Below are 57671 nucleotides of genomic sequence, written 5' to 3'. Positions count from 1 at the left end.
CGAGGAAGAAGGCCAGGGTGGCAGCGCCGATCTTGCCGGCAGCCGGGCTAGCACCCAGATTGGCTGCGCCAGAGAGGATGGCAACCGCCACCAGCGGGATCACCAGCATCTTGATCAGCTGGATAAACAGGGTACCGAGCGGTGCAAACACAGTGGCTTGTTCACCCATGAAGGCGCCGACTACTGCGCCCAAGACCATGGCCACCACAACCTGGAAGCCGATGTTTTTAATGAGTCCTTTAGTTAACACAATATGTTCCTTTATGTAGCAAAATTCACACTTTCCCAGTGCAATAAACCAAATAGGGGAATGAGCATCGGCTCATTCCCCTATTTGCACGTGTTATCTCACATTTAATAGCTGTTTTAAATCAGCAAGTCGTTAACCTTAACTATTAATAAGTTTGCTAAAAAGTAAAGATTCAACGCGGCCACGGTGATTTTTAGCCCATCCCCCCATGACAACTGGCAAAAGATTGTGCTAGCTTGGCTGCACAAACGTACACACAGGGATGTAAAGATGCTGAAAGTTAACGAATATTTTGACGGAAATGTAAAATCCATCGGTTTCGAACAAAAAGGCGAAAAATCTACCGTTGGGGTGATGAACGCCGGTGACTACCTGTTCAACACCGCCGCCCCCGAGCGGATGACGGTGATCAAGGGCGCACTCACCATTCAGCTGGCTGATGAAGATAAGTGGCACACCTATCACCAGGGTGAATCCTTCCTGGTCGCGGGCCACTCCTCCTTCAAACTGGAAGTGAAAACCCCCACCGCCTATCTGTGCGAATTTCTCGACTGATCCCGCTGGTTGAGGGGGCAAGTCCCCTTCAACCTGGATGAACACGCCGTCACCACTTTATCTGTGCCCATGTCACAGCACTGCATCTCCCCTCTTTCTATCTACGGCAAAAATCCTAGAATAAACAGACATAAACCATCACCGGATTGATGTCATGATCAGCGTATTTGACCTGTTTTCCATTGGCATTGGCCCCTCCTCTTCCCATACCGTCGGTCCTATGCGGGCCTCTTATGCCTTCATCCAACTGCTCCGCCAGCAAGGCCATCTGCCACACACTGCGCGGGTCGAAGTGGAGTGCTACGGCTCGTTGGGCCAGACCGGAAAAGGACATGCGACCGGCAAGGCGATCATTCTGGGACTGGCCGGTTTTGAACCGGAATCGGTCGATATCGATGCTATTCCGGATCTGCTGGCCAAGGTGGATAAAGAACAAAGCCTGCTACTGGCCGGTGAACAGCCGAGCCACTTCCCCCGCAGCGGGGCCATCATCTTCAACCGCCGCAAGACGCTGGCGGCGCACACCAACGGCATGACCCTGCGCGCCTTTGCCGCCGACAACGTCCTGCTGTTTAGCCAGACCTACTACTCCATCGGGGGCGGCTTCATCATTGAAGAGAGCCACTTCGCCACCGCCAAGGAAGAAGCCATCAAAACAGATGCAGAGCACCCGGTCCCCTACCCGTTTGACAGCGGGGCCCAACTGCTCGCCCACTGCCAGGAGAGCGGCCTCTCTATCTCTGGCCTGATCCTGGCTAACGAACGGGTATTTCGCAGTGATGAACAGATAAAAACAGGGCTGCGCAAGATCTGGCAAGCGATGCAAGGCTGCGTCGAGCGGGGCTGCAAGAGCGAAGGGGTGCTGCCGGGCGGCCTCAAAGTGCTACGCCGCGCGCCGGGGTTGTTCCGCCAGCTCAGCTGCGAGACCAACTTCAACAAGGATCCGCTGATGGTGATGGAGTGGGTCGATCTGTTTGCCCTCGCGGTCAATGAAGAGAACGCAGCCGGTGGCCGGGTGGTTACCGCCCCTACCAATGGGGCTGCCGGGATCATTCCTGCGGTACTGCACTACTACGATCGTTTCGTCCACAAGGTGGATGACGAGATGCTGGTACGCTACTTCCTCACCGCAGCCGCCATCGGCATCTTATATAAGAAGAACGCCTCGCTATCGGGGGCGGAAGTGGGCTGTCAGGGTGAGGTCGGGGTCGCCTGCTCCATGGCCGCAGGGGCACTCACTGAGCTGTTTGGCGGCAGTCCGGCCATGGTCGAGAACGCCGCCGAGATCGGCATGGAGCACAATCTTGGCCTCACCTGCGATCCCATCGGCGGGCTGGTACAGGTGCCCTGCATCGAGCGTAACGCCATGGGGGCAGTCAAGGCGATCAATGCCGCCCGCCTCGCCCTGCGCGGCACTGGCGAGCACAAGGTATCGCTGGATAAGGTGATCAAAACCATGTGGGAGACCGGCAACGACATGAAGACCAAATACAAGGAGACCGCCCGCGGTGGCCTGGCAGTTAACATTACTGAATGTTAAAAAACAGAAACTGACTCCATTTGGTTCCTAAATGCCCGGCATCGCCGGGTATTTTTATGGGTAAACGCTTAACAAAATGGATAAGCAACAAAATTAATTTTATAATCCCGCCTCAGATTCAACAAAAATAGATCTATTTCAACTTTTTTTAGGTCTTGAGCCGTTACACTACGGTTATCTGGTTCTGTGACCTGCGCTGACAAGCGCGTCCCATGGATCTTCCAAATTTCTGTGAGTGGGCATGCCGCCCCCTTCTACCCTGAGGTAATTGTGACATGATCAGCGTTTTTGATATCTTCAAAATCGGTGTAGGCCCCTCTTCTTCCCACACAGTTGGCCCGATGAAAGCGGCCAAGCAGTTTGTTGACGAGCTGCGCGCAGGCGGCAAAATCCGCGAGATCACCCGCATCAAAGTGGATGTTTACGGCTCCCTCTCCTGGACCGGTAAAGGCCACCACACCGACACCGCTATCATCATGGGTCTGGCAGGCAACTTGCCGGAAAACGTCGATATCGATGCGATCCCCGAGTTTATCTCTCGCGTCGAGCAGACCGAACGTCTGCCGATCGGTCTGCACTGCCACACCGTCAGCTTTCCGCGCAATGCCATGGTGTTCCATGACGAAGCCCTGCCGCTGCACGAAAATGGCATGAAGCTGACTGCTTTCATTGAAGATGAAGCGGTTTACAGCAAGACCTATTACTCCATCGGCGGTGGTTTCATCGTTGACGAAGAGAACTTTGGCAAAGCAGACAGCGGCGACATGTCGGTCCGCTATCCGTTCAAGAGCGCAGCCGAACTGATTGCCCACAGCAGCCAGACTGGTCTCTCCATCTCCGCCCTGATGCTGGAGAACGAGAAGTGCTTCAATACCCCGGAAGAGATCTACAAGAAGTTCGGCAAGATCTGGAACACCATGCGTGAAGGGATCGAGCGCGGCTGCCGCACCGAAGGTGTACTGGCCGGCCCGCTGCGGGTTCCCCGCCGTGCTGCCCCGCTGTTCCGCCAGCTCAGCACCAACGAGAATCTCTCCAACGATCCGATGAACATCATTGACTGGGTCAACATGTTCGCGCTGGCCGTGAGTGAAGAGAACGCGGCCGGTGGCCGTGTGGTGACTGCACCGACCAACGGTGCTGCCGGCATCATCCCGGCCGTGCTGGCCTACTACGACAAATTTATCCAGCCGGTTGGCCGTGATGAGTACACCCGTTTCTATCTGGCTGCCGGTGCCGTCGGTATTCTCTACAAGATGAATGCCTCCATCTCCGGTGCCGAAGTGGGTTGCCAGGGTGAAGTGGGCGTATCCTGCTCCATGGCCGCCGCGGGTCTGACCGAGCTGATGGGCGGTAGCCCTGAGCACGTCTGTGAAGCCGCCGAGATCGGCATGGAGCATAACTTGGGTCTGACGTGTGATCCGGTTGCCGGTCAGGTACAGGTGCCTTGCATCGAGCGTAACGCCATTGCTGCCATGAAGGCGGTCAACGCCTCCCGCATGGCCCTGCGTCGTACCTCCAAGCCACGTGTATCACTGGACAAGGTGATCGAGACCATGTACATCACCGGCAAGGACATGGACTCCAAGTACCGTGAAACATCCCGTGGTGGTCTGGCCATCAAGGTGATGCAGGTCTCTTGCGAATAAGGGTTCACCCTCTTGTTCAAAGCGGGATCGTCGATGATGGCGGCCAGTTAAGGCGCCATTGACCGATCCCCAACAATGAAAAATCCGAAACCTGTTGCAGGGTTTCGGATTTTTTTATGCCTGTCGAACAGGGTCAGGAAGCTAGCCACAGGCGGCCAGCAGTAGGCAAGCGGGCCGGCGATCACTACAATGGCGCTCTTTTGGATGTAACGAGTAATAGACATGGCGGAACTGACTTATCTGGGTGGCTATCCAGATCCCCTCAAAGCCCAGGTACAACAACTGATCAGTGCAGGCAAGCTGGGAGATATGCTGGCCAAACGCTATCCCGATAGCCATCAGGTCCAGAGTGACAAGGCGCTGCTGGCCTACACCATGGAGCTGAAGAACCGCTACCTCAAGAGTTCGGCGCCGTTATCCAAGGTGGTCTTCGATGGCAAGATCAATGTCATCAAGGATGCCCTCGGCCTGCACACCTATATCAGCCGGATCCAGGGCAACAAGCTCAAGGCCAAGAACGAGATCCGCATTGCCGCCCTGTTCAAAGAGGCACCGCCGCCTTTTCTGAAGATGATCGTGGTACACGAGCTGGCCCACATCAAAGAGAAGGATCACAACAAGAGCTTCTATCAGCTCTGCCAGCACATGGAGCCGGACTATCATCAACTGGAGTTTGATCTCAGACTCTGGCTCACCTGGCGCGATATCGACAAGGCCAGCCGCTAGGCTGACAACCGTTTCAAGGAGGAAACATGTCATTTGCCGCCATCCCCTTTAGCACCACGCTACTTACCCCCAGGCTATTTATTGCCCATATGGGGCGCGCGTCACGCGGGTTACTAGCCCTGCTGCTTCTGCTCGCGGGCCACAGCGCCCGGGCCGATGAGCGCTGGCAGAGCGACAGCTATCTGGTCGAGAGCTTTATGGCCATCGCCATGGAGCGGGAGTATGGCGAAGCCAGGCAGACCCGTTTTGCCCGCTGGCAGCAACCGATCCGGTTGCAGCTCATCAACGAGTCGGGGGACAAGCCGCTGCAAGCGGACGTGGTGAAGGTGCAGGCGGCCCATCTGGCCCGCATCACCGGCCACCCCATCAGCATGGTAACCGCAAAGCCCAATCTGACCCTGATCATGACCGACTACAGCAAGATGAAGAGCTTGGCCAACCGCACCATGGGGAACGACCCGTCGGTCAACATTGCCCTCAAGGAGGGACTCTGCCTTGCCAACTTCGCCACCAATCCGCAGCACGAGATCAGCCGTGCGACCATCATCATTCCGGTGGACTACAGCCGGGCCAAGGGGCGCTTTCTAGACTGCGTGGTAGAGGAGTTCACCCAGGTGATGGGGCTGCCCAACGACTCGGACAAGGTGTTCCCCTCCATCTTCAATGACAACAGCATCGACAGTTTTCTGACCGGCCTCGACTATGTGCTGCTCAAGATGGCCTATCACCCGGCCCTCAAGGCAGGGATGAGCAGTGACGAGATCCGCGCGGTACTGCCCATTGCGCTGGCGGATCTGCGCGCCAAGGGAGAGATCCGCGAAGCCAATCGCCGGGTGCAGCAGCAGAGTTTGAAAAGCTGGGCGGGGCAGTGAATACCTCGCCTGCCGGTGCTATCAGGCAGCAGTGGCTGCCATCTCCCCAGCCACTGGTTCGCAATGAGGTTCGAAGCGCAGCACCCGATGGCAGACCTGGCGCAGCAGCGCCTGTTGGTGGCTAAAAATCAGGATGCCTAGCCCGCGCTGCTCGCACTCGCGCATCAACTCCAGCCAAATATGGCGCTGGATTTGCGGATCCAGCTGGGCGGTCACCTCATCTGCAATAAGCAGACGAGTGCGGGGATCGAGGGCTCGCAGCAGCGCGATACGTGCCAACTCGCCGCCAGATAGCTGACCCGGCTTGCGACCAAGCCACTCGGGCTTGACCATAAAACGGGCCAGCATGGCGTCATCGGGGTGCCACACATCCCACAGCGCCTGCCCTGTGGTGCGATAGGGATTGAAGGTCAGTTCCGGATGCTGGGGCACCAGCTGGATGGGGTTATAACCTTTTACCTGTTCAGGCACCGGCTGCCCATCCAGCCGCATTTCCCCGCTTCCCCGAACCGGTTGCCAACCCGCCAATACTCGCCCCAGCGTGGTTTTGCCATAACCGCTCGGGGCGGAGATGCCGAGCCGTTCGCCCGCTTTCACCGTCAGCGATAGCTCCTGCCAGAGGGGGCGTTCCCCCTGAGCGATAGTGAGATCCCGTACTTCAAACATCAGGAAACCTCCGGCACAGAGAAGAGCGAGTTGAACTCCGGCAGCGCCTGCCAGTGGGCACGCAGCATCTCGCTCCCCTGCCCCTGGCGCAGATGGTGGCAGCTCAAGGTATCGCTCACCTGCCCCTGATGAAGGGCAACAATGCGATCGGCAAAGCGGGCCGCCAGCGCCAGATCATGGGTCACCCAGAGGATGCCGCTGCCCTGATTGGCCAATTCACGCAACTGACTGAGCAGCAGACAGGCCAGCCCCTCATCGAGCCAGGCGGTGATCTCGTCCGCCAGAATGTAGCGGGCGCCGCCAAGTGCCGCGGTACATGCCAGAATACGCTTGGCCATGCCGCCGGAGAGCTGACGCGGGTATCTGTCCAGCGTGGTGGCGGGCAACTGGTATCGCAGCAGTTGCTCGCCAAGCCGCTCGCGGGAACCGTTCTGACCACATAGCTTGGCCGCGCGGCCAAGCTGGCGCTCCACTGTCAGCAATGGATTGAGGGCGCTCACCCCCTGCGGCACATAGCAGAGGGTATGGCCACGCAGACGGGCCCGGCTGGCGTCGCACAGGGGCGTGCCATCGAGGGAGATGGCGCCGCGCATCCGCAGGTTGTCCGGCAGCAGGGTCAGGGCACTTTGCAGCAGCAGGCTCTTGCCCTCACCGCTCCCTCCCACCAGTGCCACTATCTCCCCCGGCGCCAGTTGCAGGCTGATATCGGTCAGTAAAGGCTGCCAGCTGCGTCGCCCCAGCCAGGAGTAGTGGGCCGCCTCTATGGTCACATGGTCAAAACTCAGCATGGTTCACTCCTGTGCCACAGCAGCTGTTGCAGAGCGCGGGTAGCCTGATCAAACAGCAGTACCAGCAGCAGCAACATCAGTCCCGGGAAGAGGGCCAGCCACCAGCCGCCACCGGCCAGATAACGCAGGGCATCGGCCAGCAGCAGGCCAAGAGAGGCCTCGTGGGCCGCCAGCCCAAAGCCGAGAAAGCTCAAGGCCGCGCTGTGCAGCACCGCATGGGGAAACATCAACAAGGTGCCGATAAACCACTGGGGCAACAGCCCCGGCAGCAGGTGGGTACGCCAGCGACGCAGCGCCCCCATCCCCTGACAGCGGGCCAGCACCACATAGTCGCTACAGGCGATCCGCCGCGCTTCTGCGCAGAGAATGAGCGCCAGCTTGGGCCAGTGGGTCAGCGCCACCGCCAGGATCACCCCGCGCATGCCGCCCCCCACGGTAAAGCAGATCAGGATCAGCAGCAGCATATGGGGCAGCGCTAGCATGGCGTCGATCACCATTCGCACCGCTGCATCACATCTAGGGTGAATGAGCGACACACTTGCCGCCACCATGGCCAGCAGGCCACTACAGAGGGCCGTGCTGATGCCGAGCTCCAGACTGGTGAGGGTGCCCTGAAAAGCCCGCAGCCAGAGATCCCGCCCCATCTGATCGGTGCCGAACCAGTGGGCCAGCGAGGGGGGTTGCTGGCGCGCCAGCAGATCCATAGGTACATCCTGATGAGAGAGGGTCCAGCCGTAAGCAGCCAGCAGCGCCAATCCGATCAGGGCAAAACCCAGCCGCAGCATGGAGGGGAACGGATTAAACAGCATGCTCACCCTCCCAGCCCCGGTTGATGCGAGCCAGCAGCAAACTGGCCACCGTATTGCCAATAAAGACCAGCAGGGTGCAGAACAGCACTATGCCCATCAGCAAGGGGATATCTCCCCGCAGCCCCGCATCCACGGTGGCCTGTCCAAGCCCCGGATAGGAGAAGACCTTCTCCGCCAACAGGGATCCGCCAATCAACTCACCGAGGGAGGCAAACTGCAGGCAGAGCGCCGGAGTCAAGGCGTGGCGCAGCACATGAAAGCGCAGCATGGGCCAGCCACCATCCCCCTGGGCGCGGGCGTAGCGGATAAAGTCGCTCTCCAGCACCTCGGCCACCCGCCCTCGGGTATGCAGGGCAATGTTGCCCACCCCGAGCAGCGCCAAGGTGGTCACCGGCAGCAACAGATGGCGCAATCGCATCAACCAGTCCGCCTCATCGGCAGCGAGGCCCGGCGTCCAGGCGCAGCAGACCGGCAGTAGCGGCCAGTGCACCGCAAACAGCGCGAGCAACAGCAGGCCAACCCAGAAGGTAGGGAGGGAGGCGAGCAAGTAAGCAAAGCGGCAAATAAAACGATCGGGCCAGCGGTTGAGATAGCGACCGGCGCATAGTCCCAGCAAAATGCCGAAAAAGCCGGAGAGCAGCCAGGCCCCCGCCAGCAGCAGGAAGGAGGCAGCAAAGCGCTGGCCTATCACCTCACCCACCGGCGCGTTGTAGAGCATGGAGTAACCGAGATCCCCCTGCAGCACCTGGGTAAACCAGTGCCAGTAGCGCAGCCAGAGCGGCTGATCCAGCCCCCAGCGAGCGGCAATGCGGGCGTACTGTTCCGGAGGCACATGGAGCAGATCGTTGCCGATATAGGCCTTAATGGGATCAATGGGGGAGTAACTCAGCAGCACAAAGGTGGCGACCGAGACCAGACACAACAGCCCTGCCAGACGCAGCAGGGCTTTTACCAGAATGTAACCGGAAGAGCTAAAGGGCGAACTTAACGGCACGTCCACCGCCAATCCTGCAGGTTGTTGAGCAAAGACCAGCTACCGTGGATCTCTGGCGCACCCTTGCCAAGGTCGATGCAACTGTTGGCAAGATAAGTGTGCTGCACATTGAGCAGCCAGGCCCAGGCCGCATCCCCCTGCACCCCGGCGCCGCTCTTGCCATCCCACTCCACCTGCTGCCAGAACGGCACTGCCGCCTGCCAGTTCGGGGCATCCAGCGCCTGCTTGAGGTGGCCATCCACCACAGGATTGCTGTAGTAGCCCGGGTTGTAGAACTCAACGCCGCCCGAACCACTCTGGTAGTGGTGATAGAGCTCCATGGGATCCAGACTCCCCCACCCCATCAGCACCGGATTGGCGTGCATCTCCCGCTCTACCTGCTCCCAGCTGCCGGACTTGAGGCTCACCTCAAGACCGATGGGTTTGAGCATGGCGCGCACCGCTTCCGCCAGATCCCGGCGGGTGCTGTCGCCACTGGTGTACCAGAGGGTAAAGGCGGCGCGCAGATCCCCCTTGTGGCGAATGCCGTCACTATCCCTCTTCCAGCCCGCCTCGTCGAGCAGGGAGTTGGCATGGGCGGTATCCCCATCCTTGAAGGCGGTGGCCTTGTTCAGCCAGGGCAACCCTTCCACCGCGCTATAGGCGGGGATGGCGTGCCCTTCCAGCAACTGATCCGCCAGCAGCTTGCGATCGATGGCATAGTTGATGGCGCGGCGCACCGCCACATCCGAGGTCACGTCGTTGCCGATGGGATAACCCTTGGCATCCTTGCCGCCCGCAGGCGGGATCGGGAAGACAATGCCGCGGTTCTCCACGCTCGGCCGCACCCACAGCTTGAGGGAGGCAGGTACGGTGGGCGCCAGCGACGGGGGGATGCGCACCAGATCGAGCTGGCTGCTCTGGGCGGCGGCATAGGCGCTCTCTTCATCGATAAAGACAAACACCAGCCGTTTGAAATCATTGTTGCCGCCGGCGTAATAGGGGTTCGCTTCCACCACCAGTTGCTGACCGGGCAGGAAGCTCACCAGCCGGTAAGGGCCGGCACCGACCGGCTTTTGGGCGTACGCTTTTGCGTCGTAATCCCTCTTCGACACTATCCCCAAGGAGCCCAGCACGTTGACGAAGGTGCTCTGGGGGGCACTTAAGACAATGGCAACCTCGGTAGGCGACACCACCTCGGCCTTCACGAAGTTGCCCATATCGATCTTGCCGCCGCCCTTGGCCGCGCTGTTGTAGGTAAAGGCGACGTCTTCGGCGGTGAGCGGTGCGCCGTTGGAGAATTTCAGATCAGGCTTGAGGGTAATCAGCCACCCCTTGCCGTCCTTGTTCGGGGTCACCGATTGGGTGAGCAGATCCTGCCAGCCGAGATCGGCGTTTTGTTTAAGCAGCGGGCTGTGCAGCAGCAGATAGCTGCCGTGGCTCCAGCCGAGCAGGGGGTCAAACCCTTCGGTGGGTTCAGCGCCGATGGCAAGCTTGAGTTCGGCAGGCACAGGTTGGGCGGCGGCCAGCGCAGTATGAGAGGCGGTGCCCAGCAGCAGAGTCAACAGGGCGGCAGCACTGGGGCCGACGTAATGGCGAAGGCAATTGCGTGGAATCGTCATGGGGATCCTTTTTATGGTTCCACTCACTCTTTATCTCTGAAAGAAGAGGTTGAATGCGTGCAGGTAAATGCGAGTGAGGGGCCAAAGTGGCCCCCTATTCTAAACTTGATTTCGCGTGAAACCTAGCGACTATGCCGGTTAGCCACGCCGTGCACCGAATAGCCGCCTGCGCCCCAGATCCACACCGCCAGCCCCTTGCTGCACCGGCAAGGAGTGCAACATCTTGAGGGTGCTGCTCACCAGTGAGCGCCCCTGCTCGGCCCCGAGATGGGGTTCGAGCGGCGACATCAGGGAGCAGGCCAGCAGCTGACCACTTTCGGGCAGTTCACCCACCATAAAGGTCATATTGCCGCAGGGGAGCTGCAGGGCGAGGCGATCGCTGCTGCTGCGCACCGGCCACAGTTGATCCGGCCCCGGCAACACCACCACGCTCAGCATCCAGGGGGTGAGCACGCAGCCGAGCCACTGCTCTTCAAACAGCACGCACTCGGCCACGATGGGCATGGTGGCGTGATAGAAGGGCAGCCCTTGCATCTCCTCTCGGGCGATCCGCTCATACTGGGCTACCAGTAACGGCGCGGGATTGCTGGCAAAACCGGTGAACTTCTGCACGCGTTCCTGCATGGCATCTGCCTCGCTTAAATGGGACTGCGCCATAAGCCCTCCCGAGCTTGTTCAGCTTTCTCCTGCTCAGAGAGCGGGATGGCGGGGGCGCCAACACTGGCCAACAGGGTCAAAATCCGATCCGTCGCCTCCCCCATGGCGGCTGCCACCACTGGGGTGAGCCCGATGCGCGGTTCGAGGGATTCGGGTTCTATGCCGATCAGGGTGAGCCGCGTTGGCGACTCATCCGTCATGTACAGCGCCGAGAGCACATCCGCCAGCCCAAGCTGGTGCGGGGAGATCTTGCGGCCAAACAGGGTCGGGACCTCCTCATCTTTCAGGGTCACCACGGTGCCCGGTGGATTACCGCTGCGCACTGCATCCGCCAGAATGATGTGGTCGCGACTGGCCATGGCTTCGAGCAGCTCCATACCGGCGGTGCCGCCATCGAGCAGCTCGATACCGGGGGCGAAACGGTATTCGCGCCCCAGCGCCTCGACGATACGCACGCCGACGGCTTCATCGCTCAACAGCAGATTGCCTACGCCCAGGATCAGGGTGTTCATCACAGCACCTTCACCTGAGTCGTTTCGCCATTTTGGGTATCCACCACGTGAACCGCACAGGACATGCAGGGGTCGAACGAGTGGATGGTACGCACCACCTCCAGCGGTTTGGCCGGATCCGCCACCGGGGTGCCCACCAGCGCCTGCTCATAAGGGCCAGGCTCATCATTGAAGTTTCTCGGGCCCGAGTTCCAGGTCGATGGCACCACCGCCTGATAGTTCTCGATCTTGCCACCCTTGATCACGATCCAGTGGGAGAGCATGCCGCGCGGCGCCTCTTCAAAGCCCACCCCGCGAAACTCTTTGTCTGCCGGGATCTCGGCCTTGATGTAGGCGGTGGTATCCCCCTTGCCAATGTTGTCGACAAGCGCCTTCCACTGGTGCGCCAGGGTATCTTTGAGCACACAGCAGCGCACCGCGCGGCCGATGATGCGGCCCATGGTGGAGTGCAGCTGTTCGGTCTTGATAGCCGAGCCGGTGAGCGCCTTATAGATGCCGTTCAGCTGGTCGAAGTGCGCCACCGTTTCCGGGTGTTTGGCAGCCAGTTTCACCAGCAAGTCTGCGAGCGGCCCCACCTCCACCACCTTGCCGTAGAAGGTGGGGGATTTGACCCAGGAGTATTTGCCATCATCCTGCCAGCCGGTGTAGTTGGGCTCAGTTTTGCCCTCCCACGGCTTGAGGGGCTCGTCATCCTTGTACCAGGCGTGCTTGTTGCTCTCCGCAATACCGTCCATCAACCAGCCATCCTGATGGCTCTCGATGGGGCGATAACCCGCCAGATTGCCGTTCTCAATGTAGCCACCCGGCATCAGGAAGCTGCCGCCGTTGGCGTCGGTGGGGAGCTCCGGCACGCTCAGGTAGTGCTTGGCCCCCTGCCCCAGACTCAGCCACTCGGGGTAGTGAGCGGCGATGATGGCGGCATCCACCTTGTAGACCTGCTCGATAAACTCGCCGAGCCGGTCGATAAAGCTCTTCACATAGAGCAGCCGCTCAAGGTTGAGCACGCTCGGTGCATCCAGATTGATGGGGTTGGCAACCCCGCCCACCGCCAGGTTTTGAATGTGCGGGGTCTTGCCACCCAGAATGGCGACGATGCGGTTGGCATCGCGCTGGCATTCCAGTGCCTGCAGGTAGTGGGCCACGGCGATGAGGTTCACCTCCGGGCTCAGCTTCATCTCCTTGTGACCCCAGTAGCCGTTGGCAAAGATGCCGAGCTGGCCACTGGCCACCAGGGCGCGGATCTTGTCTTGCACCTTGGTCAACTCTTCGGCGCTGTTGAGGGACCAGGTAGAGACCCCCTTGAGGATATCCGCCGCTTTTTGCGGATTGGCCTGCAGCGCGGCCGTGATGTCCACCCAGTCCAGCGCCGAGAGCTGGTAGAAGTGGACGATGTGATCGTGGATGTTGTGGGCCGCGATGATGAGGTTGCGGATAAACTGGGCATTGACCGGCACCTTGGCGCCGATCGCATTCTCCACCGCCCGCACCGAGGCGATGGCGTGAATGGAGGTACATACCCCGCAGATCCGCTGCACTATCATCCAGGCATCCCGTGGGTCTTGCCCTTTGACAATCTCCTCCATCCCGCGCCACATGGTGCCGGACGACCAGGCTTTGGTGACTTTGCCGCCTTCGATTTCGCAGTCGATACGCAGGTGCCCCTCAATACGGGTGATGGGGTCTATGGTGATTCGTTGGCTCATACGTTGACTTTCCCTCGGGCCTGATAATCTTGGTGAACACGTTCAAGTGATGGCAGTACCGGCAACAGCCGGATCAGCAGTAAATAGGCACACACCTCGATGGCCACGAAGCCAACGGAGATCAGCACCTCCTCCGCGGAGGGGAAGTAGTGGTAGCCATTGCCGGGGTTGAAGGCGAGCAGGGAGTAATCCAGTCGCCAGAGGGCTGCGCCCAGCAGCATGCTGAGGGCCCCCAGGAACAACATGCGCGAATCGCGGCGGCTCTTGTCCCAGTGGAACACCAGCAGCGGGAAGATCATCAGCGCAATCTCGCTCCAGAACATGATGGAGAAGCGGTTGAACTCGGAGAGATAGGCCGACTTGTCATTGATGACGATCTCGGCAAAGCGCAGCGCCACAAACAGGATCAGGAAGATATCGATCACCTGGGTCAACTTGTAGAACAGCGACTTCTCGTTGGGGCCACGTCCCGCCAGTCCCGCCTGTACCAAAGAGCCCTCAAACACCACGATGGAAAAGCCCATGATAAAGGCGGTCAACAGCGAGAAGACCGGCAACAGCTCGTAGCTTTGCCAGAGCGGATGGATCTTCTCCCCCGCCACTATCATCAGGGAGCCCATGGAGGATTGGTGCATGGTGGGCAGCAGTGCCCCCAGCGCCAGTACGAAGAACATGATCTTGTTGAGGCGAATGAGTGACGCCTTCCAGCCAAACTTCTCCAGCAATACCGGCGCGAACTCCAGCGCCATCACCCCGATATAGATGGTCATGCAGACCGCCGTCTCGAACAGAACCGAGGAGGTATTGAAGTGGCCGGGCAGGTAGAAGTACGGCAGGTTCCAGTAACGCCCCACATCGATGGTGATGGAGAGGCCACCCAGCGAGTAGCCAAACAGGCTCGCCAGCAGAGCCGGTCGCACCAGCGGGTGATACTCGCCGCGGTTGAACACATAGACCGCCCAGGCCAGTGCCCAGCCGCCACAGGCGAAACCGGTCCCGATCAAGAGGTCAAAGGAGATCCACAGCCCCCAGGGATAGCCACCGTTGAGATCGGTGACCGAGCCCAGACCGAAGACGAGACGTTTGAGGATCAGCATGCCGCACAGCACGGCAAAAGGTGCCAGCACCAGCACCGGCCAGCTGACCAGCTTGCCGCCGAGGGGATGAGCCTTATGGTTACTCATGATCCTTGCCTCCCTTTGTTGCGTCCTGATCCTTGATCTGCGCACTCCCCTGATCATGATCATCGTCATGATGGTGATCGTGACCGTTCTTCTTGGTATTGCGGCGGATCAGCACCGAGAGGCCGGTCAGCACCACCATGGGTAGCACCATCCCCTTGTAGAGGGTGTGCTGGATATGCTCGGAGCGGGCACCGGAGGAGAGCTCCGGCAGGTCGGGCATATCGAGCTTGATATAGGGCACCCCGGCCAGCACCAGCACCTGAGTGCCGCCCCCTTCCTTCTCGCCATAGACGTAAGGCTGGTAGTTGGGCACTTCGTGCAGGTAGGGGTCGTTGGCGGAGAGGGTCTGGCGCGGATAGGCATATTCGCTGCCCGGGCTCGCCAGCAGGCGGCGCTTGGCCTCGGCCATCAGCTCCTCGCGGGTGCCGAAAATCACGGCGCCGGTGGGGCACACCTCGACACAGCCAGGCAGTTTGCCCTGATCAATCCGTTCAAGCCCTTTCTGGTTGCAGAGCTCGCACTTGTGGATCGCCCCCAGCGGGTTGTCGTAATCATATTTGGGCACATCGAACGGGCAGCCCACCATGCAGTAGCGGCAGCCGGTGCAGACGCTTGGGTCGTAGTGAACGATGCCGGTCTTGGGATCTTTTTTAAGGGCCTGCACCGGACAGACCGAGACGCAGTTGGGATCGACGCAGTGCATGCACTGCTTTTTAATGTAGGCGTAGCCATCCACCAGCTGATCCTTATGCTCACCCGTGCCGCTCTTCCACACCTGAATGATGTTGTTGGTGTAGGGGGTCAGCTTGTCGTTGGTGGACCAGGTCTGTGCTCCCTCCGGATTGGACGGGTTGCCATTCAAACGCTGACACTCCGCCACACAGGCCTGACAGCCGACGCAGAGGGTGGAGTCATACAACATGCCAAGCGACCCGGGAATGGGCGGCTTGTTCTTTGCCGCCGCCAGTGCAGTGCCGGGCACGGCAGCCCCTGCCGCCAGCGCGCTGGCAGAGGCGAATTTGAGGAAATTGCGTCTGTTCACGGTTACTCCTCCCGTGATGGGTGCTGCCCGGCTTCGTGGCGCTTCTGCTGGCGACCGAGTTCACGCACCGTCATCAGACTCACCCCCACCAGCACCCCGAGGGCACCACCGATAAGGCCGGTCGCGGTGGGCGAGGTATAGCCCCCCTCCTGGATCTTCACATCGGGTTTATCCACCCGCGGGGTCGGGTTCTCGACCTTGGCGAGCTGGAAGATCCCCTTGCTAAAACCGACCCCCTGCTCGTTGCAGCCATAGCAGGGGTGGCCAATGCCGACCGGCCAGATGCCGCCGCCCACATCGCAGAACTCCAGGGTCGAGCAGTTGCCATAGGTCTCCGGTCCTTTACAGCCCAGATGGTAGAGACACCAGCCCTGACGGTGACCCTCATCACCAAACTCCTTGGCAAAACGCCCTGCGTCGAAGTGCGGACGACGCTCGCAGTTCTCATGGATCAGGCGCTCGTAGGCAAACAACGGGCGCTTCTTGCTATCCAGCGCTGGCAGCTTGCCGTAAGTGATGTAGTAGGCAACCGTGGTGAGGAAGTTGTGGGGATTGGGCGGGCAACCCGGGATATTGATGATCGGGGTGCCGATATTACCGAGGGCCTCTTCCAGGCTGACGGCGCCGGTCGGGTTGCTACCGCTGGCGGGCACACCGCCCCAGGCGGAGCAGGAGCCGATTGCAATGACGGCAGCCGCATCGACGGCGGCACGGCGAATATGGTCGACGATGGGCTCACCGGCCACCATGCAGTAGACGCCACCATCTTTCAGCGGAATGGAACCATCCACCACCAGCAGATACTTGCCTTTATAGCGCTTGATGGCGTTGTGCTTGTTCTCTTCCGCCTGATGACCAAACGCAGCCGAGAGTACCTCGTGGTACTCCAGCGAAATGGTATTGAGGATCAGGTTCTCGATGGTGGGGTGAGTTGCCCGCAGCAGTGACTCGGTACAACCGGTACACTCCTGCGCCCCAATCCAGATCACCGGCGGCCGCTCGGGGCTGGTGAGCGCGGTGGCCATCTTGGCGACGGCATTCTGACTTAATCCCAGGGTTGCGGCCATCCCGGCACACAATTTCATAAAATCACGGCGATTAATCCCATGAGCCGATAAAAAATTATCCTCGACCATTCTTCTTATTCCCGTAGTGAGCACTTGTTTGGTAAATGCTTAATAGCGGAAATGCTAAGGACTCACCCACCCTGCAGTATTGATCTCTATCAATTTCGACAGGCTTACCCCTATTTTCGAGGCGAGCTACATCACAAATAAAATTATTTACCCCTAAAGAGATACCAGCTACCGCGTAAATTTAATGAATTTAATTGGATGCCAAATAATTAATCGCACAACAGACCAATCTTTACCAAATGGTTAAATTAATATGGGCGGCGACTTGGGCACATTCTTAATTTCACAAACCGGATACGTCGCCATAAATGCTCCGCTGGATATATCTTCATGCACCATGTCGCATATTTCTGTCGCCCCCTTTGCTGCCCCCTATCGGACTGGATGCCTGGCTCCCTTGCCTGATGCGCCTGCACCGGCAGCACTGGCGGGTAGCGGGTCAGGCTTGCGTCAGGCCCATTGCGTTCCCCTTGCTGGCACCCACCACGCTATCAATGGAAAAACAGCCCCTACAACCGCCCTGCTTATCCGATAGGAAAAATTTTCTCAAATGGCGAAATTTACGCACAAAAATGAATGGTGATTCACATTTCGTGGTGCTCCAAAAAACGCCAGTACCGCGCCATTAACATATTGGTAATGTCGTTATTGTTGATGAGTTGTTCGTTAATATACAAGTTACATTGTTAAACAGCACAATATTTACCTTAACGTCACCTCACGTAATTAACCAACACGTAAATGGACATGAACACACCACGATAATGATAAAAGCTCTTATTCAATGGCCATACTGGAATATTTATACCTCCCTCATCATGGCAAGATGATAATAGTTGCCACCCGAAGATTCACTCTGACATCACGATAGCATCACCACTATTCTGCAGATGAGTGATGCCCTGATGAGTTCAACTCGACCTTGCCAATGGCCAGCACCGCCAAGCTGACGCGGTAATCAATACCTCCTGCTCGAGCCACTGGGCCTGACTCTTCAGCACATCCAGCCAGGGGAGCACTTCCGTTCCCCCTTCATCCTCAGTCAACGGCAGCGCACGCCAGGGGATCTTGCCACAGCCAGCGGTGAAGGAGCCCACAGGCCGGGCGTAATGACCCAGATAGGTCCGCAGATCGCAAGGTAGCCAGAGCAGCGCAGGACGATCAAGGTCGCGCGCCAGCTCGATGGCGATATCAATACCCCGTTGATCGAGATCGCCAAAGTGAGCCCACTGCACCCCCTGCGGCAATAGCGGGATAAGCCGTTTAGCAAGGGTGGTATTACGCCCGGGGGCAAACAGCAGCAGTTGCCCGGGCTGGAGCGGGTAGTCAACAAAGGCGCCCTTGTTCTCCACCGTGATGACCTGATGCCCTTGCCACCAGATAGCCGCCAGGGTGACCAGCGCCCGCTCAGGCAAGACCAGCTCACCCAGTAGCGTTATCACCGCCGTCATATCCTGCGGCTGGCCATGCTTATCGACCAATGAGAGCGGATCCAGCGTGCGCAGGCGGATCACCTCATCCTGCGTCAAGGTCATGTTCACACACTGTGGGTTGGCGTTGCCCCCGACGCGCGGATGTTTGCTATCCCCGTGCCAGAGCGCATGAAAGCTGGCCTGATTGAGCCGTGACGGCAACGCTATCCCCAGGCTTTGCAACCGCTCTCCCTTGTCCGGTTCGGGGGGCTGCACCTGCGCTAACTGTCCGATCAGATAAGCGCGTCCCGCCTCCGTCAATACATGACGGGCACTGCGACCGACAGGTCTTAAGCCACAATGCGTCTGCAACAACTCCTTCAACTCCCGACCATGCCGGCTCTCAAGGGAGTAGCCCTTCTCGTTCTGGCTATCGAGCAACCGTGCACACAACTCCTGTACCCGGACTTCATCAAACAGCGACATCCTCACCTCCCCACATGGCTTCATATGACGAAGTAGAGGTGATTTTCCCTGTCATTACTGTGACCAGCTTCGCAAGCGGTTCTCATCAGAGCCTCCATGCCCGGCTCGTTACTGGTAAACCCGCCACAAACGGCGCAAGCTGGTTTGATAGAGAGATACGCCGCCAATGTACGGCACGGGCCGACAACGCGATACCCGCTTTCACAAGGGCTTCCCATGACCCAGTCGACAGACAAACCACAACCCTCCTCATGGCATGTTTCGGATCTCCGCGAGCTGGCGCAGTTGCTTACCCTGGCCCTGCCCGCCGCAGTACAGATGACCGAAGCTGTGCATCAAGCGATATTGGGCGGCATGGGGTTTAAGGGGCGGGACAAAGGGAAGACTGGGGGGATCACCGGGCTGGTTTACAAAGGTGTGCATGGGGCGGCCAACACCTTGAGCCATGGCATTAATGGGCTGCTGACGCACCTGCCGCCGACCCCGCCGTTGCACCACATTCCCGAGACCCCCAAACGCGCCGCCCTGATCGCCACCCTCAACGGGATAATGGGGGACAAGCTGGTCGAGAGCGACAATGCCCTCGCCACCCCCATGACCCTGCGCTATCAAGGCAAGCCTCTTGATTGGCAGGCGATGCCCGCAGATCTTCCCCCCGAAGGACGGATACTGTTGATGGTCCATGGCCTGTGCATGAATGATCTGCAGTGGCAAACCCGCTATCAGGACCAGCCAGTCAATCATGGGGAGCAGCTGGCTAATACCCTTGGTTATGTGCCCCTCTATCTGCGCTACAACTCGGGGCTGCCCATTGCCCAAAATGGCCAACAGCTGGCCCTGTTGCTGGAACAGTTGACCAACCACTGGCCGGGGCAACTCAAGGAGATCAACGTGCTGGGCTACAGCATGGGAGGGCTGGTTGCCCGCAGCGCTTGTCATTATGCCAGCCACGACGATCTCACCTGGCCCGCACACCTAGGTAACCTACTCTTTATCGGCACCCCCCACCATGGTGCGCCGCTGGAACATGCCGGCCATTGGCTAGAGCAACTGTTGCCCGCTACCACTTACACAGAGCCCTTTGTCAGGCTGGCAAGGGTGCGCAGCATCGGGATCAAGGATCTGCGCCACGGCAAGGTGATCGAGCCGCTCGCAGCGCCCGACCATTCCACGCCCTTGCGGGATCCGCGCACGCCACTGCCCCTGCCTGCCGGGGTGAACTGCTTTGCCATCGCGGCCACCACCGCCGCCAAACGCAGTCTGCTGGCAGACAGATTGATTGGCGATGGGCTGGTCCCCTTGCGTAGCGCCCTCGGCCAACACAACGAGGCGCGCCACCAGCTGGCCTTCCCCCCTTCTCATACCATGATTGCCTATCGCACCAGCCATATGGCGCTGCTCGCCAGCCCGCAAGTTGGCCAACAACTGCTGCAGTGGCTTGCCCCGCATAAGGCATAAGGGTCGGCCTACCAACAAGGGGTCGGCGACACCTCTTATTCGTCCGCCAGGGGGCGATGCTAATGGCATCGTGAATGTGGCAACCGGTGGACACAACGCCGAAAAGTACTATGCCTGCCTGCAGATCTGCCTACCGCTGTGTCACTGATCTGTCTGAATTCTCGACGGCCTGGTATATGGTCACCCCAGCGAAAACTGTCTATTAATACAACAGAGTGCTGGCCCAGAGCGGGCGCCTGTGGCAGGCTGGGTTGTCGAAGGACAGACCACCATGACACCTTGTGTGTCCCCATAGCAAAGGAGCGCCACCTATGGCCAAAGTGAACAAAAAAGAGATCAAGAAGAAGATCGCCGCACGTCTTGAGAAAATTGCCAAACATGAAGGCAAGATCAAGAAACTGAAAAAAGCCCTGAAATAGCGGCTGAACATACCTCAATAACAAAAACCGCCTGCGTGAAGTGAGCCCGATATGTTGGCCACCTTAAGCTGGCGGTTTTGCACATCAGTGGCCTGGGTTAACCAGGTTGCGGCTCCCCCCCAAAACCCGGTTCAACCCGATTATCCTGCTTTTTGCTCTAACGGCGCCATTCGGGCGCCGCGTATGGCCTTGCCAGCAGCTACCTTCAACAGAGTGTTTGATATGAGCCAGCAGTGGAGCGCCATATGTACTCTTACACCCTCACCTTCAAAGAAGATGTCGATCGCCTGACCACCCCGGAGCAGGAGATCACCCTGCAGAGCCCCGCCATGACGGGCGACTTTATTATCCTCTCCGACGGTAGCCGTCATCAGGTGATGTTCGTCACCCATCGCTCTCACTACAGCAGCCTCTATCTTGATAAAGGGGTCAGAATACCGCAGGGGTAACTACATCGATCCGGTCGATCTCGTCAATAATGGCCACTCACCCCGGCGCCACAGGTGCTGGCTGCCTTCGCAAAGGGCTCTTATAAATCCCGCCACGTCACCCACAACAGATGCTTTGTGATATGGCGCTGATCTTGCGGGAATAATCGTGAATGATCTCGGGATCCGTGCTTAATTTAAAGCAGTTGATACCCATTGCATCGGTATACAACGCTCGCATTGTAATGACCAAGGATGGCCAACCCCATGAAGGATGCCCCCTTATCCACCCGATTAGAATATGAGCTGGATCACCTCAAATCGATCTTCAACGAGATCGGTGCCTATCTCTTTACCAAAGATCTGGATGGCCGCTACGTCTATGCCAATCAGGCCGTGCTGGATCTCTTTGGTTGCACCCTGGCCGAGTTGCAGGGCCAGGATGACAGTGCTTTTTTTGACCTCGACCACTCGGATACCCTGCAACGTCATGATCGTCAGGTACTGACACAGCAGATCGAGATTTGTCAGGAGGAGATCAACTACCTCAAAGAGACCGGTGAGAAACGCATCTACTGGAGCGTAAAAAAGCCCATGTATGGCAGGGATGGCGCACTGATTGGCCTGTGCGGCATCTCTACCGATATCACCGAGAAGAAGCAGATCGAGGCCCATCTGGCAGAGCAGCATCAATTGCTGGAAATTATCCTCGCCAACGTGGATGCCCATATCTATATGAAAGACAGCCAGCACCGCTTTCTGTATGTCAATCAGAAGGTCGCCGAACTGCTTGGCTTGCCTGCCGAACAGATCATCAACCGGCGCGATGACGAGGTGATCCCTGCGGCCAGCGCCTGCCAGCTGTGGCGGCTGGACAACCGGGTATTCGAAACGGGCGAGCTGCAAGCCGGGGAAGAGTCATTGACCGATATTGAGGGCAATCAGCAATACTACTGGTCCGTCAAGGTGCCCTTTTTACTGGCCGATGGCACCCCGACCCTGATCGGCATCTCCTCCGATATCACCGAGCTGCATCAACTCAAGGAACAACTGCATAAGCAGTCGGTGCAAGATGGCCTCACCGGCCTCTATAATCGCCGTTTCTTCTTTGAGGTATGCGAAAAGAACCTGAGTTTGAATGCCCGCCACCACGTCAAATCGGTACTGATGGTACTGGACGTGGATCAGTTCAAGTGCATCAACGATCGCTATGGTCACCCCTTGGGGGACAGGGCGCTGATTCATCTGGGCAGGGTGATGCAATCGGTGCTGCGCAGCGAAGATGTGCTAGCCCGCATCGGCGGCGACGAATTTGCCATTTTACTGCCCAACACCAGGGTGTCGGCGGCTTCGTCGCTGGCCGAAAGGCTGTGCCAACAGGTGATGCAAAGTCCGTTAGGCCTGCACGATGGCGATGAACTCATCATCACCATCAGCGCAGGGTTGGTGGAAAATAGTGAGGGCGAATTGATGGAAAGCCTCTACGCCCGCGCCGACCAGATGCTCTATCAAGCCAAACAGGCTGGCCGCAATTGCGTGGTGTGCAAAGCAGACTAGCTAAACAACGGGGGCCTGCGACCCTCCACTCTCCTTCTGTTGTCCCTCAGATTGATGGCCCACGCTGGCGCAGTCACGGAGCTTGTTGATCGCTATCCCAGCTGTTTGCGCAGCACAAATTTCTGCACCTTACCGGTTGAAGTCTTGGGCAACGGGGTGAAGATGATGCGCTTGGGGGCCTTGAAGTGGGCCATCTGCTCGCGGCAAAAGGCGATAAGCTCCGCCTGGGTGGTCTCTCGCCCCTCTTTCAGTTTCACGAAGGCGCAGGGCACCTCCCCCCACGTCTCATCGGGCATGGCGATCACCGCCGCTTCGTCCACATCGGGATGACGATAGAGCACATCTTCCACCTCCAGACTGGAGATATTCTCGCCACCAGAGATGATGATGTCCTTGGATCTGTCCTTGATCTCCACATAGCCATCCGGGTGCCACACCGCCAGATCGCCGCTCCGAAACCACCCCTCCGCCATCGCCTCGGCGCTGGCCGCAGGATTTTTCAGATAGCCCTTCATCACCACATTGCCCCGCAGCACTATCTCCCCCATGGTTTTGCCATCTTTGGCCACCGGCTCGCCGCTGACCGGATGGACCACCCGCATCTCCCCCTGCAGCGGTGACGCAACCCCCTGCCGCGCCTTGAGGCGGGAGAGCGCCGTGGCGTCCTGCCCTTGCCAGCTTCTTTGTGGTTCGCACAACACGCAGGGGCCATAGGTTTCAGTGAGGCCATAGACGTGGGTCACAGCGATCCCCATCGCCTCCATCCCGGCGATCACGGTGGCGGGGGGCGCAGCGCCGGCGGTCATCACCTTGATGGGGTGATCCAGCCCCTGCTTGAGCGCCTGATCGGCATTGTTGAGCATATTGAGCACGATAGGCGCCGCGCAAAAGTGGCTCACCTTGTGCTCGTGCAGCGCGTCATAAATGGCGGTGGCCTGCACATGGCGCAGACAGACGCTCACTCCGGCGGTAGCCGCCAGCGTCCAGGGGAAGCACCAGCCGTTGCAGTGAAACATCGGCAGGGTCCAGAGATAGACCGGGTGTTTGGGCAGCTCCCAGGAGAGCACATTGTTGATGGCGTTGAGGTGAGCACCGCGATGGTGATAGACCACCCCTTTGGGATTGCCGGTGGTGCCCGAGGTATAGTTGAGCGAAATAGCCTGCCACTCATCTTCTGGCAACCAGCCGGGCTCATCGCCACTCCCTTGCGCAAGGAACTGTTCATAGTCGAGGTCACTGATAAGCGCCCCTTCCCGGTAGAGGGGATCGTCGATGGCGATGACCAGCGGTTGGCTCTCCAGCAGCTCCAGCGCCTTGCGCACCACGGCGCCGAACTCCCTGTCCACCAGCACCACCTTGCTCTGGGCATGCTGGAAGATAAAGGCCATCGACTCTGCGTCAAGCCGGGTATTGATGGTGTTGAGCACAGCGCCGCTCATGGGCACCCCGAAGTGCGCTTCAAACATCGCCGGGATATTGGGCGCGACGATGGAGACGGTATCCCCCTCCCCGATGCCGCCAAGCCGCAGGGCCGAGGCAAGCTGGCGGCAACGGCGGGCAGTCTCGCCCCAGCTCTGGCGCAGCGGGCCGTGGATCAGCGCCGGATAGTCGGGATAGACCCGATCCGCCCGCCCCAAAAAGCTAATGGGGGTCAGGGGCTCGAAATTGGCGGCAGTTTTGGCAAGGTCGCGCTCATAGATGTTCTGCTCTGTCATCGGATTCCTTCCTCACAGGTGGCACAAAACGGGCAGTTCCGGGATCAACGAGCGATATGGGCATCCTGCCCATCGCTGGTCTCTTATGGGGATGACAGCCTAACAGTGAGCCTACGGCGGCAGGTATTAGCAAAACGTCTTAGAGGAGCTGCCTCCTGCCAACGAGGCGATCTATTTTAATTGCGGAAATCTATTTTCGTTACGAGAAATAGTGCCGATTTTTTCACGCTCTATTTTTTGGGGCATAACTAAAGTTGACGATGGCTGAATATTGTTTAGTCAAAATCGCTTTATCTGATATTCCATTCATCTCAGCGCCCACTATTTTCATGATTTTTATTTAAGGCAAGTCACGTTGCACTAAGACTGAAATAGTTATTGCATAATGCTGTTTATTTCATACCAGTCATTAAATCCGTGACAAATAAATTCTGTGAGCCATCCCATAAAGCGAGCACTGCGCCATGTTCATCCAGCTGCGTACGGGTTACGGTTACAGCGTGAAACAATCTACCGGATGTTCAATATCAGGCCAGATTTCTCGCCAATCACTACGCGATCCACAGTGAATTTGCGTACTCGAGATGTATGACGCAGAAACCCTATCGACCCGATATTCCGCCGAGCCCAAACCTGCTTTATCAAGGAGCATTTTATGTGTGCCGTGCCGAATACCACACCACGCAGACAATTCCCCACTGCGTTTACCATTCTGTTTTTTATTATGTTGCTGGCCATTGCGCTAACGTGGATAATTCCGGCGGGCGCCTACTCCAAGCTCTCTTATAATCAGGCCAGTGCAACTCTGATGGTCAATAGCCCACAAGGTGACATTAGCCGCATACCCGCCACTCAGGATGCGTTGGCAAAACTCAATATCAATATTGCGGTGGAGCAATTTACCAACGGCACCATTCGTAAACCCATCGCCATTCCCGGCACCTATGCCCGGTTGGAGCAGACACCCAAGGGGCTCGGTGACGTGGCGGTCAGCATGGTCAAGGGCACCATCGAGGGGGCGGATATCATCGTCTTTATTCTGGTGCTCGGGGGGCTGATCGGTGTCATCAACAAGACCGGCGCCTTCAGTGCGGGGCTGGTGGCGCTATCGCGCAAGACCCGGGGCAACGAGTTCCTGTTTGTGGCGCTGGTCTGCTTCGTGATGGCGCTGGGAGGCACCACTTGCGGACTGGAGGAAGAGGCTGTCGCCTTCTACCCCATACTGGTGCCTATCTTTCTGGCGCTCGGGTATGACTCCATCGTCTGCGTGGGGGCCATCTTCCTCGCCGCCTCCATGGGCACTACCTTCTCCACCATCAACCCCTTCTCGGTGGTGATCGCCTCCAATACCGCCGGCATTCCCTTTACCGAGGGGCTGATCTTTCGTGTCGTCGGCTGTCTGGTCGGAACGCTAGTAGTGATCGGTTATCTCTATTGGTACTGCAAGAAGATCAAGGCCAACCCGGCCTTCTCCTACACCTATGAGGATCGCGACAGCTTTCGCGCCCGTTTTCTCAAAGAGGGGTCCATGGACGAAGGGGTGCCCTTCACCCTACGCCGCAAGATCATTTTGACCCTGTTTATCCTTGCCTTTCCGCTGATGGTGTGGGGCGTCTCCATGGCCGGTTGGTGGTTCCCGCAGATGGCGGCCTCCTTCCTGACCATCGCCATCATCATCATTTTCATCTCGGGTCTCAAAGAGAAAGAGGCGGTCGAGGCCTTCACTCAGGGGGCGTCGGAACTGGTTGCGGTCTCGCTCATCATCGGGCTGGCACGGGGGGTCAATCTGGTGCTGGATCAGGGGATGATCTCGGACACCATTCTAGCCTACGCCTCCGATCTGGTCTCCGGCATGCACGGCGCCGTATTCGCGGTGTCGCAGATGTTGGTATTCGCCCTGCTGGGGCTGGTAGTGCCCTCCTCATCCGGGCTGGCGGTGCTCTCCATGCCCATCATGGCGCCGCTGGCAGATACCGTGATGATTCCCCGCTATATCGTGGTCTCGGCCTACAACTGGGGGCAATACGCCATGCTGTTCCTGGCCCCCACCGGACTGGTGCTGGTCACTCTGCAGATGCTCGGCATCCAGTTCAACAAGTGGGTCAAGTTCGTGCTGCCCATGGTGGGCTTTGTGCTGGGATTTGGCGCCCTGATGCTGGTAGTGCAAGTGATGCTGGCCTGATTGGCTGACGCTTGATGCGTTGGTAACAACACCCCGCGCCCTGACGCGGGGTGTTGTTATTCAGCCTTAATGACGTACCCGGCTCTGCTGGCGGAAGCAGTAGAGTTTGAGGCTGATGTCGGCGATATCGGCGGGTAGCTCCTCCCCCTGTTCGGCAAGAGGCTGGTAGAGCGATGAGAGCAGACGTTCGGCCTGCTGCACCGTGATGATGTCGGCCTGGATGGCCGGGGTGATCCAGCTGGGTAACATTGACATATATCCCCCTTATTGATCCGGTGACCTCGGGTGAACACATCCATTTCAGGTCTTACGTGGCTGTCACACTTCCTCTGCCCCTGCCGACCCGTTCACCCTCTGTCTGCCACCTAACCAAAGCAAAATGCTTGCCGTGATCTCTTATCGGCCAACATCTAATGGGGCTATAGCTATTTATCAACCACTTGCGGGCCATATCGAAGGGCAGAGCACCACCACCATCGCCACCCCTTGACCGACCGCCGTCAACACCTTGCCACTCTTGCTTTTCCCCCGCGTCTTTCATTGCAAAATGCGACTCACACCTTGCTTATTTCAGGATCAGGAGCCGCCAAGTGTCAGAATCTGGTCACTTTTACATCGTTGTCGCCAAAGCCAGACACTTTTTCAGGGTGGCTATTTTTTGACCTTGTCAGCGACTGTCGCAGACCCGCACGCCTGACCTTGTCCAACCAACCGGTTATGACAAGATGACGCCAAGCTCGATGAGCACCCTATACACGGCAGGAGAACAACATGAACACGTCCATGATGGCAGGTATCGGCATTGGCATCGCCTCGGCCCTGGCGCTCTCGGCAGCTGCCAGCGGCTCCCTCTTCACACCGGAGCCCACCTTTGCTGAGGTGATCGCCAGCAAGCCGATCACCGAGACCATCAAGACCCCGAAGCAGGAGTGCAGCAACGTCACTGTGACCCACCGCAAGCCGGTACAGGATGAACACAAGATCCTGGGTTCAGTGGTGGGTGCTGCGCTGGGAGGGGTGGTTGGCCACCAGTTTGGCGGTGGCAGCGGCAAAAAAGTGGCGACTGCTGCCGGAGCTGTGGCAGGGGGATATGCCGGTAATCAGGTGCAGGGCAATATGCAGGCAAGCGACACCTACACCACCACCGAGCAGCGCTGCAAAACAGTGCAACAGAGCAGCGTCAACACCATAGGTTATGACGTGACCTACCGCCTCGCTGGCCAGGAGGGGGTGATCCGCATGAAGCAAGCCCCGGGTGCCACCATCCCGATCAAGGATGGCAAACTGGTGATCGACCAGCCAAAAGTGTGATCCCCTTGGTGCCATTCAGCAACAGGCCCGCCTCTTTCGGGGCGGGCCTGTGTTTTTTGGGGCGGCTTGTTTCCCGTTGTTCCAAACAACTGCACTCACGGTCATTGCGCTCAGGCTGTTACCCCTTGCAGCACTTCTTCACCGCCCGCACCACGTTCTGGTAGCCGGTACAACGACAGAGGTTGCCCGAGAGGCCGCGGCGGATCTCCGTATCGGTCAGCGGACGGCGCTCGGTCTTGTCGAGCAGTGCCGCGCTCGCCATCACCAGACCCGGGGTGCAAAAACCGCACTGCACCGCCCCCTCGTCGATAAAGGCCTGTTGCACATCGGAAAGCTCATTGCCTTTGCGCTCTCCCTCCACGGTGCGAATGGATTTGCCATCGGCCCATACCGCGAGATAAAGACAGCTGTCGATGGCGGTGCCATCCACCCGCACGGTACAGGCGCCGCACTCGCCAACGCTGCACCCCTCTTTCACGCTGATCAGCCCCTGCCCACGCAGGAAGTAGAGCAGCGACATGGTGGGCGACACCGCATAGGAGTAAGGCTTGCCGTTGATCTCGCACTGGATCTCCACGGCGGGACAGCTTTGCGGTTGCATCATAGGATCTTGCCTCCGGCACGTTCGACGGCGCAGGCGACCACCCGCTGCGCCAAGGTTTTGATAAGGTGCAGGCGAAACTCTTTTTCCGCCCGCCAGGAGGAGCGCGGCGCCACGTCGGCCACCACAGCCTCGGCAATGGCCGCGAGTGTCGCGCGAGTCAGGGGCTGTCCTTCAGCTGCAGCCTCTGCATGCGGCGTTCGGATCGGGGTCGGGGCCGCCACCCCGTAGGCCAGCCGCAGCCCCTTGAAGTGGCCATTCTCAATCTGGCAGTAAGCGGCGCAGCCGATGGTGGCAATATCCATGGCCCCCCGCATGGCGTACTTGAAGTAGTGGGATCCCACATGGGGATGGGGATCAGGGGCGAAATGAAACGCCACCAGGATCTCCGCCGGTTGTAGCGCCACCTTGCCCGGGCCGGTGTGAAAACCGGTGATGGGGATGCGGCGTGTGCCACCCGGGCCGGCAATTTCCAGCTCTGCTTCCAGTGCCACTGTGGACGCTGCCGAGTCGGCACTGGTGGCACCGTTGCAGATGTTGCCGCCATAGGTGGCGACGTTGCGGATCTGCGGCCCCGCAATGGTGGCAGCCGCTTCGGCCAGCATCGGCAGGCGGCGCTGCACCAGTTCGTTTTCGATGAGCTCGGTAAAGGTGGTGCCAGAGCCGATGCGGATCGATCCATCAGCCAGCTCGCTCACCCCTTTGAGCTCGGGCAAGTCGTGAATATCGACGATATGGCGATAGGCAGGGTTGAGGTGATGAAGCTGGATCATCACATCGGTGCCACCGGCCAGCAAGCGCGCCTCGGGGTCGGCCTGACGCAGGGCGACCGCTTCGGCCACACTGTGCGCCTTGTAGTAACGGGCAATATCAAACATGGTGTTGCTCCTCCCGTGATCCCTCGGTAATCAGACCCGCGGCGACAAACTCCCGGAACAGGGTCTTGGGGGTGATGGGCAGCTCGTTGATGGCAACCCCGGTGGCCATGCGAATGGCGTTACGAATCGCCGGGCCGGGGGAGATGATGGGCGGTTCCCCCAGGGATTTGTGGCCATAGACAGACTGGGGCTCGTAGGTCTGCACGAAGTCGCATTCAAGCTCGGGCAGATCCAGCATGGTGGGGAACTTGTAGTCGAGCAGGTTGGGGTTGCGCACCACGCCGGTCTTGGGGTCTATGATCATCTCCTCGAACAGGGACCAGCCGATCCCCATCCCCATGCCGCCGTGCACCTGCCCCTCCGCCAACTGCGGATTGAGGATCTTACCCGCATCGTGCAGGTTCATGATGCGATTGATGGTCACCTTGCAGAGATCGATGTCGACGCTGAGATCGACAAAGGTGCAGCCGAAACTCGGCGGGTTGGTGGTGGTCTTGTGAGAAACCTCGGCGGTGATCTGGCCGCCTATGGTGAGGTGGTAGTAGGCGTTGATTGACACCTCGGCCACGCTGATCAGCACCTTGTCCGGCGCACCGGCCAGCACCACGTAACCGTCGATCAGGGTCAGCGACCCCACATCCTGATGGCAGAGCTGGGCCGCCAGCGACAGAATGCGCGCCCTCAGTTGCAGCGCCGCCTGATGGATGGCGGGGGCCGCCACATAGCTCTGGCGCGAGGCGAACGAGCCCGGATCATAGGCGGTGATGTCGGTATCCTGGGTCGAGATGACCCGGATCTGCTCAAACGGAATCCCCAGGGTCTGGGCCGCCATCTGGGCAAAGACGGTGTCCGACCCCTGCCCTATCTCGGTGGCGCCGATCTGCAGATTGACTGTGCCATCCTGATTGAGCAGCATGCGGGCCCCGGCGATTTCGACCCCCACCGGATAGGTGTTGGAGCCGTAGCTGAAGCAAGCTACGCCGATGCCACGCCGCATCCGGCTCGCCGGATCCTGCCCCAGACACTCGGCCTTGAGCCGTTCCCACTCGAACTGTTCGCCACCCCGGCGCAGACACTCGGGCAAGCCGGCGCTGTAGATGGTCTTCTGGTTGACCTGATTGACGTCGCCTTCGCGCGCCACGTTGGCGATACGCACGGCGAGCGGATCCAGACCCAGCTCGGCGCAGGCGTCATCCAGCATGCACTCGAGGGCAAAAATCACCTGGGGCGCGCCGTAACCGCGCATGGCGCCAGCGGTGGGCAGGTTGCTGTAGAAGGTCTTGGCATCGTAGCCAAAGGCACTGCGCGGATAGAGGTAGCTTATCTTGTTGCCACCGGCGCTGGCGATGGAGTGGCCGTGGGAGGCATACCCGCCTGTGTTGGAGAGCACGTCGAGCTGATAGCCCTTGAGGGTGCCGTCGCGGTTGAGGCCCATCTTGCCGTCGATGGCAAAGCCGTGGCGGGTGCGGGAGGCGAAGAAGCACTCTTCCCGGCTCAAGGTCACCTTGACCGGCACGCCGCCCAGTTTGTAGCTCAAAAACGCCGCCATCGGCTCTTCCAGCACATCCTGCTTGTTGCCAAAACCACCCCCCATATAGGGCTTGATCACCCGCACGCTGGACCAGGGCAGGCCGAGGGATTTGGCCACCCGGCTGCGCACAATCTGGGGGATCTGGGTACTGGTGACCACTATGATGTGGTCGGGTTGATCCATGTAGGCGTAGCAGGTCACCGTCTCCAGATGGCAGTGCTGCACCACAGGGGTCCGGTAGTGCGCCTGAAACTGCAGATCGGCGGCAGCAATGGCCTGCTCTGGTTCATTGGCTCTGAGTTGGCTTTGGCGCAGCAGATTGCCGCTCGGGTGAATAGGATAAGCCCCCTCCGCCAGTGCGCTTGCAGCATCTGTCATCACCGGCAACGGCTCGTAGGTCACCTTGACTAGCGAGGCCGCTTTTTCAGCCACCAGCGGATCGCGCGCCACCACGATGGCGACCCCATCACCGAAATGGCGCACATGGTCGGTGAGCAGGCGCCTGTCTTTCACATCCCGTTTGGTCTCATCAAGGGACCAAGCGTGACCGGCGGTACGAAAACAGGTGGTGGGCACATCTGCATGGGTAAACACGGCTTCGACCCCGTGCAGGGCCAGCGCCTCGGTGGCATCGATGGCGAGCACCTTACCGTGGGCGATATTGCTTCGCACGTACTTGGCGTGGCGCATCCCGAGCATGATGTTGTCATCGGTATAGCGGGCGCTGCCGGTCACCTTGGCCTCGGCATCCACCCGCTTGAGCGGTAATCCTATGGACATATGCAAGTCCTTTTTCGAAGGGAAAAATCTGGAACCGACATAAAAAACAGCAAGATATGCGCCTGTTTCCCACCATTGCCAGGAGAATGGGGAGAAGTGTGAAGGGGATCCCGTCTAGCTCCCCTTTGCCAACCCGCAGCGACAAAAGCAGACCCGCCCCTGAGCAAACGGGACACATCGACGGTGAAAAAAGCGGCAGGATGGGAGCTGCGAGGGCGAGAGCCTATCAATCTGGTAGGGGGATTTATCAAAATGGTATAGCCATGGCACCACTCAACTACAGGCGGCCGAGACGTGATAGCCAGCGTGGGCGGGCTGAGCGCCGCAGACATAAAAAAACAACAAGCATAAAAAATGGGGCCGCCAGCGCGGCCCCAAGCGGGCGGGTTATCCCTAAATAGCCCAGCCCCCAGCATAAAAGAGCACCAGCGCCAGGGCGATGATGACGGTGCCCAGATTAAGCTTGTGCCACTCCTTCGAGCAGATGCGGCCGATCACCAGCGAGCTGAAGCCGAGCATGATACCGGTCACGATGTTGCAGGTGAGCACGATAAAGACCGCACACACCAACCCGGACATGGCCCCGACAAAGTCATCGAAGTCGAGCTTGGTGACGTTGCTCAGCATCAACAGCCCCACATACATCAGGGCCGGTGCGGTGGCATAGGCCGGCACCAGATAGGAGAGCGGCGAGAGGAACAGCATCAGCAGGAACAGGCCGCCCACCACAGTCGCGGTCAGGCCGGTTTTGCCCCCCGCCGCCGTGCCCGCTGCCGATTCGATATAGACGGCAGCAGGCGCCGCCCCCACCAGACTGGAGAAGATGCTGCTGACCGAGTCGGCACTGAGCGCCTTGCCGCTATTGATGATGTGCCCATCTTTATCCAGCAGGTTGGCCTGCCCCGCTACGGCACGGATGGTGCCGGTGGCATCAAACACCGCCGTCATCACCAGCGCCAGCACACTTGGCAGCACCAGCGGCGAGAGGGCCCCCATGATATCCAGAGTGAAGATGAGGGACTTGCCCTGCTCGTCCGAGAGGCTAGGCAGAGCGAACAGCCCCTGATACTTCACCGCCGGATCGAAGATAAGGCCGAAGATAGAGATGGCGATGATCACCAGCAGGATCCCCCCCGGTACTTTCAGCTTCTCCAGCCCGAAGATCACCGCAAGACCGATCAGGGACATGATGACCGGCATGGAGGTAAATGCCCCCAGCGCTACCGGCAGCCCCTCCAGCGGGTTCTTGATCACCAGCCCCACCCCGTTGGCGGCAATGAGCAGCAAGAAGAGACCGATCCCGATGCCGGTGCCGTGGGCAATCCCCATCGGCAGGTTGTCGAGGATCCAGCTACGCACCCCGGTCACCGAGATGGCGGTAAAGATCGCCCCCATCAGGAAGACGGCGCCGAGGGCCACTGGAATGGGGATCTGCTGCCCCAGCACCAGACTGAAGGCGGTAAAGGCGGTCAGCGAGATGGCGCAGCCGATGGCCATCGGCAACTTGGCCCAGAGCCCCATCAGCAGCGAACCAAAACCTGCCACCAGACAGGTGGCGACAAAAACGGCAGCGGGAGGAAAGCCCGCCTTGCCGAGCATGCTCGGCACCACGATCACCGAGTAGACCATGGCAAGGAAGGTGGTGAGGCCTGCCAGTACCTCCTGCCTGATATTGCTGCCCCGCTCGCTGATCATAAAGTAGCGATCAAGAGCCGTGAGCGGTTGTTGCTTTGGTGCGCTGTTGCTGGCGTCATCATTGGCCAGCTGTTCCACGCTGTTTGTCCTGCTGTTTGCTTGGGTCATACCCAACTCCTTTCACACGCGCCTGAATGTTCCATGACGAAATGGCGACAGGATCTGCGGGTCTGCCGAGCGCCAGTCTGGTGAAAAACAGGCGATGGCGGCAGAGAGTGCGACAGACAGACCAGGGCAGGCAGCCTTGACTCAAACGTTTGCCTTGCTGGTCAAAAAAACCGGGCCATTTCAGGTTCTATTGCGGGGAGATCCCCTGTCGTGCGGCATAACTGGCGCCCCGTGGGGTACGCCAGCCGCCGTATTCGTTGGGGCTGCGCCGCGGCAGCCCCCTCCAGCCCCTACCCCCGCTCGTGTACCAGTTGGCCATCCACATAGGTGCGGTAGATGGATCTGTCATCCCCCAGGGTCAACAGCACAAAGAGCTTGTCCCGCAGGGTGGTGGAGTTGTCATAACGCAGCTGCTGCAGCGGGGTGGCGACCGGGTCGAGCACCACGAAATCCGCCTCCTTGCCCACCGCAAAGCTGCCGATCTTCTCGTCCAGCCCCAGCGAATGAGCGCCGCCCAGGGTCGCCAGATAGAAGGCCTGATAGGCGGAGAGCCGCTCGCCCTGCAACTGCATCACCTTGTAAGCCTCGTTGAGGGTCTGCAGCATGTTGAAGGTGGTGCCCGCACCGATGTCGGTGCCCATCCCCACCTTTATCTGCTTGCGCCACGCCTTGTGCAGCTTGAACAGGCCACTGCCGAGATAAAGATTCGAGGTGGGGCAGAAGGCGATGGTGGAGCCGGTCTCCTTCAGGCAATCCCACTCCTGCTCTTCCAGATGGACGCAGTGGGCAAAGACGCAGTTGTGGCCGGTGAGGCCGTGCTGGTGATAGACATCGAGATAGCCCTTGTGCGCTGGGAAAAGGGATTTGACCCAGGCGATCTCATCCTTGTTCTCGCACAGATGGGTGTGCAGATAGGTGGTGGGAAACTCTTCGCGCAGTCGCCGCGCCATCGTCAGCTGCTCGGGTGTCGAGGTGGGTGCAAATCGTGGTGTGATGGCATAGAGCAGGCGGCCGTTGCCGTGCCAACGCTCGATAAGCGCCTTGCTCTGCACATAGCTGCTCTCGGCGGTATCGAGCAGATAGTCGGGGGCGTTGCGATCCATCATCACCTTGCCGGCGATCATCCGCATATTGATGCGGCTGGCCGCCTCGAACAGGGCGTCCACCGACTCGGGGTGAACGGTGCCGAACACCAGCGCCGTGGTGGTGCCGTTGCGCAGCAACTGCTTGATAAAGAAGGTGGACATCTCGCGGGCATACTCGAGATCGTTGTAGCGCCGCTCGGCCGGGAAGGTGTGACTGTTGAGCCACTCCAGCAATTGCTCGCCATAGGCCCCCACCATCTCGCTTTGCGGGTAGTGAATGTGGGTATCGACAAAGCCCGGCACTATCATCTTGCCGCGATAATCCCGCACCCGCACCTCGGCCGGAATGCGCGCCTTGCCCTCCTCCCACTCACCGAACCAGTCGATGCAACCGTTGCGAATGATCAGCAGACCATCCTCGATAAGACGGGCATTGGCCTCAATCTCCTCGGGCTGATCTACCACCCGGGTGATATCGAAGAAACTGCCGCGCACCGCTTTGACAGAGTTGTCGTTTTTCATAACCGTTTCCCTGTTTCTCTTGTTCTGTTGACGTTTTTTGCCGGTTTAACCGTCAGATCCGTTCCACTTGTGGCGCCACCGCTTGCCCGGGCACGTGCTCTGGTGAACCCTGTGGCTCACCCTTGCTGGCCGATGGTTGGCCCGCGCTGCGGGCGGTAAAGATCACATCCGGTTTGTCGCTTAGCTGGATAACCTCCACCGCCTCGGCATCCTTGACGGCCGCCTTGCGCTTGCGGCTTTGCGGCAACACCAGATTCATGATGATGGCGGTGATGCCGCCGGCGCAGATGGGGTTTTCCACCAAGACATAGAGGGCATCGGGCAGCACCCTGAAAACACTCGGGTCATAGGAGACACCGAGCCCAAGCCCGAGAGAGGTGGCCACAATCAGGGTCTCCCGCCGATCCATGCCGTGGGTCATGATGATCCGGCACCCCGCAATGGCGATCATGGAGAACATCAGCGTCATGGCCCCGCCGAGGACGGGTGATGGAATGGTGGTAAAGAAGCGACCCACCACCGGGAAGATGCCCATGATCACCAGGATCATGGCGATAAATTTGCCCACATGACGGGAGGCAACCCCGGTCATCTGGATCACCCCGTTGTTCTGGGAGAAGGTAGTGAGCGGCAGGGAACCCAGCGCCGAGGCGATCACAGATACCAAGCCATCGGCCAGCACCCCACCGGAGAGGCGGCGGGTGTACTCCTCCCCCTCCACCGGACGATGAGAGACCATGGCGGTGGCGGTCAGCGCCCCGACCGCTTCCAGCACGCTCAGCAGATAGATGGTGCCCGCCACCAGAAAGGCACCGAAATCAAAGGAGAAACCATATTTGAACAACATGGGCACGGTGATCAGGGGCAACCCCTGCAAGACAGAAAAGTCCACCATCCCCAGCATCATGGAGACCAGATAGCCCACCAGCAAGCCGATGGCGATCCCCCCCATGCGCAGCAGGGGGCTCTTGCAGCAGTTAAAACCGATGACGACTGCCAACACCAGCAAACCGACACCGAGATTTTCATAGTTACCGAAGGTACCGCTGCTCTTGGCCGCCATACCGCCGGCAAAGTCGATGATGCCGACCTTGATGAGACACAGACCGATCATCAGCACCACGATACCGCTCACTGTGGGGGTGATAACCCGGGTCAGATAGGGCAGCACAAAGGAGGCCCCCATCACCAGAAAGGCTCCGACGAAGGAGATCCCCATCAACGAGGAGATGATCTGGGCTTCGTCGATCCCCTCCTTCCCCATGGCGGTCCCGATCGAGATCATCACGGTGACGAACGAGAAGTTGACCGACTGAATGGAAAGGAGGCCCGAGCCAATTGGCCCGTAACGATGAACTTGCAACCAGGTGCCGATGCCAGAGGCGATCATCGACATCGAGACCAGATAGGTGGTGATCTCTTGGGAAAGATTAAGGGCGGCCCCGACGATCAGGGCCGGAGCAACCATAGGAACCAGTATGGCCAGTAGATGGGTCACAGCCCCGACCAGCGACTGGCCAAAGGGGGGCTTATCTTCCAAGGCGTAGATAAGATCAGAGTCCTTGCGCGATTTCTTAGACATCCTTCATTACTCCCGGCGTATCGAAAACGATCCAATAACCCCGGCGCATCACACCCCACAGTGACCCGGGTTGATCCGGCAGGGAGAGCTTGCTCCCCCTGCCGGTCTCTGCCTCTGTTGTGACTACAGCTTGCCCAGTTCCCGCAGGATCTGCTCCGGCGTGAAGTGCCACTTGCGCAGCCAGACACCGCAGGCGTCGTGGATGGCGGTAGCGATGGCAGGCGCGGCACCGTTCACCCCGATCTCCGAGATGGACTTGGCGCCGTAGGGGCCGACCTTGTCGTCACTCGGTACCAGGAAGGCCCGGAAGTCGCGGGGAATATCGCCAATCTTGGGCGCGCCATAGCTCTTAAGATCCCGGGTGAGCGGGATGCCCTTGCTGTCGTAGCAAATCTCCTCGGTCATGGTGTGGCCGATGGCCCGCATGGTCGCCCCGTAGATCTGGCCGAGGGCCAGCTCGGGGTTAATGGGGGTGCCGCAGTCGAGCAGGGCGTAGAACTTGTCGAGGCGGATCTCGCCGGTTCTGACGTTGACCGCCACCTCAGCGAAGTTGGCCCCATACGGAAAGGCGAGCTCCGAGGTGATGTAGCTGGCGGTGCCCACCAGAATGCCAAAACCGGTGCCGGTCTCTGACTTGTGGGCAATCTTGGCAAGAGAGACCTCCCCCAGCTTGCCACGCACCAGGCCCGGGAACTCCAGCTCCACATCTTCTACCGGCTCGCCCAGCATGGCGGCGCCGTGCAGCAGGATCTTCGCCTTGAGGTTCTCGGCCGCCATCTTGGCCGCGTTGCCGGAAAAGCAGGTACCGGACGAGGCATAGGCCCCCTTGTCGAACAGGGCGTGATCGGTGTCGCCCGAAATCACATGCACATCGCTGAGCGGGCAACCCAGCACTTCGGCGGTCAGCTTGGCCACCACGGTATCCAGACCTGTACCGATATCGGCGCCACCTGAGTGGACGATAAAGGTGCCGTCCGATTCCAGCTTGACCATGCAGTTGGCCTGATCGATATCGGGGATCCCCGATTTTTGCATGATGATGGCGACGCCACGACCGATGCGCCAATCACCTTCAGCGGGTTTGGGGCTATCCCAAGCGATGAGCTCGCGACCCTGCTTGAGGATGGGCTCGAGTGCGCAGCTGGCGGCGTGGGGCACAGAAGTAGGCATCTTGCCCTCGCCGATGGCCCCCAACACCTTGAGGATGTCCCCTTCGTGCACCCGGTTGTGCTCCACCATGTCGAGCTGGTCGATCCCCAGTTTCTCGGCCAGTTCGGCAATCGCCATGGTCAGCGCGAAGTTGCCCTTGGGCGCACCGTAACCCTGATAGGCGCCGGTCGGGCAGATGTTGCTGTAGTAGGTGTTGACGGTAAAGCGCACGTTGTCGCACGGGTAGAGCGGCAGAGAGAGCGCCGGGCCATTGCTCGGCACCGTCAGGGAGTGGTTGCCGTAAGGGCCGGTGTTGGCACGAAAATCCATCTCGATGGCGGTAATGGTGCCATCTTTTTTGGCCCCCACTTTCACCTTCACCTTGGCCACGTGGCGGGAGGTGTTGCTGATGAACTCCTCTTCACGGGTGTAGCGGAAGGTGACCGGACGGCCGGTGACCTTGGTCGCCCAGGCGCACACCTCTTCCAGCAGAATATCCTGCTTGGAGCCAAAGCCGCCCCCTACCCGCTCCTTGATCACGTGCACCTGATGCTGCTTGAGGCCGACGATGCGCGCCACCTGACGGCGCACGTGCCACGGCACCTGAGTGGAGGCGTGGATCACCAGACGATCCCCATCCATGTAGGTAAAACAGATGTGCGGTTCGGTCGGGCACTGCTGGGCCTGGGTCGATTCGTAGGTGCGCTCGACAATCTCGTCCGCCTCGGCAAACCCTTTTGCCACGTCACCAATCTGGCCATGGACGCTGGCGGCCAGGTTCTCGTGCGGGCGGGAACCGATGGGGAAGTTGATGATCATGTGCTCGTCGCCGCGACGCACCGAGCAGACGTTCTGCTGCTCAAGATCTGCAGGCGCACCGGCCATGTAGATGATGGGCTCGTCGTGCACCAGCGGGGCATTGGGGGCCATCGCCTCATCGATGTTCATGACCGCCGGCAGCACCTGATACTCGACCTCGATGAGTTTCAGGGCAGCCAGCGCGACCGCTTCGCTCTCGGCCACCACGGCGGCGACCCGGTCACCCACGTGACGTACCTTGCGGCTAAACATGCGGCGATCGAGCGGTGACGGCTCGGGGGCACTCTGGCCACCCGGGGTGTAAAACACATCCGGGCAGTTGAGATGGGTAATGACGTGCACCACACCCGGCAGCGCTTGCGCGCGGCTCACATCGAGCTTGGTGATCACCGCATGGGGATGGGGGCTGCGCAGCATCTTGATGATCAGCGCATCCTCGGTAACCCGATCCTCCACGTAGCAGGGCTTGGCCTGTACCATCTTGGCAGCGTCCACTTTCGGGCAGCTCTTACCGATATGGCGCAGATCATCGCGAAACTCCGGGGCGATCTGGCACAGATAATCCGGGTTCTTCATCCGCGAGCAGGCCAGCTCGATGGCCTGATAGAACTGCTGGTAACCGCCATCGCGGTGAAACAGGCCCGAGAGGGCATCGTCGATTTGATCACGGGTGGGCTCGGGATGGCGATCAAGCAGGTCGGTGACGATGAGCGCGGCGGCCGGATCGTTGTAACCGGACTGCACCACACCTACATCCACCATGGCCTGCTGCACCAGACTGAGCTGGTTCCAGCTGCCCAGCGACTCGGCGGTGCGCACGTCTGATCCATCCAGCTGGGCGGCGATCAGCAGGGAAGCGTTGATCACCTTGCCGTTGAAGAAAATGGCATCGGAGCCAGCGAAACCGAAGCCGTCGTCGCTGTTGCGCACCGAGTGCATCCGGCACTGGTTGAACAGCACCATTTGAGCGTTATCACCGGCCTTGCAGATGACGGTACGCAGGGCACCGTTCAGGGTAAAGTTGAGTTCCATCATGCTTGCACCTCCTGCTGCTGGCAGTCCACCAGCAGATCCGCCACCACCACGCCGGTGATATACCGCTTGTAACTTATGCTGCCCGCCAGATCCTCACGGGGCGCAATCAGCTCGCTCACGGCGGCCTCCAGTGCGGCATCGTGCAGATCGCGGCGCTCCAGATCCCGCAAACGCATCGGCTGCGGCGTGACGCCAGCAACGGCCACCCGCATCTCGCCAATGCTGTCGAGGGCCACCGCGGCGGTCATCACCGCCAAGCCATCGGCGTTGCGGCTGATACGACGGGTGGTGCAGCGCAGTTCAGGCTCCGGCAGCACAATCCCCAGCACCAGGGCATTGCGCTGCCCCGCCAGATAGGCGTCGATGGGTTGCAGCAGGTTGTTTTCCAGCACCACTACCGCTTCGAGTACCAGCAGAACCGGCAGCAAGGGGGAGTCCTGCTGCTGACAGGCAAGTTCGCCACCAATGGTGGCCTGATTGCGCAGATGGCGGGAGTAGACAAACCCCAGCGCCTCGCACAGGGCGGCCGGGGTACGGGGATCCTCTTTCAGGGTCTGCAGGGTGACGGTGGCGCCGATATGGAGCTGGCCGTGCTGCTGCTCAATCTGGTCAAGCCCCAGCTTGTCCAGTGAGATGGCGACCTTCTTGTCGGTGCGGGTCGGGGCGGCGTTAAGCTTGCTGCCGCCCCCCATGTAGACGGCGTCGTTGCCGAAGCTGGCCTTGAGTTCCAAAGCCTGACCCAGTTGCTCGGGTCGGAAGAATTGCTCAATCATGTGTCGTCCTTACTCTTGCTGCCCGCCGCCGGGGCGAATCCACTGGGCGGGCAATCCGGTCCAAAAACTGCGGAAGGTGGCCTTAGGCCAGCTGATCCATCCGTTGCCACAGGCGGCTCGCCACCTTGCGGGCCTGCTCATAAATGGGCGCGACATCGAACGGGAACTCGCGGTCCTGATAGACCATGCGCCCCTCCACCATCACGCTGTTGACGCTGGCAGAACCCATGCCGAAGGCGAGATGGCCACCGAGGTTGCGTGGCGCCAGCGGGGTCGGTGCGTCGTAGTCGCAGATGGTGAGGTCGGCTTTGTAGCCAGGCTCCAGGCGGCCAAACTTGGCGCCGAAGTTGCGCTCCAGCAGGGTGTTGCCGTTCCACAGGAAGCGGGCAAAGCTGTCGGGCCACAGCGCGCCGCCGGCATCCTTGTGCTTGAAGTAGGCAAACTTGAGCTCTTCGAGCATGTCGGAGCCGATGCCGTCGGTGCCGAGCGCCAGATTGCGATACTCCGGTAGATGCATGTTGTAGCCCACGTGGTTGTTCATGTTGGAGCGGGCGTTGTGCACCAGGAAGGCATCGCGGCTGTTGAGCAGCTCGATGTCGGCCGGGCTCAGGAAGATACCGTGGGCGATCAGGGTCTTGCTGTCGATAAGGCCAAACTCATCCAGCCGGGCGATGGGCTCCTTGCCATAGTGGTGATGGCCGTGGGCCATGTCGTAGCGGTCTTCCGCCACATGGATATGCAGACCGCGACCGGTGACCTGCACCGCTTCGCGCAGCATGGCCAGCCCCTCGTCGGGCACGGTGAAGGGGGCGTGGGCGCCAATATGGGCCTCCACCAGATAGGGTTCGTTCCCCTTGGCCTTGGCCGCATCGATCTGTTGGGCGAACAGGATGTTCTCCTCCACCCCAGCCTGCAGCTCGGCGAGGCCGCCGTTGCGATCCGTGGTCTCGAAGCAGGTCATGCCGCGCAGACCCGCCTCCATAAACCCTTTGCGCAGCACGTTCAGGGAGCCCTTGATGAAATTGGGAGAGGCGTGGTGGTCGATCACCGCGCTGCAGCCGCTCTTGATTGCCTCCAGCGAGCAGATGAGACCGCTGTAGTAGAGGGACTCCTCATCAAGCGCCCGATCGAGCCGCCACCAGAGGTTTTTCAGGGTGGAGATAAAGTCCGGGCAGGGGGCGATATTGGCCATGATCCCCCGCGACAGGCCGGAGTAGAAGTGGTTGTGGGCACAGACGATGCCCGGCATCACCAGCTTGCCGCCCATCTCCCGATAGTTGGCCTCCGGGTAGAGGGCCCGCAGATTGGGCCCCACCGCTTTGATAAACGATCCTTCGATGGCGATATCCACCCCTTCCAGTACCCGGGTCGGCTCCAGCTGGACGGCGGTGACGTTTTTCAGAATAAACATGGTGTGCTCCTTCGCTTATTCGTTATTCGCTCAGGCCTCGACGGCCCCCAGCAGGTAGTGGTGATGGGCGTGGACATGGCTGATGATGCGGCACATGTCGCCAAGGGCCGCTGGCGCGTCCTTGATCCGGCTCTGGGCGTCTATGGTCAGGCGATAGGTCTCGCCATCCTGACGCACCTGCAGATCACCACACCCTTCGCCGGTTTGGGCCAGATAGAAACCGGGGTTGCGGCTGTTATCGAAATCCTGCGGCAGGCTGAAGATGGTGACCTTGTCCTGATAGGGCTTGCCCTGCCACGGGCAGAACTGGGCGCAGTTGCCGCACTCGTTGCAGTAGGCATCCAGGTGCAGGGTCTGGAACTGATCCTTGAAGCCCGGCACCGCGATGGCAACGTTGGCCCGGTTGGGGCAGACATCCACGCACTTGCTGCAGAGGTAGTTGCACTCGAGGCAGCGGTGCGCCTCTTGCGCCACGAAGGCCTCCCGCTCGTTCTTGTCAACCATGGTGACGGCGATGCTTCCCTTGCGACGGTAGATCTCGTCCTTGCCCGACGGCTGGATTGAGACCTCGGCCTGACTGCCAGCGATATGCTCGCGAGAGAGCACCAGATCCGCGGCACGGCGGGCACCGCCGATGGCACCGACGATGGAGGACGGGCCGCTCTGCACGTCACCAATGAGGAAGACGTTGCGACGGCTGGTTTCACCGGTCTGGCCATCCACCTCGGGCCAGCCATCACTACCCAGGGGAATGCCCATGGCTTTCAGTACTTCGCAATCTGGCTGCTCGCCGATGGCGGTGATCAGCGCATCCATCTGCATCACTTCGGTCTGCTCGGTGGGCACCGGACGGCGGCGGCCTTTCTCGTCAGGATCCCCCAACGCCATCATCCGCACGGTGAGCTTGCCATCTTTGTCAAAGCGCTCCGGATTGGTGAGGAAGCAAAAACGCACCCCATCCTCCACCGCTTCCAGATACTCCTCACGGTAAGCAGGCATCTCTTTTTCGCTGCGACGGTAGATCACGGTCACATCGCTGACACCCGACACCTTGAGAGCGGCGCGGGCACAGTCCATGGCGGTGTTACCGGCGCCGATCACCGCCACATGGCGGCCCAGCGGCAGCGGCTTGCCCTGATTGAAGCTGCGCAGGAAATTGAAGGACTTGTAGACCCGATCATGACCCCCTTCGAGACGCATGCCGCCATTCTTGTCGGCGCCGATGCCGACGAAGACATAGGTAAAGCCCTGGGCGTGCAGCTTGTCGACCGTGAGCGCCGGATCGCAACCAAACTCGAACTTGACCCCGTGAGCGGCGACAAAGTCGATATCGTGCTGGATAAGCTCGGCCGGAATGCGGAACTCGGGGATGATGTGCTTGACCACGCCACCGGCATCCGCTTCGCGCTCGAACACGGTGACCGGGTGACCGGCGCGGGCCAGGAAATAACCGGCGGAGAGACCGGCCGGGCCGGCGCCAATCACCGCAACCGGATGCTTGTCACCACTGCCTGCCGGCTTGTGCCAGCGAGCCTTGTACCCTTCCCAGCCGCGCTCCAGCGCCACTTTTTTCAGCTCGCGGATATTGAGCGGGCTGTCGTAATCCAGACGAGTACAGTTGTACTGGCACTGGTGATCACAGATATGGCCGGTGATGGCGGGCAAGGCGTTGCGCTGATAAATCAGTTCAAGGGCCGCCACGTATTCACCCTCGCCCATCAGGCGAATGTACTCGGGGATATCCTGATGCACGGCGCACGCGGTCACACACGGCGCGACGTAGCAGTCGGTCATCGGCAGACCGCCGCCCACTTCGATACGATCGTCGGACTTCCACTCCTTCTGGGTGTAATCCATGGTGAGGGCCTTGGCGGCCAGCGCTTCCAGCTTGGCCACATCTACCTGACTCATGCCCCAGCTGTCGGAGGCGTCGATCTCTTTGAGGCACTCAATCTGGCGCAGGTAACCACCCGGTTTCAGCAGGTCGGTCGCCATGGTGATGGGACGAATGCCGGTTTCGAAGATCTCGGCGATGTTGAACTTGCTGGCACCACCGGAGTAGGAGATGGGCAGCTTGCCATCGAAGGCGCGGGACAGCACGGCCGCCACGTTGATGGAGAGCGGGAACAGCGCCCGGCCGGACATATACATCTCATCCCCCGGCAGCGCCCCTTTACGGTTGATGGTGCCGAGGGTGTTGGTGAGCTTGACCCCGAAGGTGAGCCCCTTCTCGGCCCCCAGCGCCATCAGGCGGGCCAGCATGGCCTTGGCCTGATCCAGCTTGAGGTCGTGATCGAACGACTCTTCGCTCAGACCAATGTAATCAAAGCCGCAGGTGTCGAGGATCTCGCGCACCCGCGGGTAGCCCAGCAGGGTCGGGTTGAGTTTAACGAAGGTGTTGAGCCCCTTCTCTTCCAGCATGTAGCGGCAGATGGCCTCGATCTCGTTGGGCGGGCAGCCGTGCATGGTGGAGAGGGTGAGGCCGTGAACCATATCGGCTGGAATGCGATCCGCCAGTTGTTGCAGACGATCGCGGCGGGCACCCAATCCCAGCTCGGCGATAAACTGCTCGTCGGCCACCAGTTCGCGCAGCACTTGCTGGTACTCGGCAAACTTCGGACTGGTGCTTGCATCCTTCAGGCTGTGGATGAACTGCTGCATCGGCGGCTGTTTGATGCCATCGAGGTTGTACCCCACGCTCATGTTGAAGATGAAGGACTTGGCCTCTCCATCGAGGCGCGGGTCAAACACCTCCTCCAGCAGGTAGAGGGCAAACCAGGCTTTCAGATACTCGTCAAACGCCTTGGGCAGGGTGAACTCGGTGGACCACTCGGTGTTGAAGCACTCATCCTCGGCGTCGATACAGGGCTTTGCCAGTTCAAGACGGTCCAGGATCTGCACCGTCTTGAGCTCGATAAAGCGCCCGCCGGTCAGCCAGGAGGTGACGATGTTCTGGGCCAACTGGGTATGGGGGCCAGCCGCCGGGCCAATGGGGGTCTCGCAGGTTTCACCGAACACCTTGATCTTGCGCTCGTCCTGCTTGCGATAAAATTGCGCGGCGGGAATACCGAAAATGCTCTGACTCTCTTTATATTCCGCGAAAATACGGGTCAGCAGGTTCTTGAACGGAACGGGTCGCATAATATCGCCCATGGCTATCTCCTTGCAGCTGTTCTGCCCATTGGCAGCATGAATAAATGGGGTATCCCGCACGGGCTTTACCCCTTGGCAAGGAGAGGAGCAACTATCAGGCCACTACAGTTACAAAACTAGCTACAAAGCTATTTTTTAGGGTAAAAGCGTGAGACAGCTTCAATTAATGGGGAGAATTTACGAAGCCACCATTATGGGTGTTGCGAGTAGTTATCAATCACTCAAGAATTTATTCAGCCAGCGGCTTAACAAGAGCTCGCCCTATCAACTAAAGCGCGAGAAATATCACTTTGATACGCCATTTATCTCCCCGTTATCTTTTTAAAACGGGGTTATTTCGCGCGCTCACGCTCATTTTCCAGCGCACCGCCCAGCAGCGCCTGATAACGCTCCGGGGTATCCACATCAAACAGGATGGCGGGGCTGTCGACCGGTACCAGACGGTGGGAATGCCCTTGCAACCAGCGCCGTACCGACGGCTGCACCGGGGCTGCTGCCAGCTCGCGGGCAAGGGATTTTGGCAGCAACACCGGATGGCCCGCCTCCCCATGCCAGGTGGGAAAGAGCGCCTCCCGGCCCCGTTCCAACCATAGCTGTTGATAGATATCGCGCGGGATACAGGGGAGATCCCCGTGGCTGATAAAGAGGTAATCTGCGTCACTGGCCGCCAGGGCGCAGCGGATCGAACTGCCCAGCCCCTGCTGATAGTCGGGGTTGTGGACGACAACAATATCCGGCCGCTCAAGATAGCGCGCTTGAAGCTCCTCGCCACGATGGCCCACCACCAGAATAACCCGCTGACAAAAGGCCAGGGCATTTTTGAGACTTGCATCAAGCATTGTTCCCTGGCAATAAGGTAGCATCATTTTCCAGGTACCCATTCGGGAAGATAAACCCGCCGCCGTTATTATACAGTCACACTGCACTTGTTCCTGGCAACGTTGTTTTCCACTCCCTTCGATATTTATTTTGGTCGTCATTATGTCGCTACCACACGCTGTTGCTGTCGCATTTCCAGATATAGAACTGCTATTAAACCCGCTCACCAAAAATATTGATAGCCATACCACCTTAATTAGCCTCTGCGGGGCCGGTGGAAAAACCAGCACCCTGTTCTGGCTGGCGGAATATTTTTATAAACAGGGTAAGAGGGTGCTAATTACCACCACCACCCGGATGTTTCTGCCTGCCCCGTCACACTATCGGGAATTGATCCTGGAAGCCGACCCCGTCCGCCAGCTGACCCGCTGCCAACAACTGCCCGATGAACCGACCCTGGTCGCCCTGTTCAGCCATATCGATCAGGCCAGCGGCAAGGTGGCGGGCCCCACGCCCCAGCAGGTTGATCTCATCAAGGGGCAGCAGCGCTTCGATCTCATCCTGGTCGAAGCGGATGGCGCCAATCACAAGTTATTGAAAGTGCCCGCTTTGCACGAACCTTGCATTCCCCAGAGCAGTGATTGGGTGATCGCCCTGACGGGCGGCGCCATGGTGGGGGCCAAGGCGGACCCGCAGCAGATCCACCGCTGGGCCGAACTCCAGGCCCTGTGCGGGATAGAGGCCGGTGCCCCCCTCGACTGGATGCTGTTTCACCAGCTGATCTGCCACCCTCAAGGGATGTTCAAGGGCACCCCGGCCAAGGCACGCCGGATCTGGTTTATCAATGGCGATTATCAAAATGAGGCGTCATGGCAGCAGCCATTGATAAACCTGCTGGCCCGGCATCCCGAGCTCCACGCCATCTGGCAGGGGGCAGTACGCGAGCCACAGCCCATTCGCCACGCACTCGGCTACTTCGCCCAGGATGAGGCTCAGCCGCCTCGCCCATGATGGTTTAAGGATAAGAAGAGGTACCTTATGAATCTTTTTTCACACGCAGCCCGACTGGAACAGGAGAACACTCCGTTCGCCATTGCCCAGATCATCGAGAGCCGCGGCTCCACTCCCCGCCATCAGGCCCAGATGCTGGTGATGGCCGATGGCCAGATCCTCGGCACCATCGGCGGCGGCATGATTGAACGGCTGGTGATCGAAGAGGCGGTGGCGGCCATTGGTGAGCGCAAGCCCCGCATCTTCCACGGGCGGATGGCCCGCAACGGCGAACATGCGGTGGGGTCGGACTGCGGTGGCGCCATGTCGGTCTATATCGATGTCTATGGCCTGCGCCCCCGTCTGGTACTGATCGGCGCAGGTCACGTCAACCGGGCGCTGGCCCATGCCGCCGCGCCGCTGGGTTTTGATATCCATGTGGGCGACTGTTTTGAAGGGAGCCTCAACCCCGATCACTTCCCCGCCGGTACTCACCTCAAGCAGGCCGATACCATCAGCACGGTGATCGAGGCGCTGGCCATCGAGCCTGCCAACTTCGTCATCATCGCCACCAACCATCAGGACAAGGAGGCGCTGGATCGGCTGATCAGCCGTCCCCTCGCCTATCTGGGGCTGCTCGCCAGCAAGCGCAAGGTGCAGACCTTCACCCAGGCCCTGCGCCAGCAAGGGATAAGCCAGACCCAACTGCAGCGGCTGCACGCTCCCATCGGCTACAACATAGGTGCCGAGACTCCCGAGGAGATCGCCATCAGCATCCTCGCCGAGCTGCTGCAGGTGAAAAACGGCAAGGCGGGTGGCCTGATGCAAGACGATGTGCGCCTCAAGCGGGATCAACTGGTGGTGATGCGCGGCTCCGGCGATATCGCCACCGGCGTCGCGTTGCGGCTGCACAATGCTGGCTTCAAGGTGGTGATGCTGGATCTCGACAAACCCACGGTGATCCGTCGCACCGTCGCCTTCGCCCAGGGGATGTTCGACGGCGAAACAAGCGTCGAGGGGGTGCGCGCCAAGCGGGTCGAGAGTGTCGAGCAGGCGTTCGAGCAGCTGGATCGGGGCATCATTCCGCTGCTGGTTGACCCCGAGTGCGCCACCCTCGCCGAGCTCAAACCGCGCTATCTGGTGGATGCCATCCTCGCCAAGCAGAACCTCGGCACCCACAAGGAGATGGCCCCCATCACGGTGGCCCTTGGCCCGGGCTTTGAGGCAGGACGCGACTGCGATGCGGTGATCGAAACCAACCGCGGCCATCATCTGGGCCGAGTTATCTATCAGGGCCCCGCCCAGCCCAACACAGGCATTCCCGGGGTGATCGAGGGTCACTCCGCCCGCCGGGTGGTGCGCGCCCCCGCCCCCGGGGTGATGAAGAGCCTGATCAAGCTCGGCGATCTGGTGCAGGAGGGGGATGTGATTGCCCATGTGGGGGATGCTCCCATTATCGCGCCGCTCTCTGGCATGGTGCGGGGGTTGCTGAGCGATGGCATCGAAGTACCAGTCGGCTTCAAGATTGGCGATATCGACCCCAGAGGCGAGCGCGCCGATGCCACCACCGTCTCTGACAAGGCCCGCGCTATTGGTGGCGCAGTGCTGGAAGCCATGATGCACCTGGCCAAGCGCAGATAAGGGCACAGCGCGTCCCCCTCACCAAGAAAAAGCCCCACCGTGATGGTGGGGCTTTTTTCGATCTGTCGGGTTATGCCGCTCCCTTTACCTCAGGGAGGTCTGCATCACGACGGGGTTCGTTGCAAACGCCAGGCACGCACCGACAGCACCACCAGAGTGATAGCGGTCAGCGGCAGCACGAAACCGGTCAGCGCCGCACTGAACTGGCTTTGCAGCGGATTAGATGTGGCGTGCAGGATCAGCCAGGTGGTGTAGCCGATGTAAAAGGCCAGAAACAGCGCCCCTTCCCAACGGGCGATGGTGTAACCGGTGAAGAAGATGGGCAAGCAGGCGAGCGCCACCGCAATCATCACCGGAATATCGAACTGCAGGGCGGTGGCCGACACCTCGAGCCCTCCCGGCGTCACCATGGAGGTGAGCCCCAGCACGCAGAGAATATTGAAAATGTTGCTGCCTACCACGTTGCCCACCGCGATATCCCGCTCCCCGCGCAAGGCGGCGACGATGGAGGTCACTACCTCCGGCAGTGAGGTGCCGACGGCCACTATAGTGAGGCCAATCACCAGATCGCTCACCCCGAAGTAGTGGGCAATCTCCACCGCGCTGCTGACCAGCAGGCGGGAGCCAAGGATCAACATCCCCAATCCCGCCACGATAAAGAGCAGATTGCGGGGCAAGCTGTGGGGCGTCTCGGGCTCCTTCTGGCCAAACTCCTGCTCATATTCCGCCTGTACCGCCTTGGTTTCACGGCGACTCTGGACAAACAGAAACACGGTATAGGCGACGACACCAGCAAACAGCAGCGCCCCTTCGAAGGCTGAGATCCGGCCATCCCAACCAAACAGCAGCACCAGCACTGAAATGGCGATCATCAACGGCACATCGAAACGCACCAGCTGCTGCGAAACTACCAACGGCACAATCAAGGCCGAGACGCCGAGAATAAACAGCACGTTGAAGATATTGCTGCCGACCACGTTACCCACCGCGATACCCGCCTGTCCCTCGAGGCCAGACTGAATGCTCACCGCCAGTTCAGGGGCACTGGTCCCAAAAGCGACTATGGTCAATCCCACCACCAGCGGGGAGATACCCATCATGGTGGCGAGGCGCGATGCCCCTCGCACCAGAGATTCAGCCCCCACCACCAGACACACCAGGCCTATGGCCAACCACATCAGCGTCATCATACGGTTTCATCCTTGCCGTTACGTTCGTTGAAATAATTACATTGAATCATATACCTGCGTTCCAACGCAGCTATGTAACGACATAGTAACGAGAGGTTGCTCTGCTGTCGCGGGCTCTTTTAAGAGCGCCTTGAACCACGCCAAACTAACCCCAGCGCCGGATCGCTAACCGCTCAACCGTGCTTGATACGGGTCTCACCCGCCACCGACACCACGGAGCGCTTGCCCTTGCGGCTGATCACCAACAGCGCCAGCACGATAAGGCCAATACCGCTCCCCTCTACCGGCCCCGGATTTTCCCCAAGCAGCCACCAGGAGAGCAGCACGCCAGTCACCGGCACCGCCAGGGTGCTGAGGCTGGCTACCCCTGCCGGCAGTTTTTTCAGCACAAACAGCCAGAGACTCCAGGCAATGGCGGTGGCGAAGATGGCGCTATAGGCCAGCGCCCCCATCACATAGGGCTGCCAGTCGATGGGCCGCTCTGGCACCAGCGCCGCCACCAACGTCATCACGATAGTGGCGTAGATCATCTGCCAGGTGGTGAGGGACATCAGATCCACTCCGGGGTGGCGGGCATACATCCGCTTGGCGATGATAGCGCTGATCCCCCAGCAGATGCCGGAGGCAATCCCCAGCAGCGCGCTCTTGAGGGATTCAAGGTGCAGCAGCCAGGGCTGGATCACCAACAGCAGCCCGCAGGCGGCCACCCCGACCGCCAGATAGTGCAACTTGCGCAACCGCTCCCCCAAAAAGAGCGCCGCGAAGATCACCACCCAGAACGGCATGGTGTAACTCAAAATGGCCACCTTGCCCGCCCCGCCGCTGATCAGGGCCCACTGGGCCAGCCCCACCATGCCGCAGGTCTGGAACAGGGCGATGGCGAGGGTATAGCGAAACGGGGTGGGTTTGAGGTAACGGCGGCCGCGCAGGGCCTGCACCAGCAATAACACCAGGGAACCGCACAGGCAGCGCAGGGCGGTGAACTCGAAGGCCCCCGCGTAGAGCATCACCTGCTTCATCACGATCCAGCTGTAACTCCAGATGGCGGTGAGCAGGACTAACCCCCCCAGCGCCGCCATATTGATCTTTGTGCTCATTTCGTACCACGCATTGCTCTGCCTTTCGCCTTTTATTCTGGTTGGTCACCCCTTCTCGGGGTGGCCATCTTACCCCTGTGCTGGCGGGCTGCCCACGATCTACGTGGCAAATAGCCTACGGACAAATTGCCCGTGGGCAAATCGAGCTCAGCCAAAGTGGCGCCCTTGCCAAAAAACAGCAGGGGGCCAAGGCCCCCTGCGCATATATCAACCGTAGAGACGCCAGTTACTGGCTGATCAGGGTGCCGGTCTTGCCAGCGATCCCCTCGGCGGCTTTCTCCAGCAAGGTGATGAGGGATTTGCGCCCCGGCAGGGAGGTGGCAAAGGAAAGCGCTGCCTCCACCTTGGGCAACATGGAGCCCTTGGCAAACTGCCCCTGGGCGATAAAGCTGTTGGCATCGGCCACGCTCAGGGTATCGAGCCACTGCACATCGGGCTTGCCGAAGTTGATGGCGACTTTCTCCACCGCAGTGAGGATGATCAGCATGTCGGCATCAATCAGTTCCGCCAGCTTGGCACTGGCCCAATCCTTGTCGATCACTGCGCTGGCACCACGCAGGTGGTTGCCCTCCCGCAGCACCGGAATACCGCCCCCCCCGACGGTGATCACCACCTGACCGGCGGCCAGCATGGCGGTGACTGTCTCTTTTTCGATAATGTTAATGGGCTTGGGAGATGCCACCACCCGGCGATAACCACGACCGGCATCCTCCTTGAGGTGCTCACCCTGCGCCATCAGTACCTCGGCCTCCTCCTTGCTGAAGAAACCGCCGATGGGTTTGCTGGGATCGAGGAAGGCGGGATCGTTTTTATCCACCTCAACTTGCGTCACCAGAGTAGCGACCGGCTTGTGGATGCCGCGCTCCAGCAAGGCTTCGCGCAGGGCGTTTTGCAGGTCATAACCGATGTAGCCCTGACTCAGAGCCACGCAGACCGACATCGGTAGATGGGGGGATTTCGGCTCATAGCGGGCCGCCACCTCGAATGCCTGCTGGATCATCCCCACCTGCGGGCCGTTGCCGTGGGTGACCACCACCTCATGACCCTCGGCGATCAGGTCGGCGATGGTGTGCGCCGTGCTCTGCACCGCTTTCATCTGTTCTGGCAAGTTGTTACCCAGAGCGTTGCCCCCCAGGGCCAGTACGATACGCTGTTTCATCTTGTTATCTCCAATGATGGGACAAACCGGCGCCATACCGGCTCCCTGTAGTTGTTCTGCCTGTCGTTGTGTTGCTGCGGCGAAAGCCGCAGAGATCCGCCTCAACGGGCCATTAAATTCTCGGGTGAATACTTTTGCGAACCGACCGTCGCGCCAAGTACCGGATCAAACGGTGCCCGGGCCAGAAAGCGGCCATGACCCCGTTGTCCGGTAAACTCGCCATCGCGGGCCACGATCTCGCCGCGACTAAGGGTCATCCTGATCTGACCGGGACAGCGCATCCCCTCGTAGGGGCTGTAGTCGCCGTTGTCATGCAGCGCAGCGTGGCGGATCTGGGTCTCGCCACGGGGATCCATCAACACCAGATCGGCGTCGGCCCCCGGCTGCAAATTGCCCTTGCGCGGCCAGAGGCCAAACAGGCGCGCCGAATTGGCGCTGGTGAGCGCCACGAAGCGCGACGGCGAGATGCGCCCACTTAGCACCCCATGAGCGAAAAGCAGCAACATCCGGTTCTCGACCCCGGGCAAGCCGTTGGGGCAGCGGCTGAAATCGCCGCCCGAGAGGGTCATGCGCTGGGCGTGGGAGAAGTTGCAGTGATCGGTTGCTACCGTGTCGATATCGCCCGTAGCTATGCCGACCCACAGCTTGTCCTGCTCGCTGCGCCCGCGCAGCGGCGGGCTCAACAGGAAGTCGACCCCGTCTTCGCGGTAGTAGCAGGCGTCATCGAGCAGCAGATACTGCGGACAGGTCTCGACCCAGACCGGCTGACCCTGACGGCGAGCCAGCTTGAGGTACTCCAGCCCCAGTCCGTTGGAGAGGTGGACGATATAGAGCGGCGCATTGCCCGCGAGACCCGCCAGATTGATCATCCGGGCGATCGCCTCCGCCTCGCACTCCAGCGGACGGCTTTGCGGGTGATACCAGGGCTCATGGTGGCCAGCGGCCAACAGGGCCGCACGGCGCGTCGCGATGGCGGCATCGTTCTCGGGATGGACGGTGGCGAGCGCCCCCACCTCTTTGAGGCGAGCCAGCGCGCGCAGCACGTCATGGTCCCCCAGCTTGTACTGGTAGGTGAGGTAGAGCTTGAAGCTGCTGATCCCCTCCTCCTGCACCATGGCGGCCATCTCATTAAGGATGGCGTCATCCACATGCTGGATCACGCCATGAAAGCTGTAGTCGATCACCGCCTGATCGGCGGCGTAGTCGTGATAGCGGGCCAGCTGGTGATGCAAATTGCACCCCGCCGGGCCAAATCCCATGTGGTCGATGATGGAAGTAGTACCACCACAAGCGGCGGCACGAGTACCGCTGAAAAAATCATCGCAACTGCGGGCGATGCCGACGTCGATGTTGAAGTGGGTATGGACGTCGATGCCGCCCGGCATCACGTAGCAGCCGCTAGCATCGATCAGCTCGGTCTCGCCATCGGGCTGGATATCAGCAGCACGGGCGCGGATCACCCCGTTATCGATCAGCAGATCCTGACGATACTCCCCTTGTGGATCGACCAGCACACCGTTTTTTATCAGCCGTTTCATCCCCACCACCTCGCACCTCCCATCGCTTCAAACACCAAGGCCCCGCCTGCCACAGACGGGGCACTTGCAACAGCCGGGCGGCGATAGCGGTCACCCCCCGGCAGACTCCTTATTTGTCCAGCTCGGCCAGATAGAGCATGGGGATCACGGCGTACATGGCAGCGCACTTGACCAGATGCTCTTTCCAGGTCTTCTCGTTCGGCGCGTGGGCTTCCGGCTCTTTACCCGGGCCAAAGCCGATGACCGGAATACCGTGACGACCCATGATGGAGACCCCGTTGGTAGAGAAGGTCCACTTGTCCACCACCGGCTCTTTGCGGAACAGCTCGCGATAGGCCTTGGAGAGGGTCCGGACTGTGATGTGATCCTCTTCCACTTTCCAGGTCGGGAAGTAGCACTCGGTCGGATAGACCAGACCTGTGTAGGCCGGACGATCGTACTGGTACATGGAGACCTCGGCACCGGCGGCTTGCACCGCAGGCAGGGCGCGGATCTCGTCCAGCGCACCTTGCCAGCTCTCGCCCCAGGTGAGACGGCGGTCGATGGAGACGGCGCAGCTGTCCGCCACGGCGCAGCGGCTTGGTGAAGTGAAGAAGATCTCGGAGACGGTCAGGGTGCCCTTGCCGAGGAAGTCGTCATTGCCAAGGTTGTGGCTGAGCTCCTGCAATTCGCCGAGGATGGGGCCCATCTTGAAGATGGCGTTGTCACCGCGCTCCGGCGCGGAGCCGTGGCAACTGACACCCTGCACCTCGACGCGGATCTCCATGCGGCCACGCTGGCCTCGGTAGATCTGGCAGTCGGTCGGTTCGGTACTGACCACAAACTCGGGGCGGATCTTGCTCTGCTCGATGATGTACTGCCAGCACAGACCGTCGCAGTCCTCCTCCTGCACAGTACCGGTCACCAGCAGGGTGTATTTATCTTCCAGCCCCAGATCCTTGATGATCTTGCCGGCATAAACCATGGAGGCCATGCCCCCTTCCTGATCGGAGGCGCCACGGCCGCCGATGATCTCGTGATCTTCCATCCCCTCATAGGGGTCGAAGGTCCAGTTGGCGCGGTTGCCAACACCGACGGTATCGATGTGGGCATCCATGGCGATCAGGTGCGGGCCGTGGCCGATATAGCCCAGCACGTTGCCCATGGGGTCGATCTCGACCTTGTCAAAGCCAACCTTCTCCATCTCCTGCTTGATGCGCAGTACCACCCGCTCTTCATCGCAGCTCTCGCTCGGGATGGCGATCATGTCGCGCAGGAACTGACTCATCTCGGCCTTGTACTGGTAGGCCTTCTCCAACACCATTTCAAACGGAATTTGCTTGCTCATTGTGATTCTCCATAACAACTGAGAGTGCGCGGCCTGTTCGTCGGCAGCGCCCTGTGCCCGTTACCGCGCCCCGTTGGCGAGGCGCGATCTGTTCTTTAATTCGTGTCTCTGCTCTTGCAGGGAGTGACTCGCAGCCGGAATTACTCGCAGGCTGGATGCTTGCCTTCCCACACCACTTCCCGGTAGTGGGTCACATCGGTATCCCCTTCGGTGTTGATGATCAGTACCACCGAGTTGCTATCCAGCCCGAGACGCACCATCAGCGCCGCGCGATCCGGGTGGTGACGTACTGCCGCCAACACACCGGTGCCGACCGAGCCGGATTCGCCGGAAATAATGCGGGGGTCATTGCCAAGGGGGTTGCCCAGCACCCGCATGCCCAGCGCCGACACCTTGTCGTCACAGGAGATGAACTGGGTGGTGCAGCTTCTGAGCAGTGGCCAGCCGAGGGGGTTGGGTTCGCCACAGGCGAGACCGGCCATGATGGTGCGCATGTCGCCCCCCACGTTGACCATCTCCCCCGCCACGCCGGAGCGGTAGATGCAGTCGGCCTGATCCGGCTCGACCACTATGCTGTGCAGGTTTTTTGCCCCGAAGCAGTCAACCAGATAACCGAGCACCCCGCCCGCCAGCGCCCCTACCCCGGCCTGCAGCAGCACGTGAGTGGGCTGCTTGATGCCCATATCCTGCATCTGCTCGACCGCTTCGTCGGCCAGGGTGGAGTAACCCTGCATGATCCAAGTAGGGATCTTGGTGTAACCCTCCCAGGCGGTGTCCTGCACTATGTGCCAGCCGCGCTCTTCGGCCATCTTCATGGTCAGGCGCACGGTGTCGTCATAGTTCATGTCGGTAACGATGCACTCGGCACCGAGGTTGAGGATGTGATCCACCCGCTCCTGGGCTGAGCCCTTGGGCATGTAGACCACCGCATGCTGGCCCACCTGCTTGGCAGCCCAGGCAACGCCGCGACCATGGTTGCCATCTGTGGTGGTGGCGAAGGTCATCGGCTCCTTGATGGTGCGTTTGATGAGATCAAAGGAGAAATCCTCGATAGCCACCCCATATTTTTCACAGAGCAGGTTGGCGATGGCATAAACGCCACCCAGCATCTTGAAGGCATTGAGGCCAAAGCGCTTTGACTCGTCCTTGACCAATATATTTTTCACCCCGATATAGGCGGCCAGATCGATAAGGTCGCACAGGGGGGTCGGCTCATAACCGGCCAGTTTTTTATGAAAGGCACGAGCCTTTTGTGCTTCAACACGGGAAAACAGCGGTGATGGCTCGGCGGTAAAAAAGCGGTTATCGGCAATATCCATCTTCAAAGAAAATTGGGACATGCTTACCTCACTAGGCGTTACCTGACAAAGAGCTGCCTCGCCGGGAGATCCGTTATTCAGATGCCACGGGGAGAAAACTCGAAATAATGGGTTCGACAGCGTGGGCAGGATGAATATTCACCCTGCCCTGCTGTTATTTATTTCACCCGTTTCTGCGCCTCTTTAAGCAGATTTTCCAGGGTTTCGGCCGGAGCGGAGAATTTACGGGCCATGATCATGGCGGCGATAATATAGGGCTTCCAGCTCGCCTCTTTGTAAGTGGCGATACGGTATTTCTCGAATACCCCCTCAGTCACTTCACCCTCTTTGCAGGAGACACCGGAAATATCTGCTGGCAGGCAGTGCATATAGAGCGCTTCGCCCCTCTTGGTGAGTTTCATCATCTCCTCGGTGCAGTGCCAATCCTTGTGCTTGGCGTTCTGCTCCAGACAATGTTTCTCCAGCTCCTTGAGGCCAGCGTGATCATTGGCACGCAGCAGCTCGGTGCGCTGCTCCATCACCTTGTAGGGGGCCCAGGACTTGGGATAGACGATATCGGCGTCCTTGAACGCCTCTTCCATGGAGGTAACCTGACGGAAGCTGCCGCCGGAGGCCTTGGCATTCTCTTTGGCCACTTCGATCACGTCCGGGATCAGGTCATACCCTTCCGGGTGGGCCAGGGTCACATCCATGCCGAAACGGGTCATCAGGCCGATGATGCCCTGGGGCACGGAGAGCGGCTTGCCGTAGCTCGGGGAGTAGGCCCAGGTCATGGCAATCTTCTTGCCCTTGAGGCTCTCCAGGCTGCCGAAGTGCTCCTGCAACCAGGCGAGATCAGCCATCGACTGGGTCGGGTGATCAATGTCGCACTGCAGGTTGACCAGCGCCGGACGCTGGGGCAGCACGCCCTTCTCGAATCCTTCATCCAATGCGGCGCCCACTTCGCGCATATAGGCGTTACCGGCACCGAGGAACATGTCGTCACGGATCCCGATGGCATCGGCGCAAAACGAGATCATGTTGGCGGTTTCACGGACGGTTTCGCCATGGGCGATCTGGGATTTGCCCTCATCCAGATCCTGCTGGGCCAGACCGAGCAGGTTCAGCGCAGAGGCGTAAGAGAAGCGGGTTCGGGTGGAGTTATCGCGGAAAACCGAGATACCGAGCCCGCTGTTAAACAGTTTGGTGCAGATATTTTCGGCGCGCAGGGTCTTGAGGGATTCGGCCAGTTTCAATACCAGCTCCAGCTCCTGAGGAGTTTGCTCCCAGGTCAGCAGAAAATCTTTTTCATGCAGGTTGGATTTGAGTGCTCTGATCTCTTTGATTAATTCGTTAACTGCTTTCATCGTTCGCCCCAATCATTGGATGAGATATGGATAGCTCCCCTTTCACTCACGATGTCACCAGCATCCCGGTTGTGGGTGAGCTCATCGGTTAGCGTCGATGTAAGGCAATCAATAACCATGCCAAGCTAATAAAATGCTGGCAGATATTAATAAATGGCGAAAGTATGTGATACCACCCACAAAAACAGCTGCTATTTCAGCGATTTATTCCATGAAACGCCAGATACATCTGACCAACGCATTACCCCCCAGATAATCATAAATAAATTGTCTCGCCCGATGGGGGTGAGAATTATCATTCAGCCCGTTCTACAGGGGTTGAAATGATATAATCTGGCTGGCCATTATCATTATGATAATTCAACAGCGTGCGTTGATATCTGCGCTATATATCCCGGGCCTCGGGAGACAGCCCCAAGGTCAACGCCGTCCTGCCATAACCTTTCATCTTCAGCACAACTGCGCTCATCACGT

45 protein-coding genes (1 of these 45 cut by a window edge) are annotated in these 57671 nt (G+C 59.6%); 12 read left to right on the top strand and 33 right to left on the bottom strand.

What is annotated here, in order from left to right; genetic code table 11:
* Positions 1-250, bottom strand: partial view of a dicarboxylate/amino acid:cation symporter gene (locus CK911_RS06395; protein WP_083221041.1) — the beginning only. It extends 992 nt beyond the left edge of the window; 250 of the gene's 1242 nt are visible here — the first part of the coding sequence; the start codon lies at positions 248-250; its stop codon lies off the left edge, out of view.
* Between the two features lie 270 nt (positions 251-520).
* On the opposite strand from CK911_RS06395, the gene CK911_RS06390 reads away from it, so the two are divergent.
* The 5 genes from CK911_RS06390 (at position 521) to CK911_RS06365 (ending at position 5589) form a co-directional block, all read left to right on the top strand.
* Entirely contained in the window at positions 521-805 is a 285-nt protein-coding gene (locus CK911_RS06390) for a pyrimidine/purine nucleoside phosphorylase (RefSeq protein ID WP_068978539.1), read from the top strand.
* Between the two features lie 154 nt (positions 806-959).
* Positions 960-2345, top strand: coding sequence for an L-serine ammonia-lyase (locus tag CK911_RS06385; protein ID WP_098969374.1), 1386 nt, complete (start codon positions 960-962; stop codon positions 2343-2345).
* Positions 2346-2620: 275 nt separating this feature from the next.
* Entirely contained in the window at positions 2621-3991 is a 1371-nt protein-coding gene (locus tag CK911_RS06375) for an L-serine ammonia-lyase (protein WP_042021848.1), read from the top strand.
* Between the two features lie 222 nt (positions 3992-4213).
* Entirely contained in the window at positions 4214-4717 is a 504-nt protein-coding gene (locus CK911_RS06370) for a M48 family metallopeptidase (RefSeq protein WP_042021847.1), read from the top strand.
* 26 nt (positions 4718-4743) lie between these two features.
* Entirely contained in the window at positions 4744-5589 is an 846-nt protein-coding gene (locus tag CK911_RS06365; protein ID WP_098969373.1) for a DUF2927 domain-containing protein, read from the top strand.
* 21 nt (positions 5590-5610) lie between these two features.
* On the opposite strand, the gene CK911_RS06360 is transcribed toward CK911_RS06365, so the two are convergent.
* The 12 genes from CK911_RS06360 to CK911_RS06305 all read right to left on the bottom strand — a co-directional run bounded on the left by CK911_RS06360 (position 5611) and on the right by CK911_RS06305 (position 18579).
* A complete protein-coding gene (locus CK911_RS06360; protein ID WP_098969372.1) occupies positions 5611-6255 on the bottom strand; it encodes an ATP-binding cassette domain-containing protein in 645 nt (214 codons plus the stop codon).
* Positions 6255-7043: an ATP-binding cassette domain-containing protein gene (locus CK911_RS06355; protein ID WP_098969371.1), complete on the bottom strand. Its 789-nt coding sequence runs from the start codon at positions 7041-7043 to the stop codon at positions 6255-6257. The genes CK911_RS06360 and CK911_RS06355 overlap by 1 nt, the downstream gene beginning before the upstream one ends.
* Positions 7037-7852, bottom strand: coding sequence for an ABC transporter permease (locus CK911_RS06350; RefSeq protein WP_098969370.1), 816 nt, complete (start codon positions 7850-7852; stop codon positions 7037-7039). Before CK911_RS06350 ends, CK911_RS06355 begins: the two co-directional genes overlap by 7 nt.
* A complete protein-coding gene (locus tag CK911_RS06345) occupies positions 7842-8852 on the bottom strand; it encodes an ABC transporter permease (RefSeq protein WP_098969369.1) in 1011 nt (336 codons plus the stop codon). Before CK911_RS06345 ends, CK911_RS06350 begins: the two co-directional genes overlap by 11 nt.
* Entirely contained in the window at positions 8837-10447 is a 1611-nt protein-coding gene (locus CK911_RS06340; protein ID WP_098969368.1) for an ABC transporter substrate-binding protein, read from the bottom strand. Before CK911_RS06340 ends, CK911_RS06345 begins: the two co-directional genes overlap by 16 nt.
* Positions 10448-10585: 138 nt before the next feature.
* Positions 10586-11104 carry a hydrogenase-2 assembly chaperone gene (hybE, locus tag CK911_RS06335; protein WP_098969367.1) on the bottom strand — a complete coding sequence of 173 codons (519 nt, stop codon included), beginning with the start codon at positions 11102-11104 and terminating at the stop codon, positions 10586-10588.
* A complete protein-coding gene (locus CK911_RS06330) occupies positions 11086-11616 on the bottom strand; it encodes a HyaD/HybD family hydrogenase maturation endopeptidase (RefSeq protein WP_098969366.1) in 531 nt (176 codons plus the stop codon). The genes hybE and CK911_RS06330 overlap by 19 nt, the downstream gene beginning before the upstream one ends.
* The gene (gene hybC, locus CK911_RS06325) at positions 11616-13319 is read right to left on the bottom strand and encodes a hydrogenase 2 large subunit (protein WP_098969365.1); all 1704 of its coding nucleotides are present in this window, start codon (positions 13317-13319) and stop codon (positions 11616-11618) included. Before hybC ends, CK911_RS06330 begins: the two co-directional genes overlap by 1 nt.
* A complete protein-coding gene (gene hybB, locus CK911_RS06320) occupies positions 13316-14503 on the bottom strand; it encodes a Ni/Fe-hydrogenase cytochrome b subunit (RefSeq protein ID WP_098969364.1) in 1188 nt (395 codons plus the stop codon). Before hybB ends, hybC begins: the two co-directional genes overlap by 4 nt.
* Positions 14496-15545, bottom strand: a complete 1050-nt coding sequence (gene hybA, locus CK911_RS06315; RefSeq protein ID WP_098969363.1) for a hydrogenase 2 operon protein HybA — start codon at positions 15543-15545, stop codon at positions 14496-14498. The genes hybB and hybA overlap by 8 nt, the downstream gene beginning before the upstream one ends.
* A gap of 2 nt (positions 15546-15547) precedes the next feature.
* On the bottom strand, positions 15548-16681 hold the full coding sequence (hybO, locus tag CK911_RS06310) for a hydrogenase 2 small subunit (RefSeq protein WP_068978527.1): 1134 nt from the start codon (positions 16679-16681) through the stop codon (positions 15548-15550).
* A gap of 911 nt (positions 16682-17592) precedes the next feature.
* The gene (locus CK911_RS06305) at positions 17593-18579 is read right to left on the bottom strand and encodes a Wadjet anti-phage system protein JetD domain-containing protein (RefSeq protein ID WP_098969362.1); all 987 of its coding nucleotides are present in this window, start codon (positions 18577-18579) and stop codon (positions 17593-17595) included.
* Positions 18580-18795: 216 nt separating this feature from the next.
* Here CK911_RS06305 and CK911_RS06300 point away from each other — a divergent pair, with 216 nt between their 5' ends.
* The 3 genes from CK911_RS06300 to CK911_RS06285 all read left to right on the top strand — a co-directional run bounded on the left by CK911_RS06300 (position 18796) and on the right by CK911_RS06285 (position 22441).
* The gene (locus CK911_RS06300) at positions 18796-20037 is read left to right on the top strand and encodes a permease (RefSeq protein ID WP_098969361.1); all 1242 of its coding nucleotides are present in this window, start codon (positions 18796-18798) and stop codon (positions 20035-20037) included.
* A gap of 664 nt (positions 20038-20701) precedes the next feature.
* Positions 20702-20905 (top strand): hypothetical protein, encoded by a 204-nt coding sequence (locus tag CK911_RS06290; RefSeq protein WP_042021824.1) that lies wholly within the window; start codon positions 20702-20704, stop codon positions 20903-20905.
* Positions 20906-21139: 234 nt separating this feature from the next.
* Complete coding sequence (locus CK911_RS06285; protein WP_253860388.1) at positions 21140-22441, top strand: diguanylate cyclase; 1302 nt, start codon at positions 21140-21142, stop codon at positions 22439-22441.
* A gap of 92 nt (positions 22442-22533) precedes the next feature.
* Here the strand turns inward: CK911_RS06285 and CK911_RS06280 are convergent, their stop codons facing one another.
* A complete protein-coding gene (locus CK911_RS06280) occupies positions 22534-24156 on the bottom strand; it encodes an acyl-CoA synthetase (RefSeq protein WP_098969358.1) in 1623 nt (540 codons plus the stop codon).
* A gap of 655 nt (positions 24157-24811) precedes the next feature.
* Between CK911_RS06280 and CK911_RS06275 the strand changes: the two genes are divergently transcribed.
* A complete protein-coding gene (locus tag CK911_RS06275) occupies positions 24812-26338 on the top strand; it encodes a YfcC family protein (protein ID WP_098969357.1) in 1527 nt (508 codons plus the stop codon).
* Positions 26339-26404: 66 nt separating this feature from the next.
* On the opposite strand, the gene CK911_RS06270 is transcribed toward CK911_RS06275, so the two are convergent.
* Complete coding sequence (locus tag CK911_RS06270) at positions 26405-26593, bottom strand: hypothetical protein (RefSeq protein WP_042021814.1); 189 nt, start codon at positions 26591-26593, stop codon at positions 26405-26407.
* Between the two features lie 516 nt (positions 26594-27109).
* Here CK911_RS06270 and CK911_RS06265 point away from each other — a divergent pair.
* Positions 27110-27649 carry a glycine zipper 2TM domain-containing protein gene (locus CK911_RS06265; RefSeq protein ID WP_042021812.1) on the top strand — a complete coding sequence of 180 codons (540 nt, stop codon included), beginning with the start codon at positions 27110-27112 and terminating at the stop codon, positions 27647-27649.
* 118 nt (positions 27650-27767) lie between these two features.
* On the opposite strand, the gene xdhC is transcribed toward CK911_RS06265, so the two are convergent.
* The 11 genes from xdhC to CK911_RS06210 form a co-directional block, all read right to left on the bottom strand.
* Positions 27768-28253, bottom strand: coding sequence for a xanthine dehydrogenase iron sulfur-binding subunit XdhC (gene xdhC / locus CK911_RS06260; protein WP_098969356.1), 486 nt, complete (start codon positions 28251-28253; stop codon positions 27768-27770).
* Entirely contained in the window at positions 28250-29128 is an 879-nt protein-coding gene (gene xdhB, locus CK911_RS06255) for a xanthine dehydrogenase FAD-binding subunit XdhB (protein WP_098969355.1), read from the bottom strand. Before xdhB ends, xdhC begins: the two co-directional genes overlap by 4 nt.
* Positions 29121-31439 (bottom strand): xanthine dehydrogenase molybdenum-binding subunit XdhA, encoded by a 2319-nt coding sequence (xdhA, locus tag CK911_RS06250; protein WP_098969354.1) that lies wholly within the window; start codon positions 31437-31439, stop codon positions 29121-29123. The genes xdhB and xdhA overlap by 8 nt, the downstream gene beginning before the upstream one ends.
* A gap of 393 nt (positions 31440-31832) precedes the next feature.
* Positions 31833-33134, bottom strand: coding sequence for an NCS2 family permease (locus CK911_RS06245; RefSeq protein WP_253860412.1), 1302 nt, complete (start codon positions 33132-33134; stop codon positions 31833-31835).
* Between the two features lie 398 nt (positions 33135-33532).
* A complete protein-coding gene (guaD, locus tag CK911_RS06240; RefSeq protein ID WP_098969353.1) occupies positions 33533-34849 on the bottom strand; it encodes a guanine deaminase in 1317 nt (438 codons plus the stop codon).
* A gap of 52 nt (positions 34850-34901) precedes the next feature.
* Entirely contained in the window at positions 34902-36431 is a 1530-nt protein-coding gene (locus CK911_RS06235; RefSeq protein WP_098969352.1) for a nucleobase:cation symporter-2 family protein, read from the bottom strand.
* A gap of 123 nt (positions 36432-36554) precedes the next feature.
* Complete coding sequence (locus CK911_RS06230; RefSeq protein ID WP_216640698.1) at positions 36555-39434, bottom strand: molybdopterin-dependent oxidoreductase Mo/Fe-S-binding subunit; 2880 nt, start codon at positions 39432-39434, stop codon at positions 36555-36557.
* Positions 39431-40207, bottom strand: coding sequence for a molybdopterin-dependent oxidoreductase FAD-binding subunit (gene ygfM, locus CK911_RS06225; RefSeq protein WP_098969351.1), 777 nt, complete (start codon positions 40205-40207; stop codon positions 39431-39433). The genes CK911_RS06230 and ygfM overlap by 4 nt, the downstream gene beginning before the upstream one ends.
* A gap of 82 nt (positions 40208-40289) precedes the next feature.
* Positions 40290-41618: a putative aminohydrolase SsnA gene (gene ssnA / locus CK911_RS06220; RefSeq protein WP_098969350.1), complete on the bottom strand. Its 1329-nt coding sequence runs from the start codon at positions 41616-41618 to the stop codon at positions 40290-40292.
* A gap of 30 nt (positions 41619-41648) precedes the next feature.
* Complete coding sequence (ygfK, locus tag CK911_RS06215; RefSeq protein ID WP_098969349.1) at positions 41649-44771, bottom strand: putative selenate reductase subunit YgfK; 3123 nt, start codon at positions 44769-44771, stop codon at positions 41649-41651.
* Positions 44772-45103: 332 nt separating this feature from the next.
* Entirely contained in the window at positions 45104-45634 is a 531-nt protein-coding gene (locus tag CK911_RS06210) for an NTP transferase domain-containing protein (RefSeq protein WP_253860411.1), read from the bottom strand.
* 118 nt (positions 45635-45752) lie between these two features.
* Here CK911_RS06210 and yqeC point away from each other — a divergent pair, with 118 nt between their 5' ends.
* Both yqeC and yqeB read left to right on the top strand, forming a co-directional pair.
* A complete protein-coding gene (gene yqeC / locus CK911_RS06205; RefSeq protein WP_098969347.1) occupies positions 45753-46601 on the top strand; it encodes a selenium cofactor biosynthesis protein YqeC in 849 nt (282 codons plus the stop codon).
* A 27-nt stretch (positions 46602-46628) separates the two neighbouring features.
* Complete coding sequence (gene yqeB, locus CK911_RS06200; RefSeq protein ID WP_098969346.1) at positions 46629-48221, top strand: selenium-dependent molybdenum cofactor biosynthesis protein YqeB; 1593 nt, start codon at positions 46629-46631, stop codon at positions 48219-48221.
* A gap of 104 nt (positions 48222-48325) precedes the next feature.
* On the opposite strand, the gene CK911_RS06195 is transcribed toward yqeB, so the two are convergent.
* From CK911_RS06195 to ygeW, 7 genes are all read right to left on the bottom strand, one after another.
* Complete coding sequence (locus CK911_RS06195) at positions 48326-49411, bottom strand: calcium/sodium antiporter (RefSeq protein WP_098969345.1); 1086 nt, start codon at positions 49409-49411, stop codon at positions 48326-48328.
* Between the two features lie 173 nt (positions 49412-49584).
* Positions 49585-50508 (bottom strand): DMT family transporter, encoded by a 924-nt coding sequence (locus CK911_RS06190; protein ID WP_042021784.1) that lies wholly within the window; start codon positions 50506-50508, stop codon positions 49585-49587.
* Between the two features lie 226 nt (positions 50509-50734).
* Positions 50735-51667 carry a carbamate kinase gene (gene arcC, locus CK911_RS06185; protein ID WP_098972485.1) on the bottom strand — a complete coding sequence of 311 codons (933 nt, stop codon included), beginning with the start codon at positions 51665-51667 and terminating at the stop codon, positions 50735-50737.
* A gap of 101 nt (positions 51668-51768) precedes the next feature.
* Entirely contained in the window at positions 51769-53205 is a 1437-nt protein-coding gene (gene hydA / locus CK911_RS06180) for a dihydropyrimidinase (RefSeq protein WP_098969344.1), read from the bottom strand.
* Between the two features lie 109 nt (positions 53206-53314).
* Complete coding sequence (locus CK911_RS06175; RefSeq protein ID WP_098969343.1) at positions 53315-54532, bottom strand: YgeY family selenium metabolism-linked hydrolase; 1218 nt, start codon at positions 54530-54532, stop codon at positions 53315-53317.
* Positions 54533-54672: 140 nt separating this feature from the next.
* On the bottom strand, positions 54673-55872 hold the full coding sequence (dpaL, locus tag CK911_RS06170; protein ID WP_042021775.1) for a diaminopropionate ammonia-lyase: 1200 nt from the start codon (positions 55870-55872) through the stop codon (positions 54673-54675).
* A gap of 137 nt (positions 55873-56009) precedes the next feature.
* Positions 56010-57197, bottom strand: a complete 1188-nt coding sequence (gene ygeW / locus CK911_RS06165; protein WP_098969342.1) for a knotted carbamoyltransferase YgeW — start codon at positions 57195-57197, stop codon at positions 56010-56012.
* Positions 57198-57671 lie beyond the last annotated feature (474 nt).

The sequence above is a fragment of the Aeromonas sp. CU5 genome (assembly GCF_002586745.1).
GTDB lineage: Bacteria > Pseudomonadota > Gammaproteobacteria > Enterobacterales > Aeromonadaceae > Aeromonas > Aeromonas sobria.
The sequence above is the reverse complement of the archived record's forward strand: the minus strand, read 5'-3'. Positions and strand labels throughout refer to the sequence as shown.

Excerpts from the sequence above, each read along its gene's own strand:
- CK911_RS06355 (WP_098969371.1), bottom strand. The coding sequence starts at position 7,043 with ATGCTGAGTTTTGACCATGTGACCATAGAGGCGGCCCACTACTCCTGG.
- CK911_RS06190 (WP_042021784.1), bottom strand. The coding sequence starts at position 50,508 with ATGAGCACAAAGATCAATATGGCGGCGCTGGGGGGGTTAGTCCTGCTC.
- hybB (WP_098969364.1), bottom strand. The coding sequence starts at position 14,503 with ATGAGTAACCATAAGGCTCATCCCCTCGGCGGCAAGCTGGTCAGCTGG.
- CK911_RS06175 (WP_098969343.1), bottom strand. The coding sequence starts at position 54,532 with ATGAGCAAGCAAATTCCGTTTGAAATGGTGTTGGAGAAGGCCTACCAG.
- xdhC (WP_098969356.1), bottom strand. The coding sequence starts at position 28,253 with ATGATGCAACCGCAAAGCTGTCCCGCCGTGGAGATCCAGTGCGAGATC.
- guaD (WP_098969353.1), bottom strand. The coding sequence starts at position 34,849 with ATGAAAAACGACAACTCTGTCAAAGCGGTGCGCGGCAGTTTCTTCGAT.
- CK911_RS06365 (WP_098969373.1), top strand. The coding sequence starts at position 4,744 with ATGTCATTTGCCGCCATCCCCTTTAGCACCACGCTACTTACCCCCAGG.
- ygeW (WP_098969342.1), bottom strand. The coding sequence starts at position 57,197 with ATGAAAGCAGTTAACGAATTAATCAAAGAGATCAGAGCACTCAAATCC.
- CK911_RS06195 (WP_098969345.1), bottom strand. The coding sequence starts at position 49,411 with ATGATGACGCTGATGTGGTTGGCCATAGGCCTGGTGTGTCTGGTGGTG.
- CK911_RS06385 (WP_098969374.1), top strand. The coding sequence starts at position 960 with ATGATCAGCGTATTTGACCTGTTTTCCATTGGCATTGGCCCCTCCTCT.
- ssnA (WP_098969350.1), bottom strand. The coding sequence starts at position 41,618 with ATGTTTATTCTGAAAAACGTCACCGCCGTCCAGCTGGAGCCGACCCGG.
- CK911_RS06285 (WP_253860388.1), top strand. The coding sequence starts at position 21,140 with ATGGCCAACCCCATGAAGGATGCCCCCTTATCCACCCGATTAGAATAT.
- CK911_RS06230 (WP_216640698.1), bottom strand. The coding sequence starts at position 39,434 with ATGATGGAACTCAACTTTACCCTGAACGGTGCCCTGCGTACCGTCATC.
- CK911_RS06390 (WP_068978539.1), top strand. The coding sequence starts at position 521 with ATGCTGAAAGTTAACGAATATTTTGACGGAAATGTAAAATCCATCGGT.
- CK911_RS06265 (WP_042021812.1), top strand. The coding sequence starts at position 27,110 with ATGAACACGTCCATGATGGCAGGTATCGGCATTGGCATCGCCTCGGCC.
- yqeB (WP_098969346.1), top strand. The coding sequence starts at position 46,629 with ATGAATCTTTTTTCACACGCAGCCCGACTGGAACAGGAGAACACTCCG.
- ygfK (WP_098969349.1), bottom strand. The coding sequence starts at position 44,771 with ATGGGCGATATTATGCGACCCGTTCCGTTCAAGAACCTGCTGACCCGT.
- CK911_RS06300 (WP_098969361.1), top strand. The coding sequence starts at position 18,796 with ATGACCCAGTCGACAGACAAACCACAACCCTCCTCATGGCATGTTTCG.
- CK911_RS06290 (WP_042021824.1), top strand. The coding sequence starts at position 20,702 with ATGTACTCTTACACCCTCACCTTCAAAGAAGATGTCGATCGCCTGACC.
- hybE (WP_098969367.1), bottom strand. The coding sequence starts at position 11,104 with ATGGCGCAGTCCCATTTAAGCGAGGCAGATGCCATGCAGGAACGCGTG.
- hybC (WP_098969365.1), bottom strand. The coding sequence starts at position 13,319 with ATGAGCCAACGAATCACCATAGACCCCATCACCCGTATTGAGGGGCAC.
- xdhA (WP_098969354.1), bottom strand. The coding sequence starts at position 31,439 with ATGTCCATAGGATTACCGCTCAAGCGGGTGGATGCCGAGGCCAAGGTG.
- CK911_RS06350 (WP_098969370.1), bottom strand. The coding sequence starts at position 7,852 with ATGCTGTTTAATCCGTTCCCCTCCATGCTGCGGCTGGGTTTTGCCCTG.
- CK911_RS06245 (WP_253860412.1), bottom strand. The coding sequence starts at position 33,134 with ATGATCAGCGAGCGGGGCAGCAATATCAGGCAGGAGGTACTGGCAGGC.
- CK911_RS06210 (WP_253860411.1), bottom strand. The coding sequence starts at position 45,634 with ATGCTACCTTATTGCCAGGGAACAATGCTTGATGCAAGTCTCAAAAAT.
- CK911_RS06235 (WP_098969352.1), bottom strand. The coding sequence starts at position 36,431 with ATGTCTAAGAAATCGCGCAAGGACTCTGATCTTATCTACGCCTTGGAA.
- xdhB (WP_098969355.1), bottom strand. The coding sequence starts at position 29,128 with ATGTTTGATATTGCCCGTTACTACAAGGCGCACAGTGTGGCCGAAGCG.
- CK911_RS06340 (WP_098969368.1), bottom strand. The coding sequence starts at position 10,447 with ATGACGATTCCACGCAATTGCCTTCGCCATTACGTCGGCCCCAGTGCT.
- CK911_RS06305 (WP_098969362.1), bottom strand. The coding sequence starts at position 18,579 with ATGTCGCTGTTTGATGAAGTCCGGGTACAGGAGTTGTGTGCACGGTTG.
- hybO (WP_068978527.1), bottom strand. The coding sequence starts at position 16,681 with ATGGTCGAGGATAATTTTTTATCGGCTCATGGGATTAATCGCCGTGAT.
- CK911_RS06270 (WP_042021814.1), bottom strand. The coding sequence starts at position 26,593 with ATGTCAATGTTACCCAGCTGGATCACCCCGGCCATCCAGGCCGACATC.
- CK911_RS06275 (WP_098969357.1), top strand. The coding sequence starts at position 24,812 with ATGTGTGCCGTGCCGAATACCACACCACGCAGACAATTCCCCACTGCG.
- CK911_RS06360 (WP_098969372.1), bottom strand. The coding sequence starts at position 6,255 with ATGTTTGAAGTACGGGATCTCACTATCGCTCAGGGGGAACGCCCCCTC.
- hydA (WP_098969344.1), bottom strand. The coding sequence starts at position 53,205 with ATGAAACGGCTGATAAAAAACGGTGTGCTGGTCGATCCACAAGGGGAG.
- CK911_RS06280 (WP_098969358.1), bottom strand. The coding sequence starts at position 24,156 with ATGACAGAGCAGAACATCTATGAGCGCGACCTTGCCAAAACTGCCGCC.
- arcC (WP_098972485.1), bottom strand. The coding sequence starts at position 51,667 with ATGAAACAGCGTATCGTACTGGCCCTGGGGGGCAACGCTCTGGGTAAC.
- dpaL (WP_042021775.1), bottom strand. The coding sequence starts at position 55,872 with ATGTCCCAATTTTCTTTGAAGATGGATATTGCCGATAACCGCTTTTTT.
- yqeC (WP_098969347.1), top strand. The coding sequence starts at position 45,753 with ATGTCGCTACCACACGCTGTTGCTGTCGCATTTCCAGATATAGAACTG.
- ygfM (WP_098969351.1), bottom strand. The coding sequence starts at position 40,207 with ATGATTGAGCAATTCTTCCGACCCGAGCAACTGGGTCAGGCTTTGGAA.
- CK911_RS06375 (WP_042021848.1), top strand. The coding sequence starts at position 2,621 with ATGATCAGCGTTTTTGATATCTTCAAAATCGGTGTAGGCCCCTCTTCT.
- CK911_RS06370 (WP_042021847.1), top strand. The coding sequence starts at position 4,214 with ATGGCGGAACTGACTTATCTGGGTGGCTATCCAGATCCCCTCAAAGCC.
- CK911_RS06330 (WP_098969366.1), bottom strand. The coding sequence starts at position 11,616 with ATGAACACCCTGATCCTGGGCGTAGGCAATCTGCTGTTGAGCGATGAA.